Genomic DNA, 54,540 nt, shown 5'->3' with positions numbered 1-54,540 from the left:
CCCACCCGCCAGGCCATCGACCCCGGACACCCCGCCCGGGCCGTTCGCGAACGGCCCCTACGAGGGAGGGGTATACGCCGGTGCGGCAATGGGAGACCGAGGGCAGGTTGTGTCTTGATCTGATCGGCTGAGGGGAATGCGGTGGATGAGGCATTTGCCTGATCACGTTATCATGGTGGGGTTTTTCTGATCCCATTGATGGAACCCCGCATGAACCAATCCAAGGTCGAAGTGATTCAGGACGGCGCCCGGGTCTCCTGGCCGGGCGTGACCACCTCGCTGGGGGTCCTGATGCTGTTCATCCTCATGGTCTCGGTGACCTGGCCTCGGATCGAGTACTGGATTTCAGGTATGGGGACCATCCAGATCGGCCTTCTTGCCAGTCTGGTGGCCGGGCTATTCACCGCCGTGGGGGCCATCCCCATCTTCTTCCTGCGCCGCATCCCCCAGTCGGTGGAGGATGCCATGATGGGATTCGGGGCTGGAGTGATGCTTGCGGCCACCGCCTTTGAACTGGTGCTCCCCGCCGTGGAGGGTGCCGAGGCTCAGTATGGTGCCGTGGGCATGGCGATCCTGGTGCTGGCGGTGGGCATGGGGCTGGGCGGTGGGTTCCTGCTGTTGCTGCATCGGCTGGTGCCCCATGAGCACTTCATGATCGGCCCCCAGAGCGGCGCGGATCCCATGAAGATTCGCCGTGTTTACCTGTTCATCTTTGCCATTGCCCTGCATAACCTGCCCGAAGGGCTGGCAGTGGGGGTCGGTTTTGGTGGCGACGTGAATGACGGCATGACCCTGGCCTTCGCCATCGGCCTGCAGAACATGCCCGAGGGTCTGGTGGTGGCCATTGCCCTCTTGTCGCTGGGGTACAGCAAGATCACGGCCTTTGGGGTTACCCTGTTGACCGGGTTGGTGCAGCCGCTCGGTGGGCTGATGGGCGCCACGGCCGTGGCGGTGGTGGAGTCACTGCTGCCCTGGGGACTGGCCTTTGCCGCAGGTGCCATGCTCTTCGTGATCAGCCACGAGATCATCCCCGAATCCCACCGCAAGGGGCACGAGGCCAAGGCGACGCTGGGCGTGCTGATCGGCTTCATTGCCCTCATCGCCATTGATCTGGCGTTGGGGTAGGCATATCAGGTTCTGTTGGCGCCATGCCAAGGAACCGTGCCTCCCCTGGTCCTGGATGCTATCGGGTAGCCGGCGGTGAAATGCGTTCCATCAGGTAACACAGGCAGTCCTGGTGGATGATGTTCTCATCCAGGGTGAGCATGGAGGGCATGACCCGGCGCGTGAGCACCAGGCGGTCGCGGACGGTATCGAAGTATCGGGAGGTGACGTCCGCGCCTTGCTCGTCGCGGGCGACCAGGTGCGCAAGGTGGGCTGAATTGACCTTGGCCAGCACGGTGCCCGAGGGCAGTTCCCGGAAGTTCATGTGATCCAGATCCGGGGCAAAGTTCAGGTCCGCATCGCCTTGCGTGAAACTGATGCTCACCGAGTCGCGAACCTTCACCTGTGCCACGGTGTGGAACAGATCCAGGTCATGATGGGCCACTGGAGAGTCGGGGATCTCCGCCAGGTTCAGACAGGCGCGGAGGTAATCGCGGGCGTGCTCGATGCCATGGGTGTCCTCCGGCTTGCCGCACTCCAGAGTGACCGCCGGACAATGGGCGGCCAAAGCCATGGACTGCACCCCCCGGGGGCGGATGAAGTAGACCACGGTCCGGCTAAACAGCGTGGCCAGTTGCAGAAAGCAGTGGTCTAGCCGATTGACGCAGGCGTAATGAGGGTTCAGTCCGGTATTGTTGTGTACATCAATGCTGGCGAACAGCGGCCCTTGGGTGAGGGTCTCCACCACCTGACGCATCAAGGCGGTCTCCGGGCAGTCCGGGTGGTCCGTACCCGGCCAGACCCGGTTGAAGTCCGGTTGATCCGGCAGGTGGCGTGCGCCTTCGGCGGCTGCCTGCACATTGCCCACGAAGAGGTAGAGGGAGCGGGGCAGTCCGGATGGGGGCAGGTCCCGCAACAGGGCTTGAACGGCCTGCAGGCCCACGGGTTCATTACCGTGCAACAGAACGGAAATGAACAGCGGCGGCTCACGTCGACCCTTGAGGTGAATCAGGGTGGGTTCTGGCAGCAGTTCATGGATTCGCCCGGGTGGGGTCTGCGTGAAGCCTTCGGGGAGAGTGTTGCGATACCTGAGCATGAGATCGCCGTTACGGCAGGGGCCATTGGTGGATCGGTTCATCGGTCATCTGCTGGAGGCGGTAGGCCCGGGTCAGGCCCGCCATGTCCGGGCCATGGGTCTTGACCCAGGCCCTTTGCCAGTGGCTGCCGGTGGCGCGGGCCTGAACCCGCTCCGCAACCACTTCCAGATAGTGGTGAGCGTCTGCCTGGGTCACGCCCAGATGCTGCAGGCCGCGGCGTGCCCGGGGCAGCAGGTCCTGCAGGATCAGTTCCCGGGCGCTGATGCGCTCCTTTGAATCCCAATGCAGTTGTGACTCCAGGCCGTGCCGGGCAGCCAGGTAGAAGTTGTCCTTGGCAGTGGCAAAGTCGATCAGGCCCTCGGCGCCCCCGGCGGTACTCACCAGATCCTCCACCAGCCCGTAAAAGAAGGCCGCGTTGGCGATGCTGTCCGTGAGTGTGGGGCCGGCGGGCACGACGCGGTGTTCGATACGGATATGGGGTCTACCGCTGGGACCAAAGCCGATCAATGGGCGGTTCCAGCGCCAGATGGTGCCATTGTGCAGGCGCAGGTGGGCAAAGGTTTCCGGTGGCGTATCGCCGCACATGGGCAGCAGCGGGGGGAAGTGGTCCAGGTTTTCCTGGAAGCACTCCATGATGGACTCACGGGCATAGTCTGAGCCAAAGCTTACCCGGCGCATGGGGCCGCGCGCGGCATCCTGATAGCCCCCGACCTCCACCGCCTGTTCAAATACCGGGATGCGGGTCTCTTCCCATAAATCCTTGCCGAACAGGTAGGGCGCATTGGCGCTCAGCGCCACCATGGGGGCCGAGACGGCGATGGCGGCGTTGTACACTCGGTGGGCCGCTTCCAGAGGGGTTTGCAGGTGGATCTGAAACGAGGTGGTGGCGGCCTCGAGCATCACGTCCTTGTGGTCATGCTCCAGATGTTCCCGGCCATTGATATCCAGGTGTACCGGCCTGTCCTCGCGGGACCGGAAGACCTGTCGATTCAGGGCCCGGTAGCGTTTCATGGCGGACATGTTCTTCAGGCACAAATCCTGGGGCATCAGGGTGGGCAGGATGCCGATCATGAGGAAATGGGCGTCCAGGGATTCGGCAGTGTCGCAGGCGCGTTCCCAGGTGGTACGGATCTCCTGGTGCAGAGTGGTCAGCACCCGATGGCGGAGTGGGTGGGCCTGGGTATTGAGTTCCACATTGAAGCTGGCCAGTTCCGGGGTGGCCATGGGGTCGTCGAAACGGGCCAGGAAGCGCTCATTGAGGCTGGCGGGGGATTCGTCAGCATTCACGAGCCAGGCCTCGATTTCGAACCCGGCCATGGGATGGCCGCTGCCGAAGTCACCCCGGGCAGCCATCTCCCGGGCCAGGCGCGTCTCCTCGGCCACGCGTTTCCGGAAACGCTCGGTATCACGGGGGGTGAAGCGTGTGTTGTCGATTTCCTGGCCCACGGGCATGACCGGACGGGAGACTTCCCTGATCGTGCTTGAAGGGCGGGTCCAGGTCAATCCAACCCGGATGGGGCGTGTTCAGTTATCGGGCGGGTCGTACTGGGATTCCAGTAAATCGCACCACGCCTTTTCATGATGTTCCATGAATTGCAGCAGTTCATGGCGAAATTGCAGGATATCCTTCTCGAAGGCAGCGAAGCCCTCGCCACCGTCCAGAACCTGCAGGCTGCGTTCCACATGCAGCAGGGTGTCACGCAGGTTCAGGCTTGCAGCCATGGCCCCCTTCACTCGCTCCCGGGGCTGGGGGATCCAGCGACGGTCGCGGGTGAGGGAGGCCAGATGCTCACCCAGTTCCAGCCAGCGCTTGCGCAGGCGGGGCAGGGTGCCGATCTTCGAGGTCTTGAGATCCCCCCAGAGGCTGGTCTCCATCAGGGCCAGCCACTGGGCACGCAGGCGCTTGACCGTGGTCGGGTCGAACTCGAACGAGGCCTCGACGGTGCGTGGGTCCAAAACGGCGCCTAGAAGCCGTCGGTGGAGGTGAACAGGCCCACGCGCAGATCCTTGGCGGTGTAGATCAGGCGGCCGTCCACAAAGACCTGGCCATCCGCAATGCCCAGCACCAGTTTACGGGTGATCACACGCTTGACGTCCACCTGGTAGTCCACCTTGCCGGCTGAGGGCAGCACCTGACCCGTGAATTTCACTTCGCCCACGCCCAGAGCCCGGCCGCGGCCCGGGTTGCCGATCCAGGCCAGGTAAAAGCCCACCAACTGCCACATGGCATCCAGGCCCAGGCAGCCCGGCATCACCGGGTCGCCCGGGAAGTGGCAGCCGAAGAACCACAGATCCGGATTGATATCCAGCTCGGCGCGCATCTCTCCCTTGCCATAGGCCCCGCCTTCGTCGCTGATATGGGTGACCCGATCCATCATGAGCATGTTGGGCACAGGCAGTTGGGCATTGCCCGGGCCGAACATCTCGCCGTGGCCGCATTGGAGGAGTTCGTCGCGCTCGTAGCTGTTTTTTCGCATGTGGAATTGGTCGGTCCAGTAAGGAGCCGCCTATTGGACCGGATTCGGTGGGGTGGCACAAGCCCCGAGCCGGCAGCGAACAAAAGGACACGCGGTAACCTGATGGGATCAGGGTGGCGACGGAAAGCCCGTTCCATTAGGATTCAGCCGGTGATATTCAAGAATGAACGCCCGGCCCGTCAAGAGACGACCCGGCCGGGGTTGAGTATGCCTGCCCCCCGAGGGGCAGGCGGCCTGCGCCCCCGCTGACCGGATCCCTGGATCCCGACGGGCGGGGAAGGTTTATGTTCAGGGGTTCAGGGGAAGTCATGAATCTTGCGTTGATCGTGATGCTGCCGTTTCTCGGAGCACTCCTGCCGGGTCTGATGATCCGGTCGGGCCGTAATGCCTGTGCAACCGCCACGGCGTCGGTGACCGTGCTCGCCTTGGGGCTGCTGCTGGTGCATGCCCCGGCCGTGCTGCAGGGCGAGACGATCAAGGCCGGTTGGGACTGGCTGCCGGGGCTGGGCCTCAATGTCAATTTCTTCCTGGACGGTCTGGGCTTGCTGTTTGCGGGGCTGATCCTGGGTATCGGCTTGCTGATCATCATTTACGCCCGTTTCTACCTGTCCGAAAAGGACCCCATGGGCCTGTTCTACACCTACCTGCTGCTCTTTCAGGGCGCCATGGTGGGGGTGGTACTGTCAGACAATATCCTGCTGCTTCTCATCTTCTGGGAGCTGACCAGTCTCTCGTCATTTCTGCTGATCGGTTATTGGAAGCATCTGCCCGAGGGGCGTCAGGGAGCAAGAATGGCGCTGGCGGTCACGGGGGGCGGCGGTCTGGCCATGATCGCGGGGATGCTGATCCTGGGGAATATTGCCGGCTCCTACGAGCTTTCCGTCATTCTCGGCGAGGTGGAAAAGATCCAGGCCTCACCCCTCTATCTACCCGCTCTGGTGCTGATTCTGATCGGGTGCTTTTCCAAAAGCGCGCAGTTCCCATTTCATTTCTGGCTGCCCCATGCCATGGCGGCGCCCACACCGGTGTCTGCCTATCTGCATTCGGCCACCATGGTCAAGGCGGGGGTCTTCCTGCTGGCCCGTCTTTGGCCGGTCCTGGCAGGTACCGATGCATGGTTCTATCTGGTCACCACCACCGGCTTGTTCACCATGGTTCTCGCGGCGGGGATTGCCCTGTTCAAGGATGATCTCAAGGGCCTGCTGGCCTATTCCACGGTGAGTCATCTGGGGCTGGTGACCATGCTCTTCGGGCTGGGTACCCCCATGGCCGCGGCGGCCGGTGTTTTTCACATCATCAATCACGCCACCTTCAAGGCTGCGCTCTTCATGAGTGCGGGCATTGTCGATCATGAGGCGGGGACGCGGCATATTCCCCGCTTGGGCGGCCTGATGCACTTGATGCCCATTACAGCCACCCTGGCGATGCTGGCGGCGGCCTCCATGGCGGGTGTGCCCTTGCTGAATGGTTTCCTGTCAAAGGAAATGATGCTGGAACAGACGACGCATGCCCAATGGGCCGGTCTGCCCTGGCTGATCCCGTTTGCGGCGACGTTGGGCGCGTTACTTTCCGTGGCCTACTCGCTGCGTTACGTGGTGCATGTCTTCATGGGGCCCAAGCGGACGGACTATCCAGCCAAGCCTCATGATCCCAGGCCGGGTTTCTGGCTGCCGCCGGCCATTCTGGTGCTGCTGGTGGTTCTTATCGGGCTCTTTCCCGAGGTGATGGCGGGTCCGCTGGTTCGGGCTGCGGGGGCGGCCGTCACGGCGGGGGCCCTCCCTGAGTTGCATCTTGCCATCTGGCATGGAGTGAATAGCGCGCTGGTGATGTCGATGCTGGCGCTGGCGGGTGGCCTGGTCGTGATCCTTCGATACCCTGAGGTATGGGCTCGCTGGCGGGCGGGTCCCCACCCCGAGGCCAAGTCCATATACGATGCGGTACTGGCCCGGGTGGTCAAACTGACCCAGTTCGGGATTCACTCAGCGCACAATGGCTCGTTACAGCGCTATCTGGCCCTCATGGTCATCGCGTCCATTGTGCTGGGTTACGTGGGCTTCACATCGGCGGAGCATGTTGCAGGGCAACGCGAGACCCTGGTGTTTTCTCCCTTGGCTCTGGTGCTGTGGGTGGTCCTGGCCGGCGCCTGCTGGCTCCTGGTGACCCGGCATCGGCAGCGCCTGCTTGCGGTGGTGGCGGTGAGTGTGGTGGGGCTGATCGTCTCCGTCGGGTTTCTCTATTTTTCCGCGCCCGATCTGGCTCTTACCCAGATCTCCGTGGAAGTGGTCACCACGGTTCTGATGCTGCTGGCTTTGTACTTCCTGCCCAAACGCACGCCCGTGGAGAGTTCTCCGGTGCGAAGGGGCCGGGATGGGGTGCTGGCTGCGCTGGCTGGTCTGGGTGTGGGCGGCTTGTGCTGGGCTGTCCTGACCCGGGATTTCTCCACTCTCTCCGGTTATTACCTGGAACAATCCGTACCTGGTGGGGGCGGTACCAATGTGGTCAACGTCATCCTGGTGGATTTCCGTGGTTTTGATACCTTCGGCGAGATCATCGTGCTCGGGATTGCCGCCCTGGCAATCTATGCCCTGCTCGATGGCGCCTTGCGGGGACCTGCCGGGGCACGCCTGGAGGCCTGGCAGCCGGATATGCCTCGCGCGGCGGACCGCCACCCGATGATGATGGTGGTGGCCACGCGGGTAATGTTGCCCTTGGCCCTGATGGTCGGCGTGTTTATCCTCTTGCGCGGCCACAACATGCCCGGGGGCGGCTTCATCGCCGGTCTGGTGGTGTCCATCGCCCTGATCATGCAGTACATGGCCAGTGGTTTTCAGTGGGCCGCATCCAAGATGCGGGTCGATTACGACGCGCTGATCGGGCTGGGCATTCTGCTGGCGGGTGCCACGGGCATTGCGGCCATGGTCACGGACCATCCGTTCCTGACTTCTGCCCACGACTACGTTTACCCGCCTCTGATCGGGAAAGTGGAGCTGGCCAGTGCCATGGCCTTTGACGTGGGGGTATTCCTGACCGTGGTGGGGGCCGTGATGCTGGCCTTGGCGCAGGTGTCACGACTCGGGCTGGTGGCAGGGCATGAGCCGGCCAACATCAGCCCCATGGATGTGGATCCCTCCACATCGACCCAGGATCAGCGGGGCACTCGCTGAGATTCTGCCCTGGGCCTGACCCCGGGTAACCGAAAAGCTGAGATTGAGAGAGCGTGATCAATGGAGTTTCTCGTGGCCAGTGCGGTCGGGCTGATGACGGGTGCCGGTGTGTACCTGGTGCTTCGTGCGCGCACCTTTCCTGTGGTGTTGGGGCTTGCCCTGATCACCTACGCGGTGAATGTCTTTCTCTTTACCATGGGTCGCCTGGCGGTCAACCTGCCCGCGGTGATCAGTGACGATGCGGCCGGCTATGCCGATCCCTTGCCACAGGCCCTGGTGCTGACGGCCATCGTGATCTCGTTCGGCATGACGGCTGTGGTGGTGGTCATGGCCTTGCGGGCCTACCTTGAGGGGGATACCGATCACGTGGATCTGGCCGATCCGGACTCTGGGGACGAGGGGGATCGCTCATGAATCACTGGATCATCCTGCCGATTCTGTTGCCGGCGATCGTGGCGCCGATGCTGGTGCTCGCGGTGCGCCACGATGTGGTGCTGGCACGTGTCTTCTCACTGGCATCCGCCGTGTTGCTGGTGCTGGTGGCCGGTATCCTTTTGGGCCTGGCGGTGAATGGGGGCCCCCACATATACGCCCTGGGCAACTGGGCCCCACCCTTCGGCATTGTCCTCGTGCTGGATCGCCTGTCGGCGCTGATGCTTCTGTTGACTTCCTTCCTGGCGGTGGGCGCCCTGCTTTTCGCCATGGGAGGAACGGATAAGCGTGGTCGCCACTTCCATGCCCTGTTCCAGCTGCAACTCATGGGCGTGAATGGGGCCTTTTTGACCGGAGATCTTTTCAACCTGTTCGTCTTCTTCGAGGTCCTCCTGATTGCCTCCTACGGATTGATGGTGCATGGCGGAGGGAGTCAGCGCCTGCGGGCTGGTGTGCAGTATGTGGTGGTCAATCTGGTGGGCTCCTCCCTGTTCCTGATCGCGGTGGGGCTGATCTACGGCGTGACCGGCACCCTGAACATGGCTGACCTGGCCGTGAAGGTGGCTACGTTGGAGGCGGGTGATCAGGCATTGCTGCAGACCGGAGGGCTGTTGCTGTTGCTTGTGTTTGCCATCAAGGCGGCCATGGTGCCGGTACAGTTCTGGCTGCCGGGTACCTATGCCCTGGCACCCGCGCCTGTGGCGGCCCTGTTTGCCATCATGACCAAGGTGGGAGCCTACTGCATCATAAGGGTGCACGGTCTGGTGTTTGGTGAGGAGGCAGGCGAAGTCGCTCATCTGATTCATGACTGGCTCTTGCCGGCGGCCCTGATCACCCTCATGGTCGGCATGACCGGTGTACTGGCCTCTCGCCGATTGGGGCAGATGACGAGTTTTGCCGTCATTGGCTCCATGGGCATGATTATGGTGCCTGTGGCTCTGTATACCCACGAGGCCCTGTCCGCGGCCCTTTACTACCTGGTCCATTCGACCCTGGCCGCAGGGGCCTTGTTCCTGATCGTGGGCCTGGTGGCGGAGCGCCGGGGGAGTCTGCAGGATCGGCTCGTGGTGGGGCCGGTGTTCGCGCAGTCGGGGTTGCTTGCTGCGGGGTTTTTCATGGCCGCGGTGGCCATGGCCGGCTTGCCTCCCTTGTCAGGGTTTTTGGGCAAGCTCCTCATACTGGACGCGGCGCGGGATGTGGATGCCAATGTCTGGATCTGGACTGCGATTCTGGCCTCTTCCTTCCTGGCCATTGTGGGCTTTGCGCGGGGGGGCAGTACGCTGTTCTGGAAACCATCCGCCACGGAACGTGAGTTTGATGTCGTTCATGAAGCGGACGGGGGTGCCTTGCCCTTCGTGGCGGTCGGCATACTCCTGGCCGGCCTGGTGATGTGGACGGTTCTCGCCGGGCCGGCCACGCATTACCTGGACGCTACCGCAACACAATTGCTTGACCGACAGCGCTATATTGATGCGGTGTTGAATTGAGCCGGATGGTTGAAGGGGAGAGGATTGATGGTGCCTGAAAAACAAAGCCAGAACTTCCGCCAGCGCTGGTTGCCCCACCCCCTGCTGACGTTGACGCTGGTGGTGGTCTGGATGCTGCTGCTCAACAGCTTCACGTTGGGCGGATTTCTCCTGGGCACCGTTCTTGGGGTGTTGATTCCCATTGCAACCAGCCATTTCTGGCCGGGGCGCCCCCTTTTGCGGGCTTATGGAAAGATGATGGCTTTCCTGGGTATCGCGCTCTGGGACGTGTTGGTGGCAAACGTGATGGTGGCCCGTCTGATCCTGTTCAGAAGGCCGGAGAGTCTGGCCACGCGCTGGGTTGCCATGCCACTGGAGTTGCGTTCCCCTGAGGCGATCACGTTGCTGGCAGGGACGATTTCCCTCACGCCGGGCACCGTGAGCAGTGATCTTTCCGCTGATGGCCGAACTTTGCTGGTGCATTGTCTGGACGCACCCGATGCGGAGGTGGCCGTGCGGGATATGAAATCGCGTTACGAGGCGAGACTCATGGAGATCTTCCCATGATTGAATATGCTTTGATTTTTGGCTTCTTTGCCGTCTCGGTGGCGCTGCTGATGAATCTATGGCGTCTGATTCAGGGGCCCACGGTGGTGGATCGTCTGCTGGCCGTGGACACCATGGTCATCAATGTCATTGCCTTGATCATTCTTCAGGGGATGTATCAGCGCACCACCCTGTATTTTGAGGCCGCCCTGCTACTGGCCATGTTCGGGTTCGTCTCCACCGTGGCCTACTGCCGATTTTTGTTGCGCGGCGACGTGATTGAGTGACCGGGAGACCTGACGATGGCGATGTGGCTGGAATTCCTGATTTCCCTGCTGATTGTGGTGAGCGGGATCTTCATCCTGGTGGGCTCCCTGGGCCTGCTGAAGTTACCGACCCTGATGACGCGACTGCATGCCCCCACCAAGGCCACGACCCTGGGAGTGGGAGGGGCCTTGCTGGCGTCCGTGGCGTTTTTTCTGGGTGGGGAACGTACGCTGTCGGCCCATGAACTGCTGGTCACCGGCTTTTTGTTCCTGACAGCACCGGTTACCGCCCATTTCATCGCCAAGACCTACCTGCATCTGTACCCCGAGGAGCGTAAAACGCTCCCTGTCCTGCCCGAGCCGCAACAAGGCTGGAGTACCTACGTGGCGTCTCGGTCCCCTCGGGCGGACGAGCAGCAGGACAGCCCTCACGAGTGAGCGGTTGTCTCCTGCTGCCTAGGCATCCCAGCGCAACTGAGCCAGCTGGGAACGCGTGTAAAAATGTCCCTGTCGCATGAAACCGGCCACGATCCCGTCCTTGAGCGCGGTGATCCGGCCGTATTCGTCGCGTTCCAGCACCCAGTGGTCCGGTAACCCATCCAGCAGATGGATCAGGGCCAGGGAGCCGTCGTCATTGATGGAGAGATGGGTCTCGTGGGTGTGCGTATCCATGAAGGCGGGAAGGAAGCCCAATACCGCATTGGCGGCCTTCATGTCCGGAAATTCACGATACGCGGCCCATTGCATGCCGGCTGGCCGTTCAAGTTGGCTTCTGTTCATGGGATGTGACCTTGATCTTCCAGAGTGCAGATTGTCTTTATCAGGCTAGCGGCATGGGGTGGAAGAACTTGAGGGCATTGCCAGAAAGGTCGTCGGTTGGGTCATAATCGGGACCCGCTTAATCACGCCTGCGTGTTGCACGTGGGCCTTGGGAGATCCTATGCCCTTTGAAGGTCTGATCGGCTTCTGGGCCGACAGCTTGAGTCTGTCCATCGGAATCTGGGTGGTGATTCTGATGACCCTGGCTTACGGGGCACGTGCCTGGGCACATCGACTGATCCATGAGGCTGCGCGATTCACGAGTCTGCTGGCCCGATATATGGCCCGTGCGGTGCGAAGGGCCACTGTGCATCTGCGGCGCTGGTATTTACGTTATCTGCGGGGTGTGGAGGCGAGACGTCTCGAGGGACGCGTTGAGCGCGTGTACCGTGATATTCATGGGCGGGTCAATCGCGATCTGGGAGGCTTCCCGGCCCTGCAGCAACGCATCCATCGGCATATCGATGCCCTGGAACACGACTATCATTCAGCCCGTGATCAGGTACCTGAAGAGCCTGGCTGGGTGCGCACGGCCAATGCGCTGGCCGCAGCGCCGCCCAAGGCGGATCCCCGGGTTGGGCAGGTACTGGAAGAGATTCATGACTCCCTCGCGCGATCCGGCCGTGAGGCCCTGGAGGAGTACCGGCGTGCCAGCCAGTCCCGGATGGAGATCCTCAAGGGACTGCTGCCCGCCTGGCGTGAGGTGGGAGATCACATCCAGCAGATGGAACGTGTTGTCAGAGGCGTGAGCGATCAGACCAAAAATCTGGACAGGATGGTGGGGCAATATCGTCGCCTGGCCCAAGGCAGTGTGCCGGCGCGAACACTGACCCTGGCATCCTTCGGGACGCTGGCCGTGAGTGGCCTTGTTCTGGTCCTTCTCGGGTTGTGCGCGGCCGTGCTTTTTTTCCTGGTGGTTCCCCCCATGGAGCAGGTGCTGGGAGGCGCGCCCGGCAGCAGCGTGGCACCGTGGGCCGTGGCTTCATTGGTGCTTCTGCTCCTGCTCGGTGGTGGCATGATGACGGAGGCGCGACAGGTCAGCCGTATCATTCCGGCTTTTGGCGCCATGGATCCACGTGGGCGGCAGTGGGCGTTTACAGTGGGTTTGATGCTGGTGGTGCTGACCGTGCTGCTGTGCGCGACCCTGGCGGCCAGCCGGGACTTCTATGTGGCTCAGGGTGATGCCCTGCACATGCTGCTGGAGGGGGAGCCCGAGTTGCTCTGGCCCGGGGTGGACTGGCTCTCCACCTTGACCCGATTGGCTCTGGGGGGATTGCTGCCCTTGCCGCTCATGCTGATTGCACTTCCTCTTCAGGCCTTCATGCAGTCGGCCGCTGTTGTAGGGGTGGGCTTTGTCCTGCTGTGCCTGAGCCTGATCGAAACCCTGCTTGCAGGGTTCGCTTTGGGCGCACGGCTTTCAGAAAGGTTGTTGAAGGCCCTGTACGAGCTCCTGATCTTCCCGCCACTTCTTATGGAGCGAGGGTACCGGGCCTGGTGTCGCAAGCGCTCCGTGGACCCGAGTGAATCCTCGTCGGCACGCATGCCTGCTGAATTGCTGACGCTTCCGGAGGTTCCGAGCGGGCGGAAGGGCCCAGGAGCAAGCAATCATGACAAGCCCTGATCAGCATTGCTCCCAGGGCAAGCCGTGATATCGCCAACCGTCCATGCTGGAGCGGTGGTGATTTTCGTCCAGTTCGCCCTCGAATCCCTCGGCGATGTGATACACCCGGGGGATGCCTTCGTCCACCAGTGCCCGCCCGGCCTCCAGGGAGCGCTTCCCGCTGCGGCAGATCAGGATCACCGAGGCCCCGTTGTCAGCCTCACTGGCGGCGGCGCCACCCAGCAGGAGTTTGCGCACCTCTGGCACAAAACGCGGATTGCGGGTCCAGTCCGGCTCGTCCATCCAGGGGATGTGAAGGGCGCCTTTGGGGTGGCCCACAAAAAGGTATTCCATGCTCGAGCGGATATCCACCAGCAGGGTCTTGGCATCAGACTGGAGCATCTCGTAGGCTTCCCTGGGGGAGAGGTTGATGGGATCATTCTTGGACATGGGTGCCGGGCTTCCTCGCAAAGGGATGAGTTCTGGTAAAGTGTGGCCGCGCGGCGGCCCCTGATGAGACACATGGGCGCCATCTGCCCGAATGTGAGTCGCACGCGCTCCGGTGACACCGCCTGGGCGGGTGACCCGGATTCTCGCTGATCTGGGCGAAAATTGCGAAAGGACAATAATTGTGGAACGCGCGCTAGTCATTTTTTTCGGTCTGCTACTGGGGCCGGGTCTGCTGCTATCCAGCTGGTCCATGCCTGCCCATGGTCAAGGCACGGCCTATGTCAGTGACGAGCTGGAAATCGCGGTGCGAAGGGGTAAGACCTTCCAGCATCGCATCTTGCTGTTTCTGGACAGCGGTGATCGGGTCACCGTGCTGGAGGATGACGGCGAGGGTTATACGCGCATCCGTACAGAGGGAGGCACGGAAGGCTGGGTGCAGACACGCAATCTTTCGGAGCAGCCGCATGCACGCGAACGGGTGGCCGCCCTGCGTGCTCAGACGGCGTCATTGGAAGAGCAGCGTGACGCATTGGCTGGGCAGGTGCGGTCGTTAGAAGCAGACAAGGCCCGAGAGAGCGAACGCGCCGATACCCTTTCCGCCCGGGTGATGGAGCTGGAAGAGGAGCTGGAAGCGTTGCGCGATATTGCCGCGGACCCTCTGGAGAAGGCCAGGCAGAACGAAGCGTTGCGAGAACAATTGGCGGGTGAACAAGAACGCGTGGGCGCCCTGCTGGAGGAGAATCGTCGGTTGCGCGACGATGATCGCAAGGACTGGTTCTTGTATGGTGCCGGCGTGTCGATTGGCTGTCTGATTCTCGGGATCCTGCTGACGCGGGTTCGACTCCGCCGACGGACTTCGGGCTGGATCGATTGACCTTCCCAGTGATGAAACCTTATTCCATCGGGTCCCAGGCACTGGGGCCGCTGAATCAAACCGCAGGAGATAAGATGTTCAAGCGTGTCTTGGTGGGGGGCTTTCTGGCCTCGGTGCTGATGTCCCCGGCGGGGGCGGATACTCTGGACGCCTACCTGAGTCAGGAATCGGCACAATTGACCTATCTGACTGACTCCAGTCGGATCGGCCTGGGTGGAGCCGACCTGTCCTTCGGTTTCTTTTTCAACGATGACAGTGACATGATGCTCAGTACCGGGCTCAGTGTGGCAGGCGTCCCCGCCGGGGATCAGCCGCTCACCTTCGGTCTGGGCGGCAAGGCCTATCTTGGTCTCATCGACGACCCTGATGATAACTTTCAGTCGCTGACCCTGGGAGGGGAGGTGCGTTACACCATCCCCTCCAACACCCCCATGTACATTGCCGCCGAAGGCTATTACGGGCCCCGCGTGACCACCTTCAGTGACGCCCGGGATTTGCTGGACCTGGCGGTGCGTTACGAGGTTGAAGTCACTCCCGGTGCTCGCGGCTTCATTGGCTACCGGCATCTGGAGGCCGACATGGACAAGCGTCGTGACTACAAGATGGACGACCATGTGCATTTCGGGGTGCGTTTCAACTTCTGAGATGGGGTGATCGGCCATGCAGGACCGCCCGGATGCCATGGATGACGTGCTGTCCATCATGGCCAGGCTGAGGGATCCCGAGCACGGGTGTACCTGGGATCTCAAGCAAACCTTTGATTCCATCATCCCCCATACCCTGGAGGAGGCCTACGAGGTGGCCGACGCCGTCGAACGTCGGGATTTCGAGGAACTTCGCAGTGAACTCGGGGATCTGCTGCTGCAGGTGGTGTTCCACTCGCGCATGGCCCAGGAAGAGGGGCGTTTCGATTTCCACGACGTGGCGGCCACGCTGGCGGAGAAACTGGTGCGCCGCCATCCCCATGTCTTTGGAAACACCCGTTTTGAATCCGAGGAGGCCCAGCATGCTGCCTGGGAAGCGGAAAAGGCCCGGGAGCGCGCCGCAGGGCAGGGTGCGCCTGCTGATGGCAATGGTGACGAGATTCCGCCCAGCCAGCTGGATGGTATTGCTCGCACCTTGCCGGGGCTGAGTCGGGCGGCCAAGATCCAGAAGCGTGCCGCCCGCGTGGGATTTGACTGGGACGCCCCGGGGCCGGTGGTGGACAAGATCCGCGAGGAACTCAACGAGGTATGCCAGGAGATGGCCGCCGGGGCAGGGCACGATCGTCTGGAGGACGAGGTGGGGGACCTGCTCTTTGCCGTGACCAACCTGGCCCGCCATCTGAAGGTGGACCCCGAGGCGGCACTGCGGCGCACCAATCGCAAGTTCGAGCGCCGATTCCGTTTCATCGAGCAGGCGCTGGCCCGCGAGGGGCGTGCGGTGGAGGATGAGCCGCTGGAGATCCTGGATGCGTTGTGGGATCAGGCGAAGCGGGAGGCGTAGTCCACTTCCAGCCGCAATGACAGATCCACTGCCCGTACATGCTTGGTCAGTCCGCCAACGGAGATCCGGTCCACCCCCGTGGCCGCGATGGCACGGAGGCTGTCCAGGTCCACGCCGCCGGAGGCCTCCAGCAGGCAGCGCCCGGCCACCAGGGCCACCGCCTCGTGCATGCCCTCCAGGGTGAAATCATCCAGCATGATGATATCGGCGCCGGCCGCCAGGGCCTGGCGCACTTCATCCAGACTCTCGGTTTCCACCTCCACCGGAACCTGTTCCCCCAGGCTCCGGGCACACGCCACAGCCGCGGCGATGGAGCCAGCGGCCATGATGTGGTTCTCCTTGATCAGTACCGCGTCATAGAGTCCCAGGCGATGGTTGTGACCGCCGCCACAGGTGACGGCATACTTCTGGGCCAGGCGCAGTCCCGGCAAGGTCTTGCGGGTGTCCAGGATATGGGCCCCGGTGCCGGCCACGGCCTCCACATACTCTCGGGTGCGGGTCGCTGTGGCCGAGAGGGTTTGCAGGAAGTTCAGGGCCGTGCGCTCGCCGGTGAGGATGGCTCGGGACGGACCGGAGAGGGCGCAAAGGCGAGTGCCTGCGGGGATGGTGTCACCATCCGCCACCTGCCAGTGAACCTTTACATCGCCATCAAGCGCCGCAAAGGTGGCGTCGAACCATGCCTGGCCACAGAGGACGGCCGCCTCCTTGCAGATCACATGGGCGCGGCAGGTGGCATTCTCCGGGATGAGCTGCGCGGTCAGATCCCCAGGGCCGATATCCTCGGCGAGGGCAATGCGGACGGATTCGCGGATGGCGCGGTTGGATACAGGCAGGGTCATGGCTCAGGCAGTCATGCAAGGACGGGGTATGAGGATAACGCAAAGCGGGCGCGCCATGGAGTCGGGCCATGCAATTACAGTATGCTCTGAAGGGTCAACCTGTCGCGGCACAAAAACGCACAATCGTCCACGTATCCAAAGCGCAGCCTCTTGAATCAGATCAGGGAATTTTACGAGCTTCTCAAGCACTCCTTCCGGAACCTGCTGCCCATCATCGTCGTGGTGGCCGTCTTCCAGTTTGCCGTCATGCAGCAGGTGCCTGAAGACTGGCTGCCCATGGCGGTGGGCCTGCTCGTGGTGGTGGTGGGCGTGGCCCTGTTCCTCCAGGGTTTGGAGATGGGGATCTTTCCCATCGGCAAGAACCTCTCCAACGAATTTGCCAAGAAGGGCTCGCTGGGCTGGTTGATGGTCTTTGGGTTCTGTCTGGGCTTTTCGGCGGTAATTGCCGAACCGGCCCTGATTGCGGTGGCCAGTCAGGCGGAGATGATCAGTGGCGGACAGATCAGCGCCCTGGTGCTGCGTGTGCTTGTGGCCTTATCGGTGGGGGGCGTGGTGGCCCTGGGGATCGTGCGGATCATCCTGGGGCATGGCCTGCACTGGTACATGATCATCGGTTATTTGCTGGTGGTCATCATCACGTTCTTTGCTCCCGAAGAGATTGTCGGTCTGGCCTACGACTCCGGGGGGGTGACGACCAATATCGTCACCGTGCCCCTGATTGCCGCCCTGGGCATTGGACTTGCGGTATCCATTCGGGGGCGCAATGCGCTGACCCATGGTTTCGGGCTGGTAGGGCTGGCCGTGATGGTGCCCATGATCGCTGTGCAACTCTACGGCATCCTGGTGTATTCCCTGGGGGACCCGGAGATGGTGCGCGGGGCCGCTCCGCTGGCCCAGGCGGTGGACGATGAGCTGGTCAGCCAGGTGGGTGGCAGCGTGATGCTGGGCATGCTCACGGACCTGCTGGTGATGTTTCGCGATGTGTTGCCCATCATTGCCGTGATCCTGGTTTTCCAGTACCTGGTGATCCGCAAAGGTATCGCTCATGTGCACAAGGTGATGGCCGGTTTCATCCTGGTCATCTTCGGCCTGTATGCCTTTGTGCTGGGCCTTAAGCTGGGTTTGTTTCCCATCGGCAGGAGCATGGCGGAACAGCTGATCACCCTGGATGGTTTCCTGTTCGTGTATCTCTTTGCCTTCAGTATCGGGTTTGCCACCACCATGGCCGAGCCGGCCCTGATCGCCATTGGTCAGAAGGCACAGGAGGCGGGCAGGGGGAAGCTCAATGGCAATACCATCCGCCTGCTGGTGGCCATGGGGGTGGCCGTGGGGATCACGCTGGGGGTGCACCGGATCATCGTCGGCGATCCCATTCATTACTACATCATGGGGGGCTATGCAGTGGTGATCCTGCTCACCTGGTTGGCGCCCCGCTACATCGTTGCCCTGGCCTATGATCTGGGCGGGGTGACCACCTCGGAGGTGACCGTGCCCTTGGTCACCGCCCTGGGCATTGGTCTGGCGACGCACATTGAGGATCGCAACGTGCTCATTGATGGTTTTGGTCTGATTGCCTTTGCGTCGATCTTCCCGATCATCAGCGTGATGCTCTATGCTATCGCCGTCGAACTTGCCAATCGCTGGAGGCAGCAACCGTCATGAAGTTTGCCGTGCTGGTGGCCATTCTGGCCGAAAACCTGGAAGAAAAGGCCATTGACGTGGCGCGCAAGGCCGGGGCAGGTGGCGTGACCATCCTCGATGCCCGCGGTATTGGTGGCAAGGAAAAGAAGACATTTTTTGGGCTGACCTATGAAGGCAGCCAGTCGGCGCTTGTCTTCGTGCTGGAAAAAAAACTCTCCCTGGCCGTGATGAAGTCCCTGCGCGATGAACTGGACCTGAAATCCCACTCCCATGGTGTGGTTTTCACGGTGCCCCTGGAGCATATCGCGGGGATCGACCTGCGTCAGGTGGAGCGCTTCGAGGAGCGTATCAAGGACGACATCTAGGCCTGACTGGTCGCCCCGGGCCGTCCCTTCATACTACCCAGAGGTTATTCATGCTGGTCAAAGATCTTATGGTCAAGAACGTGGCGACCATTTCTCCACTCGCAACCATCCGCGAAGCCATGCTGGAGATGAAGCGCCACCGGGTGAAGTCTCTGGTGGTGGATAAGCGACAACCTCATGATGCCTACGGCATCATCACCTATACCACCATATTGCGGACCATTGTTGCGGAAGAGGGGGATATTGATCTCGTCAATGTCTATGACGTGTGTTCAAAGCCCGTGATCACCGTGCCGGCGGAGATGGAGGTAAAGCATGTGGCACGGTTGATGGTGCTGCAGCGTATTCGTCGCATTGTGGTGTTGAACAATAACGATATGGTCGGTCTGATCACCATGAACGACATTGTCTCGGCCATCGTGGAGATGTCGGAGAGTTGAGCAATGCCAGGGGCGACGGGATCGTCGCCCCTCTCCTGGATGCCCCCGGCTCCGAGTGTTCAGACCTTGAAGCGCCCCACCAGGTCCTGAAGCTCGTTGGCCAGCCTGGAGAGTTGCTCCGACGCCTGGGTGGTTTCCCGGGCGCCCTGGGCATTCTCCTCGGCGGCATCGGAGATGCTGGTCACGTTCCGGTTCATCTCCTCGGCCACGGCGCTTTGTTCCTCGGCTGAACTGGCCACCTGCGTATTCACATCGTTGATGGTGCTCACCGCCTGGGTGATGGAATCCAGAGAGTGCCCCGCCTCCGCGGCACTGTCGCGGCTGGATTGCGCATACTGCTGACTTTCCTCCATCACCACCACCGCGCGCTGGCTGGTCTGTTGCAGGCGCTCGATCATCTCCTGGATTTCCTGGGTGGAGCTCTGGGTACGGGTGGCCAGAGAGCGCACCTCGTCGGCCACCACCGCGAATCCGCGTCCGGCCTCTCCGGCACGGGCGGCCTCGATGGCCGCATTCAGGGCCAGCAGGTTGGTCTGCTCGGCAATGCCCCGGATCACGTCCAGCACCTTGCCGATCTGCTCGCTGTCCTTGTCCAGGTCGCGGATGACATCGGCGGCCCGCTGCACTTCCTCGGCCAGTTTCTCGATGCGGTCCAGGGTGCCGGCGACCACATCCTTGCCACTCAGCGCCGCGCCCTGAGCATCACGGGTGGCATCAGCACCCTGTTGCGCACTGCGCGCCACCTCCTGGGCCGTGGCGTTCATTTCGTTCATGGCCGTGGCCAGTTGGTCCACCTCGGAACGCTGGCGGCTCACGCCGGCATCGGTGCGCTCCGTAATGGCGGCCAGGTCAGTCGCGGCCCGGGCCAGATGGGACGTGGAATCCAGTATGCGGCTGATGAGGTCGCGGAAGTTGTCCATCATGGCGTTGAAGGCCCGCGCGGCCTCACCGATCTCGTCCTTGCCCTCGACTTTCAGCCGATGGGCCAGATCACCGTCCCCCTCTGCAATTCCCTTGAGCCCCTGGGCCATGTGGTTGAGAGGCGTGGTGACGAAGCGTCGCACGAAAAAGTACAGCAAGAGCAGTATCGGAACGCTGACGGCAATGGCCAGCAGGGTGATGCTCCAGCCAAAGCGCTGAACGGCGGCATTCACCTCGTCCAGCCGAACCTGCATGCTGACGGCGCCCAGGATGTCACCCTCGGCCGCCATGGCATGGCAGGAGGTGCAGTTCTTGCCCAGATAGTCCGTTTGGTTGATGACCGGCAACACCGCTCGGAGCAAACTTCTATCCTCCGACAGGGCCAGATGGGGCTCACCCGTCTCGAGAACCGCTCGCTCTGTGGCATCCTGGGGCTGTTCATGTTCGGTGCCCGGGCCGTATTGCTGGGCCACCGGTTGTCCACGCAACACGCGAAGATCCGAGACACTCTGGAGTTCGACGATTTGATCAAGGAATTCATCCCGCCGATGGGTGGTGCCAGTGATCATCATGGTGGTCAGGCCAGCCATGGTCATTTCATGGATGGTGGAGGAGAAGCCCTCCGCCTGCTCGATAGCCGTGCCACGCTGCTCGTGGATGGCCCAGAGGATCATGCCCGCCCAGGCAGGCACGAGTATCAACCACATGGCGCCCACCAGGCGGACCCAGATCGGCAGGTCTGAAATACGTCGCATTGCGATTCCCCGTTGGCTGCCAGGCCCTTGGCAGGATTTCTTTCGTGTCCGCCAGATTATATCGGCAGAAACCGCGTTAACTTGACCGTCATCCATCCTTGGCGGATGCGCCGGCGGTTTGGGCCGACAAGGGGTTCCTTGTGCTGAGGGTGTGCTGTACTTGCCGAGGCATTATGCCATGCGTCCAGCGAACGCGCCCCTAACTCCCCTGCATCTTGATGGTGAGGCACTTCCGATGATGAAAGATACGTTCCAGGCCCCTCCCCCTTCGGGTGAGAGGGAGAGGGGAGAAGAGATCAGTGCGCGCCCTTTTCGTCCGCGAGGATGCGCCGCTTGACGCGTTGCAGGAACAGCCAGGCGCTGAGGGCCACCACGGGGGTGGCGAGGCCCATGCCCAGGGTGGTGCTGATGGGGATGCCCTGGCTCTCCAGCCCTTTGAGCGCGTAACCCACCAAACCCACGCCGTAATAGCTGATGGCGATGACAGAAAGCCCTTCCACGGTATCCTGCAGTCGTAGTTGCAGTCTGGCGCGGCGGTCCATGGATTCCAGCAGGTTGCGGTTCTGGCCTTGCAGGTTGACCTCTACCCGAGCCCTGAGCAAGGCGGTCAAGCGCGCTGCCCTCTCGGCCAGCCCGCGTTGCCGCTCTCCCACGGAGTCGCAGGTGGCCACGGCTGGTGCCAGGCGGGCTTCGAGAAACTCGGTGAAGGTCTGCAGGCCCTCGATACGTCGCTGCCGCAATTGTTCCAGGCGTTGCTGGACCACATGATAATAGGCCCGGGAGGCATCGAAGCGGTAGGTGGTCTGGGCTGCCACGGCCTCAATCTGGGAGGCTAGATGGGTGAGGTCGGCCAGCAGTTGCCCCTGGGTCTCGCCGGAGTGGTGACTGCCCTGCTCGGTCATGCGGGCCGCCAGTTCCGCGAGCCGACGGTCTGCCGTGCCCAGGGAGCGGCTGGCCTTGCGGGCCATGGGCAGACCCATCAATGACATGGCCCGATAGGCGTTCACCTCGAGGATGCGCTTGATCAGTCGACCGGCCTGGGCCTCGGTGAGATTGTCGTTGCGCAGCAGGACGCGGGCAAAACCATCCTCATGGATACGCAGGTCCGACCAGGCGCGCCCCTTGCCGCCCACCACCTCGGAACCGATGATGATGTTGTCGCCAAACAACGCCGAGAGTTCATCAAGGCTGCGCTCAGGCATATCTGAAGACTCCAGCGCCAGGGAGACGGCGGAAATCAACTCCCCGGGAGAATTCTCCAGCCAGTTGTCTGGCAGGCGCTCGATGACCGGATGCTCGAATGGGTGTGTGAAGGGGCCGCAATGGGTGAAGGTGTAGGTGACAAACTCCGTATGCCGTTCCCAGTGCAGCCGGATATCCCCCAGGGTTGCCACATAATACTGACCCACCTGTTCCGGGATGGGCACCCCGAAGTGTTCCAGCAGGCGATGCAGGTGGCGGGTATTGATGCCGCTGCCCCGTTCGCCGCACAGAAAGGCCAGATGCGATACCCGCGCCGGTGCCTGGGTGGGCTCGAAGGTGCGGGCGTGCAACTCGTTATTGAGGGCACGGCGGAGGGCGTGTTCCTTGAAGGGCAGCGTCATGGTCCTGGGTTCATTCTGCGGCGGCAAAGAGTTCTTCCGCATCGATCAGATGCCCGCCAGCGGCCTGCAGTTGCTCGATGGCCCGGTCCGGCTGCTCAAAGCGGAAGATCAGGGCGGCGCGATCGCTGCGGCGCAGCGGGAAGGCGTACATGTATTCGATCTTCAGATCCGCCCGGCCGGCCACCTGCAGGACCTCGGCGAGCCCCCCCGGGCGGTCTTCCACATCCACGGCGACCACCTCGGTGAGCTTGACCACCCAGCCCGCGTCCTTGAGGACCCGTTCGGCCTTTTGCCAGTCGCGCACGATGATGCGCAGGATACCGAATTCGGCGGTATCGGCCAGCGATAGATTGAGCAGGTTAATACCTTGCTCGGACAGCAGTTCCAGGGGCTTAGCCAGGTGCCCCGGACGATTTTCCAGAAAGATGGAAAGCTGTTGCAGCTTCATGGGATGCGATGCTCCTGTGACGACTTACAGCGAACGGTTGTCGATCACCCGCTTGGCCTTGCCCTCGCTGCGGGCAATGGTACGCGGTTCCACCAGGCGCAGGCCAACACGGATGCCCACGATGTGCTCGATGGCCTTGGCCAGAGCAGCACGCACATCCTCCAGGGCCCGGACCTTGTCGCTGAATACCTCCGGCGTGACCTCGACCTCCACGGCCATCTGATCCAGCCCGTTCTTGCGGGTGAGGATGATCTGGTAATGGGGCAGGGTGCCTTCCACCTGCAGCAGCGCGGCTTCCACCTGGGAGGGGAAGACATTGACGCCGCGGATGATGAACATGTCGTCGGAGCGGCGACCCACGCGGCGGAAACGCCGGGTGGTGCGCCCGCAGGCGCAGGTTTCCGTGATGATGCGGGTGATGTCCCGGGTGCGGTAGCGGATGATGGGCATGGCCTGCTTGCTCAGGGTGGTGAGCACCAACTCGCCTTCCTCTCCGTCGGGCAGTGGCTCACCGGTTTCCGGATCAATGACCTCTGGATAGAAGTGGTCTTCAAAGACGTGCAGGCCATTTTGCTCGGAGCACTCACTGGCCACGCCAGGGCCAATGATCTCGGACAGGCCGTAGATATCGTAGGCCTTGATGCCCGCACCTTCCTCGATGTGGGCACGCATGCCATCACTCCAGGGCTCGGCCCCGAAGATGCCGGTGTGCAGTGGCAGGTCGCGCATGTCCATGCCCATGTCGTGGGCACGCTCGATGATGTGAGTGAAATAGCTGGGGGTGGCGCACATGGCGGTGACGGAGAAATCCTTCATCACCATCAACTGGCGTTCGGTGTTGCCGCCGGAGACCGGGATCACCGTGGCCCCCAGGGACTCGGCCCCATAGTGGGCCCCCAGGCCCCCGGTGAACAGGCCATAACCGAAGGCATTCTGCACCACATCGCCCCGGTGCAGCCCACAGGAGGCGAAGGTGCGGGTCATCACCTCGGCCCAGACCTCCAGATCCTCCCGGGTGTAGGCCACCACGATGGGCTTGCCGGTGGTGCCGGAGGAGGCATGCAGGCGCACGATGTCGCTCATGGGGCTGGCAAACAGACCGAAGGGGTAGGTGTCGCGCAGATCCAGTTTGGTGGTGAAGGGCAGGTGGGCAATGTCGGACAACTGCTTGATGTCCTCGGGCGCCATACCCTTGTCCTGCATCCGGGTGCGCATCAGTTCCACGTTGTCGTAGGCGCGTTTCACCACAGCCCGCAGGCGTCTGAGCTGTACTTCGCGCAGCTTGTCCTCGGGCAGGTAGTCCGGCGCACTGGCCGGGTGGAAGCCCCCCTCCACGTCATTCCAGCGTTCTTTGAGCATTCAAACCCCCTCGGTTTCTTTAACGTGGCCCAGCTGTTGCCCCACCTCACGCCCCAGGGCAAAGGCCTGCTCGTTGACCGTGTGCAGCTTTTCGGCAAGACAGGTATGGATGGAGCGGATCCACTGGTCTTCTTCGAAGTCCAGCATCACCGAGAGGGCGCCCAGGATGGCCACATTCAGGCTCTTGCGATTGCGCAGCGCCCCCTCGGGGATGGCATCCGGGGTGATGAGCACACCGCCGGGCTTGAGCCAGCCACGATTGATGTCCACCTGGCTGGCCTCGAACACCAGCAGGAAATCCGCCTCGCCCATGGGCACCATGGGGCTCATGACATTCTTGCCAAAGCGCACGTCGCTGGTCACGGACCCCCCCCGCTGACTCATGCCATGCACTTCGCTCTTCTTGACCTCGCACCCGGCGTTGAAGGCCGTGCTGGAGAGCAGGTCCGATGCCTTGACCACGCCCTGTCCGCCCAGGCCGGCAAGTACGATATTGGTGACAGCCATTGCTGATCCTCTGAATTAGGGTAAGTATGGAAGAAAGCCGGGATGCGTCGCGACGGATCAGTCCGTCATGGCGGCGGCGCACTGGGCCTGCTTCTCCTCCTGGGCCTTCTCGAACTTGCGGATCAGCGGCACCGCCAGGATGCAGGGGCGCTCGGCGATCATGACGGAGAGTTCGTCCTTGGCCATCATGGCCCGCAGACGGCCCTCGAAGTCCTCACCCGGATTCTGAGGATCCACCACTTCCACGTTCTTCACGCCCATGGCGCGGCAGACGGCGGCGAAATCCATCTTGTTGGCGGGTTGTTCGTGATTCAGGCTGCGGCCGGTGCCCGGGTGCTCCTGGCGGCCGGTCATGGCGGTGGTGCTGTTGTCCACGATGAGTACCACGTGGCCGGTCGGCGGCGGGTTGTACACCATCTCGGCGATGCCCGTCAGGCCGGAATGAACGAAGGTGGAATCACCGATCACACTGACCACGCGTCGGGCCTGGTCATCGGGCAGGGTGTGGCGCAGCCCCAGGCCCACGCCAATGGCGGCGCCCATGCACACGCAGGTGTCCATGGCCTCGAAGGGCGGCAGGACGCCCAGGGTGTAGCAACCGATGTCACCGGCGACGATGCAGTCCATGCGGCTCAGGGCCTCAAAGACCTCACGATGGGAGCAGCCCTTGCACAGTTCCGGCGGCTTGCCCCGGGGTGGCTTGGCCTCGGGCGAGGTGTCGCCGGCCAGGATGCGGCGCACCCGGGGGACGTTCAGTTCGCTGAAGCGGTACATCTCCGGCTTGCCTTCCACATCCAGGCCGGCCACCTTCAGGGCCTCGTACAGCAGGTGATCGCCTTCTTCGATCACCACGCAGCGATCCACGCTCTCGACGAATTCCTTGATCCGCTTCATGGGCAGCGGCCAGGTGAGCCCCAGGGCCAGCACGGTGGCCTCGGGCGCTGCCTCGCGGGCATGCATGACGGCCACGCCCGAGGCAATGATGCCCAGGGAGCGATCCCCTGGGTGAATCCGGTTGAGGTCGCTTTGCTCGTTCCACTGGGCGATCTCGTCCATCTTGGCGCGCACCTTGTGGTGGGCGGGACGGGCATAGGCGGGGATCATCACGCGCCCGGGGATGTCGCGTTGGTAGCCGGGTTCGATGCTGGAGGGGCGCTCGGGTCCGGGACGGACCTCGGTTTTGGCGTGGCAGATGCGGGTGGTCATGCGCAGGATCACCGGCACCTTCCAGCGCTCGGACAGTTCAAAGGCGGCCAGGGTGAAATCATAGGCCTGCTGGGCGTCAGCCGGTTCCAGCATGGGCACGATGGCGGCCCGGGCGTAATGCCGGTTGTCCTGCTCATTCTGGCTGGAGGCCATGCCTGGATCATCGGCGGAGACCAGCACCAGGCCACCGGTCATGTCGATGTAGGCGGCGGTGAACAGGGGGTCGGCGGCTACGTTGACGCCCACGTGCTTCATGGTGGTGAGACTGCGTGCACCGGCAAAGGACACGCCCAGTGCGACTTCTAGGGCAACCTTCTCGTTGGGGGCCCACTGTGCGGGGCCACCGATGTGATCGAAGGCCTCGAGGATTTCAGTGGAAGGGGTGCCGGGATAGCCGGTTCCCAGGGTGACACCGGCATGCAGGGCGGCCAGGGCCACCGCTTCGTTGCCGCTCAGAAGAAGACGTTCGGTCGATGCCATGTTCTGCTGCTCAATCTGTCTGTGGGACGACGGAGCCCGGCGACCGACGGCGCGGCAACGCGGGCGACAGCCCGCAAGTCTACATGATTCCTCAATGGGGGAGGAATTTCTGGGGTTTTGTCATTTTTCCGGGTTTCCCGCCCTCCGCACATCCCCTCACCCCAACCCCTCTCCCCCGAGGGGAGAGGGATTTCTTCGAGGTACTTTGGGCAGTCGGTTTCCCCGACCCTTCTCCCCCGAGGGGAGAGGGGTTTCCATTCAGGTATGGCTCCCTTCTCCCCCCTCGGGGGAGAAGGGTCGGGGATGAGGGGGGGGGCGGAGGGCAGGACCTCTCGATCAGCGGGCCACCCAGGCGGTGCACCAGCCGTTGGCGGACACATGCTTGCCCGGGAACACCGCACAGGGACCCCATTCCTGAGCACTGGGATCAGAGTAGAGCATGCAGTTCAGGCAATGACTGCCTTCCTGATGCTGGTCATGCTCGGTGCTTTCAGCATCGTGGGTATAGGCCAGGGCCTGAGCAGTATCGGACTCCGGGTCCAGTTGTTCCATGCTGGCCTGCGCGGCGGTGGTCCAGCCCAGACCGGCCAGGGGCACGGCCATCAGGCCATAGGCACCGAACTGCAGGAAACGGCGACGGCTCACGTTGTTGTTCAGGGTCTTCATGGTGTGCTCCTTCTCGCATCGAGGCGAATGGCTTCATCGTTTGGCCCGGATCCTGTTTCCAGGCTTCGGGGCCATTATTCGCCTTGTTCCCTGAACGGGGCATGAATGGGTGGCCGTCCTGAAGCTATTCCTCTCCTTCGTCGAAATCCCCCTTGAACTTGGGGTTGGAGCGCGCGCGGAACCGGGAAATCCTCGGTGGGGCGCCGGAATCCTCGTGGTCGGTGCCGTCCTCCTCCAGCAGCACCCGGGCCGGCGGGGCCTGGCCAGTCTTGTCCTCGCCAAAGTACAGGGTCATGTGCGGGAATGGGATCTCGATACTGGCAGCGTCGAAATGGCGTTTGACCAGGCGGTTGTACTCGCGACCCACGGCCCACTGCATGCCCGGTGTGGTCTTGATGCGTACCCGCACGTTGACCGAGCTGTCGGCCAGGGCAGTGACACCGTGTACCTCCAGATCGCCCAGGATATTGGGGGCCATCTCCGGCATGCTGCGCAGTTCCGCGAAGGCGTCACGCAGGCGCGCGATGACCTGGTCCGTGTCCTCCCGGTAAGCCACGCCGTATTCACCCACGTGATAGGCAAATTCACGCATGTAGTTGGATACCACATCCACTGAGGAGAAGGGCATGAGGTGATAAGTGCCGGACAGGTCGCGCAGCCCCATGGAACGAATGGTGAGGCGTTCCACGGTGCCGGTCATGCCGCCAGCCGTGACCACATCCCCCACGTTCACCGCGTTCTCCAGCTGGATGAACACGCCGGTGATCACATCCTGGACCAGTTTCTGAGCCCCAAAGCCGATGGCCAGACCCAGGACGCCAGCACCGGCGATCAGCGGGCCGATGTTGATACCGATTTCCGCGAGGACCACCATCACCGTCATCACGATCAGTGCGATGGCGATGGCATTGCGGAAGATGGTCAGCAGGGTGCGGGCGCGGGGATTGGGTTCTCCGTTGCCGGTGGCCGGATTCAGTTTGAATTCGATCCAGCTGGCGACGACCAGCCACAGCACCAGGGTAAAGCCGATGATCAGGGTCACGGCAATGATCTTGCTGATGATCAGGCTGCCGCTGTCCGAGACCACCCAGGCACTCAGGCTGAAGGGGGTCCAGGCGTCCAGAATCACCCCTGCGACGATGGCCAGGATGGTGAATCGAGTGATCTTCAGGGTGGTCGGGATATAGGCATTCAACCGCTCTTCCAGCTGCGGAAACCTGTCCCGAGTGTCTTCGGGCAGATGGATGCGGCGCAGGATCACCCGTGTGAGAAAGGCGGACAGGGCGATCCCGATCATTCCCGCGATCAGGGTCTGGACGGTGGCCGTCAGCATGAAAGGCAGGGCCTGTGCCGGGAACAGCACCGTGGTACCCAGGATGGCGGCCAGATAAATCAGGGCGACGAAATGCCAGGTCTTGGCGATCAGGTTCAGGCTGATCTGGGCAAAGCCCGTTTCCATGCGTTCCGCTAACGTGGTCAGCCGTTGCTTGGCCCGTTTGCGGTTCTGCATGATCAATGCCACCCCTTTCAGGAAGGCCATGAAGACGATGATCAGGGCCGTGGTGCGGCCCAGTTCCGGGGCCACGCTCTGGTTGATGACCGGCACCACGAACAGCAGGCCGTACCCCAGGAAGACAGCCATGCGCGTGGTCCAGGCAGTCCAGTAGGCGGCTTCCTCATCGGTGAGGGGCACGGGCCGCAGGCCGGACCAGCGCTTGGAGAAGATCAGGCGGATGGCGGCGCGGAGCAGTTCCACAATGAGGAAGGCATTGAGGAACAACGTCGTCTGGGTGGTCATCTGGCCCGAAGCCCCCAGCACGAACAGGGCGATGGCATAGCCGGCCAGCCAAGCCAGCAGCACGGTGATCACATCGATGATCAGGGAGGAGACAATGGCCACGCCACGACGAATGATCCCCACCGTGCCGGTGCGGGAAAAAGCGTAGCCATTCAAGCGCCGGTAGGCGAACCGGGCCACCCAGGAGAGCAGCCACAGGGTCACCAGCGTGGCCGCAATGAGCCCGGCCAGCAGGCCCATTTGCAGGGTCAGATCCATGAGATCCGCCGCCTTGAGCTGATGCCAGGCCACGCGACCGGATTGCACGGCGGCTTCCACTTCCGTGACGGCGCCCTCCGCCAGCGACTGTGTGAGCTGCGCCACCCGTCCGGGGAACGATGCCGCGGGTTTCGCCTCCTCCGCTTGCGCCGCTTCTGTCTCTGCTGCCCCGCGCCGCAATTCTTCAATCAGTGCTGTACGCGCCTGCTCATCCTCGAGAAGATCAGCGAGACGACTGTCTCCCGGGGCGGCCTCGGCGAGGACCGAAGTGGGCAGGAGGAGCGCGGCTGTTACCAGGAACAGCAGGATACGGGCAAGCATCTGGCGGGTGAGATTCAACCTGGGCTCCTTGGCTGCGTAGGCGTGTTAACAGGCGCGATCAAACCGTATTTATAACGCATCGAAGGGGGGCGTCTCCACCACGAACCCGCGGTGATGGGCCGGACAATCCCCCAGATCTGCCCTTTGTCATCTCGCCTTGACACCCTGAGTGGGTGGGGCTAGCGTCAGGTGAAACCAGAAAAAGTTTAAAGCGAACCCGCTTCAAACGTGTGTTGGAGTGACACCAGGAGGCCTTCCCGGACAGGTCATGTTGATCGATGGCAGTGCCGCTCCCATGGCGGCCCTTGGGCCCATGATCCGGCCTGATGCGCAGCGTCAGTCGTCTCCTCCAGATAGCGAACTGGAGGAGACGGGCGCCTTTGCTCCAGTGGATGAAGTGGAGGAGGATGCGCCGGCCGATCCCGAGGCTGACCGCAGTCTGCTGGAACTCACGCCCGAGGAGGAGCGGGTGGTGCGTGAATTGCAGCAGCGGGACCAGACCGTTCGCGCCCATGAGCAGGCCCACGTGGCGGCCGGGGGGAAGTATGTGACGGCGGCCCCCAGCTACGACTACGAATCCGGGCCCGATGGGCGTCGTTATGCGGTGGGTGGGGAGGTCTCCATCGACACCTCGCGCCCTTCCGATCCCAGGGAGGCCATCGCCAAGGCGCGGGTGGTGTTCAGTGCCGCCATGGCTCCGGCAGACCCCTCACCCCAGGATTATCGCGTGGCTTCTCAGGCACGGGTGATGGAGGCGGAGGCTCGCCAGGAGTTGGCCTCCGAACGTCAGGAGGAGATGGTCCAGACCCGTGAGGCATCCAGTCAGGATGATGACGAGGGATCGCAGGCCCCCGATCGGGAGCGGGCTCGGGACCGACTGGCGGAGCTGTTCGCCGCCGTGGACCAACCAGCCCCCGAACCTCTATTCCGGCAGGTGGCCTGAGCGGCGGGTGCTTGCCTGGCCATGAGGCTGAAAGGACACGCGCATGAGTGATCCCCAGACCCTGGCCTGGCAGTATCTTCGGGCCATTGAAGTTCACGACTATGATGCCGCTCGCAGCCTGCTGTCGGATCACGGTTTTTTCTACAAGAGCCCGATCTCGCAGTTCTCCGATGCCGATGCCTTCGTCGGTCATATGTCGCTCAGTGGCAGCATCCTTCAGCGCATTGAGGTGCGCCGGACCTTCGTGGATGGGCCGGATGTGTGTCAGTTTCTGGTCTTTCATGTGCAGCTGTCGGAGAAGATGGCCGTGGATCTGGTGCAGTGGGTCCATGTGGATGTGGGCGCGGGCTGCATCGATCGGATCGAGGCCTTGTTCGATGCCCATCCCTATCGGTCGCTGTTTGACGCTTCGGGTTGACCTTCCACCCTCACCCCAACCCCTCTCCCGCCAGCGGGAGAGGGGCTTTGGTCAGGAGACGGATTAATGAGCAGACTTTCCATGCGTTCGCCCTATTGGCTGGTACCCGCCTTGGCCCTATTCTTGGCACTGGCTGGCTGCACCGGCATCCCCGATGGCGTGAAACCCGTCCAGAATCTGGAGCCGGAGCGCTATCTGGGCACCTGGTACTCCATTGCCCGCCTGGATCACTCGTTTGAACGGGATCTCACCAACGTGACCGCCCGTTACGAGCTGCGGGACGATGGCTCCATCCGCGTCATCAACCGGGGATATCATCCCGAGAAAGAGGAATGGCGCGAGGTCCGCGGTGTGGCGAGGTTCATCGAATCCCCCAACGTGGGAAGGCTGAAGGTCTCGTTCTTCGGGCCGTTCTACGGGGGATACAACCTCATCGCCCTGGACGACGAGAACTACCATTACGCCATGGTGAGCGGTCCGACCCGTTCCTACCTGTGGATCCTGGCCCGTTCGCCGGACCTGGACGAGGCAGTGCTGGCCTCGCTGGTGGAGCAGGCCCGTGAACTGGGTTTTGATGTAGATGAACTCATCTACGTGCAACATGATCAAGGAGACGATGTGTGACTGTTGAGCCCCTGTTGATTGGCGCGGCCGATGGCCGCCCCGTGGCCATCACCCCCCGCATGGCCAACCGTCATGGACTGATCGCCGGGGCCACCGGCACCGGCAAGACCATCACCCTGCAGACCCTGGCCCAATCCTTCTCGGACCTGGGCGTGCCGGTGTTCGTGCCGGACATCAAGTGGGACTTCTCGGGCATCGCGGGCCATTGGCACCCAGATCGGGCGTCAGATCGTCCGGGGCCTGCTGGGCTCCCTCACCGGTCGCCGCCGATAGGTCCAGCCTTCAGGTTGCCTGGCGTGTGATCAGCCAGCACCGATGGGGGCGGCTGCGCCGAAAGTCCTCCGGCACGGTCTGCAAGGTGATCTCCCGCGCCTGGCAGGGGGCCAGTTCGTCTTCGTAAAGCCGGAAACCCTTGCGGTTGTTGGAGAAGAACAGTTCGCCGCCCGGGCTGAGCAGGCCCAGGCAGCGGTTGATCATCCAGGGGTGATCCCGCTGCACATCCAGGGTGGAGTCCATGCGCTTGGAGTTGGAGAACGACGGCGGGTCCAGCACGATCAGATCGTAGCGCTCGCCCAGGGCGGGTGCGGCCTCCATCCACTGCATCACGTCCACCTGCTCCAGGCGATGGCGGCTTGGGTCCATCGCGTTGAGCTGGAAGTTGCGCAGTGACCAGTCCTGATAGGTGCGGGACATGTCCAGGGTCAGGCTGTCGCTGGCGCCACCCGCGGCGGCATGAACCGTAAAGCTGCCGGTATAGGCGAACAGGTTCAAGAAGCGCTTGCCCTGGCTGCGTTCACGCACCATGGTCCGGGTCTGACGATGATCCAGAAACAGACCGGTGTCCAGGTAGGCATGCAGGTTCACCGAGAAGGCCAGGCCGTCCTCGTGGACGATCATCTCCTTGCCCTCCAGCCCGGTCTTCTCGTACTGGGCCAGCCCCTTCTGACGTCGTCGCACCTTCATGGCCAAGTGCACCGGATCCACCTCGAACACCCTGGCCACCTGATCGCGCACTTGCCTGAGCCAGGCGCCGTACTCGGCATCGTCCGCCTCCCAGCGGGTTTCGTAGACGTGAACGTGGGGCACCCCGGCATAGACGTCGATGGCCACAGGAAACTCGGGGATGTCCCGGTCATAGACACGGAAACACTCGATACCGCGTCGGCGGGCCCATTTGCCCCAGTGACGCAGGTTCTTGGTCAAACGGTTGGTAAAAGCATCGCTCATTCCCCCATTATGCATGCATGTCTCCACAATTCGTGCGTGCGCCGGATATGTGCTCAAGCGATGGCCGTTGATCCGTGCATGGTTGCGGGTTGAGTTGACTGGTTCGGCCCGGCTGCCGGGCGGTATGATGGCCGCTGATAGGGGATACAGCGGGGCATCACGTCAATGCGCATCAACAGTCTGGGACTGAGGGCCAAATCCATGTTGGCTCTGGCGCTCGCTTGTGTCGTTGCCCTGGTGCCAGCGGCCCTCATTGGCTGGAGTGTCCTGGAGGGGGCACGTCAGCACTTCGGCGAGGCATTTGCCGAGAACTTCACGCGACTCAAACGCGAGCGGATTGTTGCGCCCATTACCCGTGACCTCGCGCTTTCCGTCCGTCTGGCCAACTCGCAGGTGACCCGGCGGTGGCTGCTGGATCCCGAGGATCCGGACAAGCGGGATCTCTTTTTTGCCGAGGCGGAGGGTTACCGGCGGGACTTTCGGGATCAGTCCTATTTCGTGGTCAGCGCGGAGACGGGTCACTACTATTTCAACGACGCCAGCGAAACGTCCAGTGACAAGCCCCGCTACACCCTTGAGCCGGACAACCCGGACGATGCCTGGTTCTTCAATACCCTGGCCCAGCAAGCGGATTACAACATCAACGTGAATCCGGATGTGCAACTGGGCACCACCCGGGTATGGATCAACGTGCTGGTGGAAGAGGGGGGACGACGCATCGGTCTGGCCGGCACGGGCCTGGACCTGAGTGGTTTCCTCGCGGAGTTCATCCACGATCGCCCCCAGGGCGTGACGCCCATGATCCTGGACCGCAATGGCGCCATTCAGGCCCACCCGAATCCAGATCTGATCAGCTTTGGTTCCACCACCGGTTCGCCCGAGGAGGGCCAGGCGATCACGACCCTGATGGGGCAATTGTCCGACGCTGAAGGCCGTGCCCGGCTGAAACGGGCCATGGGGCGGGCGGAAGACTCGCCGGATCAGGTTCCCCTGGTGTCCGTGAACCTGGAGGGCCGCGAACAACTCCTGGCCCTGGCCTATATCCCCGAGCTGGAGTGGCATGTGGTGACCGCCGTGGACCTGGGGTTGGCACCGGTGGTGGAAGGCGCTTGGGTACGCGGGGGCCTGCTGGCGGTTGCCCTCATCCTGGTGATTTTGCTGGTGGGGTTTGGCCTGGCGGTGGATCGTCTGCTGCTCCGACCTATCCGGGAGTTGCAGCAATCCGCCAGCGCCATTGCCCAGGGGGATTACCAGGTGTCCCTGCCAGCAGCCGGTCGGGATGAACTGGGGGATTTGAGTCGTGCCTTTGCCATCATGGCACAGCGGGTGCGGGACCATACCCAGCAACTGGAAGCCCGGGTGGAGGAACGCACGGCACGTCTGCGGCAGGCCAACCTGGAGATGACTGCGGCCCAGCGCCAGATTCGCGAGTCCATTGATTCGGCCAGCCTGATTCAGCGCGCCATCCTTCCCGATGCCCGTCTACGGGATCGGTTCGGTGCGCATCACTTCGTGCTTTGGCGTCCACGAGATGTGGTGGGCGGGGATTTCTACGTGTTTCATCATGACCAGGGGGATCGTTACCTGGTGGGGGTGGTGGACTGTGCGGGTCACGGGGTGCCCGGCGCCCTGATGACCATGCTGGCCCGGGCCGCCCTGGATCAGGCAGTGAATCAACTGGGTATGGATTCACCCGCTGCTGTGCTGTCCTATGCTGACAACACATTGCGTGAAATGATGCTGGATGCGGATTCCCAACGGGAAGTGACCACCCATATGGATGTGGGACTGGCCTTCGTGGATCTTGGGCAAAGGGTGCTGCGCTACGCGGGTGCCCGGATCAGCCTGTATTACAGCGACGGCACCCGGGTGGAAACGGTCAAGGGGGGGAAACGGGCCCTGGGGGATCGCCGCATGGGGCAATACCAGGACACCACGCTGGCCCTGGATCCCGCCACCACCTACTATCTGGTCACCGACGGATATCTGGATCAGGCCGGCGGCGAGTCCGGTTATGGCCTGGGGCAGACCCAGTTCAAGACCCTGATCCTGGCCAATGCCCGGCGACCCATGGCGGCCCAGGCCACCGCTCTTGAGCAGGCCCTGGAGGACTACCGGGGTGAGTACGAACAGCGTGATGATGTGACCGTGCTGGCTTTCAGACTGGGGGCGGGGGATGCGCCCGCCCACGAAACCGTCATATCATCGTCGCCATGAACCCTTGAGGATCCACACTGCCCATGTCCAGCATTGACCTGTATGGTCTGCGTAGCCATTTCAACCGGGACCAGATCCTGTTGTGCTTTAATGGCCCCATCTCCCGCAGCCTGATCGAGGAGATCGGCAACGCGCTGAGGAACTATCTGGAAGCAGACCGTGCTGGCCCCGGGGCCGCCATGGATGTGTTTGCCATCTATATCGAACTCACCCAGAACATCCGCCATTATGTGAGCCGCATGGGGTACAGCGACCGGGACGGGACGGCCACGGTTGTGGTGGCCCGTGATGATCGGGGGCATTACGTGATCATGGCCGGCAACCTGGTGGAGCCGGAGGATGGTCAGACCCTGCTGGAGCGGGTGGAGTCGCTGGCGGCCATGGACAAGGCTGAGCTCAAGGCCGCCTACAAGGCCCAGTTGCGCAAACCGCGCGAAGAGGGGGCATTGTCGGGTGCCGGACTGGGTTTGACTGATGTGGCTCGCAAATCGGTGGAGCCCTTGAGTGCTCGACTGTCTTCCATGGAAGGGGATCAACGGGTGTTCTTCAGTCTGCGGGCGGTGATATGACCCTAGAGCAACCACAAGACCAGGCAGCCATGCACACAGCCATCAGCGATCTGGATGTACCGGGAACCCAGTCCACACCGTCCATCTCCAGCCATTGGGAGATGGGCGAGTTGCACATGAAGGGCAATTCCTACCCGGAGAATTCCTTCGAATTCTTCGGCCAGGTGTTCACCTGGATCGAGGCCTATCTGGCCGGGGATAACGGTCCCCTGACCCTGCGGCTGACGCTGATCTACATGAATACCAGCAGTGTGAAGGCCATGATGGATATCCTGGATCTGTTGGAGGAAGCCCATGAGCAGGGTCGGGTCGTGGAGGTGAACTGGCTGTATGACCCACGCAACGAGCGTGTGATGGAAATGGCCGAGGAGTTTCGCGAGGATTACACCTTCCCATTCCATATCGTGCCCACCCCGGACGAGGATGACTAAAACACGCGCATCGCAGGCGGGCCGGGAGATCCTGGAGCGGGTTCAAGCCTTGCTGGAGGACCCCGACCATCAGGATAACCCCCTCTATGAGGCACTGGAGGGGCTTCGGGAATACGCCCTGGCTCAGGATCAGCGCCTGGAGAGGCTGATGCGCATCAGCGATGGCTATCATCTGCTGGAACGCAATCACACCCAGAGCCTGGCTGTGCGATGTGACAGGCAGTTACGGCGCATGGAGAAGATGGCTCGCATCTCGGACCAGTACCAGAAGACCCTCTGGGAGGTCACCGAGAGTCTGCGGGAGGCGGCCAATCAGGATCCGCTCACCGGGCTGGCCAATCGCCGGTTTCTCATGGAACGGCTCAAGGAAGAGATTCAGCGGGCCGAGCGCAAGGACACGCGCCTCGCCCTGTGTCTGATGGATGTGGATCACTTCAAGCGCATCAATGACCGGTTCGGCCACGAGATGGGTGACACGGCCCTGTGCGAGATTGCCGGCGCGGTGCGCCAGGGGCTGCGCCGCTATGATCTCTATGGTCGCTGGGGCGGTGAGGAATTTCTGCTGGTCCTGCCGCAGACCGGTCTCAGCGAGGCGGGTGCGGTGATTGATCGGGTACGCCAGGAGGTGGGGCAGGTCACGGTGGGCGAGGGTGAGCCGCTGACCCTTTCCGCCAGCTTCGGGTATACCTGCCTGCACGTGGGCGAGGATCCCAACGATATCCTCAGGCGCGCCGATATTGCCCTGTTTCGTGCCAAGGAGGCCGGTCGTAACCGGGTTGAACAGGAGCCCTGACTCCAACAGCCGATGTGCTGTGCGATACTTCGCCTCCTTCCATTCTGATCCGGACGATTTCCATCATGCTGCTTGCGCTTCTCATGCTGTTGTTGGGCGTGGCCTTGCTTACCCTGGGTGCCGACCGTCTGGTGGCCGGTAGCAGTGCCATTGCCCTACGGACGGGGATTTCACCCCTGTTGATTGGTCTGACGGTGGTGGCCTTCGCCACCAGCAGTCCGGAACTGGTGGTGAGCGTGATGGCGGCCCTGCAGGGGCAGTCGGCCATTGCTGTGGGCAATGTGGTGGGGTCCAATATCGCCAACCTCGGGCTGGTGCTGGCGGCTGCTGCGCTGCTCTACCCGGTGCGCTGTGAACAGGATACCTTAAGAAGGGAGCTGCCCCTGATGGTGGGCGCGGCGGGGCTCCTGTTCCTGTTGCTCTACAATGGCATGATCAGCCGCCTCGAAGGGGTCGTCCTGCTCGCATTGCTGGCGGCCTTCGTGGCCTATCAGGTGCACCTGGCGCGGCGTCAGATGGCGGGCCATCAGGTGGCGGAGGAGGTGGGGGGCTATGCGGGCATCACCGTCAGTCGGGCCACGCTCTTCGTGGTCTTTGGCACGGGCTGTCTGTATGTGGGTTCCGAGGCCTTTCTGAGTGGCGCCATCACCATTGGCCGGGCCCTGGGGGTGAGTGAGGCGGTGATTGGTCTGACCCTGGTTTCCGTGGGTACCAGCCTGCCGGAACTGGCTGCGACGGTGGCGGCGGCCTTCAAGCGGGAGACCGGCATGGTGCTGGGCAATATCATCGGCTCCAACGTCTTCAACGTGTTGGCGGTGCTGGGAATCACCGCCACCATCATCCCGCTGGGAGCCGGTGGCATCTCTTACACGGACCTGTCGGTGATGCTGCTGTTCTCGTTGGCGGTCTGGATGGCGTTTGCCTGGCGGCGGGATATGGGGCGGGTCGCCGGGATGTTGCTCTTGGGTGCCTATTTGGGATATCTGGCCTGGTTGCTGGTATAGAGGCATGCAGGCCCCCGCAAGGGGGCCTGCATGGGGAGCGCGTCCTACTTCAGCGATCCTGATCATCACTGTCGGGGGCTGTCCCACCCATATCACCTTCGGGTGGTGCATCCATCCCTCCTTCAGGAGGTGGTGTGTCCATGCCCCCTTCCGGGGGTGGGGCACCCGCGCCGTCATTCGCGGGGGGCGGGGGCGGTGCTCCCATGCCTTCCTGCTGCTCCATCTCCGGCTGATCCGATGGTTCGAAAGGCTCGCCCATCTCCGGGCCTGAGTCACCACAGCCTACCAGTAGCGCCAGCGGGGCCGCGGTCAGCAGGCCCAGTGTCTTCTTTGCGTGTTTCATGGTTAAACTCCCATCCGAGTTGACCCAGGCCCGGCGGATGATGGTGACTCTGAGCGGGCCAGATGCATCACCCACCGGACTGGCGTCGGCATGAATCGGTTCCTTACTTGCGATCCTGGGTACGCTCGATCACCTCTTCCAGGCGCTCGGGATCACCCTGCAGGGCCATGGCCACCTCGTTGTATTCCTCTACGTTCATTCCCGTCCCTTCGACGGCCTCAACCATCTTTTCCTGGGCCTCCTGATGGATTGACTGGGCTTCCGCCTGGTCCTCGGTCTCATCCAGTTGTTGCGCAAAGTCTTCCTCGATCTTCTGCACCTCCGAGAAGGCATCTACAAAGTCATCAACTACCTCGTCGGTGAGTTCCACCGTGGGCTCGGGGGCCGCGCACCGGGGGCTGCGCCACTGGCATCCGGTGGGGTGCCCTGCTGGGCACCACCGCCGCCCCCACCGTCATTGCCATAGCCTTGGGCAGCGGCCGTGCCAGCCAGGGCAAAAAGGGACGTGATGGCCAGGGTCAAGACTGTCTTACGTAATGTCATTGATAGCTCCCATTGGGTTGGTGAAATGACGTCAAGGAGGACTGCAGACTGTGTGCCAATCTGTTTTTATTTCTAAAAATATTATTATAAACAATGATTTGTCTTTCTCATGCTGGGTGTGCTCGGGTCTGTACCCCCGGGCTCGGGCGTATCAAAACAACACATGCGTCACACCTGGTGGTGTCACATCGGCAAGCTGTGGTTCCTGAATGGGCTTGCCACGGGAGCAGGCTGTCACCTGGGTGGCTACGAGGGTCGCGTTGACCCCGAAGATCTTGGGGACTATGTTGATCCACTCCCATGGCCACGGGTTGTACCCCATGCCCCGAGTCGACAATCAGGCCTTCTACCGTCGTGCGATGGCAGACCACGGTGCAACGCCGCAGGGCTTGCACTGGCGCTCGGCCTACACCCAGACGGCACGTTTCGTGGCCCTGGCCCGCTGTCTGCCCGAGGATCTCGGTGGCGCGACCCTGGTGGATGCCGGCTGTGGTTTCGGGGATCTGTACGCATTCTTGTGCGAGCATCGCGGACCACCGGCCGGATATGTGGGCCTGGAGGTCTGTGAGCCGATGATTCAGACGGCACGGGAACGTACGGGATGCGAGATCCGGCTACAGGACGTGCTTCGTGATCCGCTGCCCGAGGCGGACTTCTATGTGTGCAGCGGGGCCATGAATAATCTCACCCGAGAAGAGACCCGATGCTTCATCCAGCGCTGCCACGGTGCCGCGCGGCAGGCCTTCGTATTCAACATACTCAAGGGGAGCCCGGGGCCGTCACGTTTCAACTACTATCTGCCGGACGAGATTCGGGCCCTGGGAGAGACCCTGGGCGCCCGCGTGGAGATCCTCGAGGATTATCTGGACAATGATTTGACCGCTGCCTTTCGCAAGACGTAGCCGGGTCATCAGAGGGCCGATCCGGAGACTCACCCGGGCGTGATTCGCAACAATGCGTTATCCCTTCACAATGATGTAATCTGAGTGTCCTGCTACCTCAGTGCTGGTCCATCGTGTCATCCAAGTCAAATGCAACGCATCCTCCTCTGCCGGTGCCCGGAGCCGCGGCCGCATGCTTTCGTGCGCATCGTGGCGAACTGGTCAATGCGGTGGCCCAGCGCATGGATCACCATCCCCGAATCCAGGCATTGCTGGGGGGGAATCGATTGCGGCTGATGGATACCACCCGGCGCCATCATGCGGCCTTCATGGCTGAAGCCATGGAGGGGGACGATGTCGCATTGGTTGAGCGTACGCTGGCCTGGGTATACGCGACCTATCACAACCAGGGCGTGTCCTTCGATTTTTTCCTGTCCGAGTGGCAAACCTGGCAGCAGGTGATTGCCGAGATTCTGCCTGCAGGGGAGGCGGGAGCGATTCAGCCTGTCTACCAGTGGATGGTGGAACATCATGATGATCTCATCGAGGCCGCCCGCCATTACCAGGCTCGGCGGGTGTCGGTGCGGCCCTGCTGGGAGGAAGACTACCAATACATCGTCGACCAGCTCATTCAGGGAAATACGGTTGGCGTGATCGATCGCTGCCATGGCCTGTTACTGGATGGCATGTCCTACGAGTCCCTTCTCCAAAACCTGTTCTATCCGGCCATGGTGGATGTGGGGGCCCGCTGGGAAGCCGGTCAACTGTCGGTGACCCTGGAGCATCAGACCACGGCCATGGTCTACCGTGTGCTGGCCGCCCTGTATTACGACCAGCCGTTCCCGGAGACCGACCGGGGTCGTGGTCTGGTCTCTCCCGTGTCCAATGAATTCCATGAGATGGGCTCCTGGATGCTGGCCGTGAGCCTGGAACTGGATGGGTGGGATATTACCTTGCTCACCGCTGATACGCCCCCCGAGACCCTGGTGGCTACGGTTCTGGAAGAGCGCCCCCGGTTCGTGGCCTTATCGGTCACGCTGGTGGGTAATGTGGCCGAGGCGCGGGCGACTGTGGCCAGCCTGCGCGAGGCCCTGGGACCGGATGACACCACTCCCATCGTTGTAGGGGGGCAGGCCTTTCGGGAGGCGCCTCAGTTGGCACAATCGGTCAATGCCGATCTCTACCTCGAGAGCGCCATGGCCGCGGTGGACTGGGCTCGAGGATTGGGTGATCCCCCTTGAGACCGGATCTCCGCGATACCCTTCCAGGGCCTGACCTGGCCCGGGCCCTGTATGACTATGTTGTGGACTCGGGGCGTTTCATGGTCCTGGAGGTGAGTCAGGATGCCCGGATCATCTCGGCCAATGGCGCCTTTCGCTCTCGCTATGCGGGGTTCGCGGATGTGCGTGGCGAGCCACTGTCGCGTTTTTTCGCTGACGAGGATGACAGCCCTCTGGACATTGAGCCCGGCCAGGCCCATGAGAAGACGGTGGCGCGGGTCTTGCGGGCCACGGCGGAGGGGGAGCCTTGTCTGTTTCATGCCTATCCTCTGGATGGGCACACCCTGTTGATCGGCGAGGTAGCCGACGCCAGCGATCATGAAGTGGTGGCCCGCATGGGTAACCTCACCCTGGATATGTCCCGTTTGGTGCGTGACCTGAGGCGGGCAAACCGGGATCTGGCCCGGGCCAATCAACTGAACGAAGAACTGGCCCGCACCGACGGCCTCACACGCCTGGCCAACCGGCGTCATTTCCTGGAGCGGCTGGAAGCAGGGGTGGCCCAGGCTCGGAGTCGGCAGCATCGTTTGTCGATCCTGATGATCGACCTGGATCATTTCAAAAATGTGAACGATACCTTTGGTCACGCGGCGGGGGATCGTGTCCTTGTGGCCTTTGCTGATCTGCTGCGCGCTCTGGTTCGGGTGTCGGATTTGCCGGGGCGTCTGGGTGGGGAGGAATTTGGCCTGTATATGCTCGATACGTCGCTGGATGTGGCCATGAAAGTGGGCGAGCGCGTGCGGGCGCGCACCCGGGAGTTGCGGCCCCTGGAGGAGAATTACCTGCCGAGTACCAGCATCGGTGCCGCCGAGTGGCGAGAGGGGGAGGATATGGATGCGCTGATGCAGCGGGCAGATGCGGCCATGTACAAGGCGAAGGCGGGGGGACGTAACCGGGTGGTGGCGGATGGGTAGGGCGGGAGCCTTCCTCTCCCCAGTGGGGAGAGGGGCTTGATATTCACACTGAAGACACCCCGGGATTCCCTTCAACCCCTCGCAGCTTCGGCTCATTCAGTTCGCTGATGGACACCGTTTCGTGGTCCCGTAGATAGTCAGCCACCACATCCCAGATCTTGCGACCGGTGTTGCCCGCGGGCTGTTCCTGCACGCTGGCCCAGCCAGCCACCACGTAACTCTCGTTGGGGGCAATGGGCTTGCCGTTCAGTTCCATATCACCGATGCGCTCGCCAATGGAACGAGTGGGGTCGATGCTGTATTGCAGCCCGCCCACGCGCACCATATCGCCGCCCTGCTGGTAGAACGGGTCCTTGTTGTAGAGATTGTCGGCCACATCCTCCAGGATCTCCTTGATCATGGCGCCGCTCATCTCATTGCGGGTGACGGCCGGATAGGTGAGGCCGGTCTGGTCCATGACGTGTTCGAAGGTGATGGGCATGCCAGGCAGCACCGTGGTGCCCCAGCGGAAGCCCGGTGAGAAGGCGATCTGGGCATCCACCTGCTCCATCAGGGCATCGCAGATGAGTTGATCGAAGGTGCCATTGAAATTCCCGCGTCGGTAGAGCAGGTCCTCGCTGACCGCCAATTCCTCGGAGAGCGCGTCCTTCATGTTGAAGGTCTGGCCATCGTAGGTGACCTCCTGGTCGCGTACCTGTTCGATATAACGGGCCATGTCCGGATCCGGCTCGATCAGATTGGCGAACACCGGCAGCAGACGGTACTGGTAATCGCGGATGCGCCCATCGCGGAAGTCCAGGTCCAGCACTCCCAGGAACTTGCCGTTGGAACCGCCATTGGTGACCAGGCAGGTACCCCCTTCCGGTCCCTTGATCTCCAGGGGAGCGGGGACCGCATCGTGGGTGTGGCCACCCATGATGGCGTCGATGCCATCCACCACCTGGGCCAGCTTGATGTCCACATCCATGCCATTGTGGGACAGCAGGATGACCACCTCGGCCCCGTCGGCGCGAGCGTTATTCACCGTGTCCTGCATCTCTCCATGGCGAATGCCAAAGGACCACTCGGCCACCATATGCCGTGGGTTGGCGATGGGCGTATAGGGGAAGGACTGGCCGATGACGGCCACGTTCACGCCATTCATCTCGCGGATTGTGTAGGGCTTGAAGATGCGGTCGCCCCAGTCCACGTCCACCACATTTTGGGCCAGGAATTCAATGTGGCCAGCAAAGTCGTTTTCCACGATCTCACGTACGCGGTCGGCACCGAAGGTGAATTCCCAGTGGCCGGTCATGATGTTCACTCCCAGTTTGAGCTGGGCATCCACCATGTCCTGGGCATGGGTCCACAGACCGGTGCCTGAGCCGCCTCCCCAGGTGTCCCCGCCGTCCAGCAACAGCGCACCGGGGCGCTGGTCGCGGACCTTCCTGACCAGCGTGGCCAGATGGGCAAAGCCTCCCACGCGACCGTAGTGTTCCGCCAGTTTCACATAGTCCAGGTAGGTGTAGGCATGGGAGAGGAGGCCAGGGTGGTCAATCCCATAGCGTTCCAGCAGGGCCTTGCCGACCAGGTGCGGTGGCCGGCCCTTCATCTCGGCCACTCCCAGGTTGATGTGGGGCTCGCGGAAATAGACAGGCAGCAATTGGCCGTGGCAATCGGTGAAGTGCAGGATCGAAACATTGCCCCTGGCGGGTAGCTCATAAGGGTCGCTGGGATTCTTGCCGGCGGCCCCGAGCCGGGCGCTGGCGGGCAATGAAAAGCCAGCCGCACCGGCGGCGGCCAGGACCTGCAGGAATTCTCGGCGGGACAGATTCATCTAGCTTCCTCCAGACATCATGCGCCGTGGGTCCGGCGTCTTTCCCGTACAAAGAAAAGCCCGGCGGAACCGGGCTTGCTCAAATGGCAGGTATGATTGGTTTTTGTTCCTGCCGTGATCCGCCACCCCTGTGGATGGGCGAATCGCTCCTCTTGGTGGTCGTTCCGTGGGGAACGGATGGCGCGACGTGTTTCAAACCTGGTGTTCTGGTGGCCGGTGAGGCTCGCAAGCCCCCGGCCTTATCAACACCTCATCTCATCTGATCTGCACCTGAGTGCTGTCTGAATCCCCGTTGTTGTCCACCCAGGAGAGTTCCAGGGTGTCACCGGAGGAGGCTCCTTCGAACTGGAAGGACAAATAGGGATTGCGTGAGATGGATGGACCCCAGTTGGCAGTGAGGATCTCACGATCCCGCACTTTTGCTTTGACCTCGGTAATGTAATGGGCTGGTATGGTGTTGCCGCCGCTGTCGGTTCTTTGACCTGTTTCCATGGGGTGGCTGATCAGGGCGCGGACATTGGTCACACCATCACTGAGTTGGGCGCGTACACGAATGCTGGACATGGTGAGTTCTCCTGGTTGGGGCCTGGGGATGTGCGGGCTGGCGAATCAGCCGCCGCAACCACCGATGGTGACCTTGACTTCCCGCGAGCTGCTGTAGAGCTGGCCGTTGGCCTTGAGCACGGCAACAATATCGGAGCTGTCGCCCATCTTGATGCGTGTTGCCACATAGGCCTTGGTCCCTTCACCCAGCTTGTAGCTGGAGGTCAGCGGGTTGTTGTTAGCGGCTGCCAGGATGGCAATGTCCGTCACGCCGGTGAGGCTGGATTCCACGGTAATGGGCACCACGGCTCCGTTTTCCGCCAGTTCCGGGGCGCTGATGGTGATATCCCCCGAGTCGTGGCTGTCCGAGCCCATGACCGATTTGAGGGCGTCACTGACCGACCCGGCCTCGAAACCCTCGCGGGCGCTAGCCAATACGGTGCTGGGGGTGAGCAGGCCGGCGCCTACGGCGACCCCGACGGTGCCCGCTGCCAGGGTGCCCTTGAGAAACACTCGACGCTTGCTGTTCATGTGGTCTCCTCCGGTTACTTCAATGCGGGGCCGTCTCAGGCCCGTTGACAGATCACAATCCACAGCCTACCTAACTAAATCTTTTTTACAAGTGTTTTTTGGTTATATATGTCAAGTCGAATATAAGGTCATGCCGAAGCGGGTGATCAGTCTTCTGTGAAGCGGATGGCGATGTCCCGTTTACTCCGGATTCGGGCCTCCTGGTGCGGAGTGAGGTCCGGCGCCGTCAGGGCCCGATCCAGTTGCCTGACTGCCTCCCGGTACTGTCCATGATGGAAGTAGTATTCCGCCATGCTCTCGTGGCTGATCGCTTGCCGGTTGGCGCGGGTGGCGGCGTCGGCTCGCAGACGCAGCAGTTCCGGAGGGGGGTGATCCGCCTCGAGCAACCGGTCGAGCACCTGGATGGCCTGGTCGTGGTGGCCGGCGTCCAGCAAGGCCTTGGCGTAGGTCTGGGCCACCGGCAGGTAACCGGGATAGATGTCGTGCAGGCGCTCCAGGATGTGAAGCGCTTCGGCATGGTCCGGATTCCGGCCCTCCATGTGGATTTCCGCACGCCCAAGTTCCACGTACAAGGCCAGGCTCTCATTGTCGGCGGTGTCGATCCGGTCCAGGGTGGCCAGGGCCTGGTCCCTCTGCCCCCGTTCGTTTCGGGCCAGGGCATAGCCATAGAGTTGTTCAGGCGAGGGGGCTTCGCTGTCCGTTCGTCGCTCATGCAGATCCATCATCCGTGCGGGGTCCTTTAGCGCCTGGATGCGGGTGCGGATCAGCCGGAATTCCTGGGAGTCGCTGCGGTACTCCCCCTCATACTGGTTGGCTCGGACGCGACTGTCGCTGATGCGGCTGCTGGTGACCGGGTGGGTGCGCAGATATTCAGGGACCGCCTCGGCCAGTCCGCCACTGAGTTGCATCAGTCGCTCGAAAAAGGTGGGCATGGCCTGTGGGTCGAAATCAGTGGCTGCCAGAATGGAGATGCCAATGCGGTCGGCCTCCTGCTCGTTGGCGCGGGTGAAATTGATGCGCGCCTGCGCGCTACCCGCCATGCCGCCCACGATGGCCGCCTGGCCCAACTCCGGTACATAGGCACTGGCGATGATGCCCGCCAGGATGGCCAGGCCCGCGGCCAGGTCGATGCGGGTGCTGCCAGCGTAGGCGCGTGCGATATGTCGCTGGGTGACATGGGCAATTTCGTGGGCCAGCACGGCCGCCAGTTCGGCCTCGTTGCGGGTGGCCTCGATCAGACCGGTGTTCACGCCCACAATGCCCCCAGGCATGGCAAAGGCGTTGATGCCATCGTCTTCCACCACCAGAAAGGTGAAGTTGGGATGCCCATCCGGGGCGCTGGAGACCAGACGCTGACCCACGGCCTCCGCATATCCCAGCAGTTGCGGGTCCTCGCTCAAGGGCAGATTGCGGCGCACCTCCCGCAGCAGCGAGCGACCCAGTTGCTGCTCCTGGGAGGGGGACAGCATGGCCGAAGAGGGGGCTCCGATCTCCGGCAGGGAGACCTGGGCCGGTGCATGCACGGGCCACAGCAGGGTCAGACAGAGCAGGGCGGTGATCAGTCGCGCCCACAGGCGGGAAGCGGGTGCGACCCGCTCCCGGCGCGACGGGGTGGCCCCGCGCGTGGTGTTGCCTACTTGCCCAGTCCCGGGGACGACGAATAGGCGGCCATGGAACTTCGGTTTTCCCATAGTTTCGGCTTTAACATGGCTTCGGGCAGCATGAAGCGTTTCTTGTCGGAGACCGGCACCGTGCGCACCACCCGGGTCACATCCTTATAAGGGATCTTGAACAGCAGGCCGGACTGAGCCCCACCGTCGGTGCGGCGGGCGATCATGTCCTGGTCGAACAACTGGTGGACATACAGGTTGGCGGGTCGGAGTCGGCCATGGGTGTCACGCAGGGTGACGGCATACTGGGTGTCAACGGCAAAGGCTTTCTTGTCCATGGTCTGGGGGTCCTCGGCTGATGTGGCGGGGATGGCCCGGCCCGTTGAACACTACCACGCCTCAGACATCGACGTGGCTCCTTGGTTCAGGAGCGCAATCCCCGGCGGAATTTTCGGAACATCATAATTATATGTTGTCTTAGTATATGCTAATACGGTAACGTGTGTCGCAATTGAGTTGTCGCAAATCAACTCAGGCCGGCCAGCTATAAGTATGATGCTTCAGGGGATAAAAAATCCTTAAGACGCCAAAGCCCCGGAGCCTTGAGCATTCATGCGATGATCTGGCGGCGAAGGCTTTTATACATCACATCAGGGACGTTATCCGCGGTTGCGCCGAAGCCGCTCGTCCCGCGCAAGAGGAGTGATTGAACCATGGCTGATTTCGACCAGGAACTGGATGCCTCCGGACTGAACTGCCCGCTGCCCATTCTGCGCGCCAAGAAGGCCCTGGCCTCCCTGTCCAGCGGTCAGGTGCTGCACATCATCGCCACCGACCCGGGCGCGGTGAAGGACTTCGAGGCCTTCGCCAAGCAGACCGGCAACGAGTTGATGGAGCATAAGGAAGAAGGTGGCAAGTTCTACTTCCTGATGCGCAAGTCCTGACAGGGTTTGCATGGCCGTCGCCCCGCGACGGCCATCTTGCTTGAGAGCCCTTCTTCAAAGGGCCAATGACCTGGCTGTTCAAGCAGGCAATTTTAAGGAGGATGTTGCACATGTCGGAAAAGAAACTCGCCATCATCGCCACCAAGGGGACCCTGGACTGGGCCTACCCCCCGTTCATCCTGGCCTCGACGGCCGCGGCCCTGGGCTACCAGGTACAGGTGTTCTTCACCTTCTACGGCCTCCAGCTGCTGAAGAAAAAGCCCGATCTACAAGTCACCTCGCTGGGCAACCCGGGCATGCCCATGCCCATGCCGATGCCCGTGCTGCTGCAGGCCCTGCCCGGCATGCAGGGCATGATGACCTCGATGATGAAGAAGAAGATGAAGTCCAAGGGCGTGGCCAGTGTGGAAGAGCTGCGGGAGATGTGCCTGGAGGCGGAGGTGAAGATGGTGGCCTGCCAGATGACCGTGGATCTGTTCGACATGTCCCGGGACGACTTCATCGAGGGCATCGATTACGGCGGTGCCGCCACCTTCTTCGAGTTCGCGGGTGACTCGGACATCTGCCTGTATGTGTAACGGCTAGCGAAGTCCGGGAAATGGTCTAAACTTCCTGAACGACTTAAAAGTTGACAGTTTTACTAGGGCATAGATCGATAACGCCCCGCGATATGCAACGAGGTATCCCATGGCAACCTATGCGGAAATGCAGCAGATCTACGATGACATTCGTGGGGACTTCCGTTACGACCACGAACTCAATGGCTGTCTCAACTGCGGTATCTGTACCGCCACCTGCCCTTCGGCCCAGTTCTACGATTACAGCCCCCGGGAGATCGTGCAGTTGCTCTGGACCGAGAATGTGGAGCAGATCTACGACGCCATGCAGGAAAAGATCTGGGCCTGTGCCCAGTGCATGACCTGCGCGGCCCGCTGTCCGTTCAAGAATTCTCCCGGTGGCCTGGTGGCCATCATGCGGGAGGTGGCCATTCAGCACGAGATGCAGTCCGCCAAGGATGTGCTGCGGCCCTTCGGGCGGGTGATGCTCAAGCTGATCACCACCGGCAATCAGCTTTCCCCGGACATGATCCAGCCCGATCATTTCCCCGATTGGGGTCCGAATATTCAAAAGGTGGACGGGGACCTGCGCATCCTGCGCAAGGCCATCCCCATGCAGACCCTGCAGACCACCGATACTGCCTGGGAAGTCTCCCTGAAAACATCCGTAGAGATGTACACCATCTGGGAGATGACCGGGGTGCTCAAGTCGCTTGAGCTGATGGATGAAAACCTGTTCGACGTGATCGAGGATTTCATCGACGAGAAAAGGGAGGAATACGACGAGTGGCTCGAAGAACAGGAAGAAGATTGAGTCCACCTTCGCCTTGCACCACCACATGCCGAGCGTAGAGGAGTGGCACACCCATGACAGCTAAAGACCAGACCCCCGGTGGGCACAACGCCACCGCAGAAGGCACCGGCGCCGGTGCCATGAAACCCGGTTTCCATAATACCGATGGCCAGGGCGTCGCCGGCCACGGATCCTTTTTCCAGCAATCCCGGCTCTCCCGCGAGGAGGCCGTCACGGCCACCGACTGGGTGCGCAAGCACGTGGACCGGCGCACCATCGACCTGGGCGACCGCATGGATGATGTGCGCGAACACATGTACGAGCTGGAGAAGGAAGGCAAGATCCTGATCCACCGCATCGAAGACCAGCACGAGCCCAAGATGGTCAAGACCCTGTTTGGCTGGGACAAGAAGATCCCCACCAAACAGTTGTGGCATCACAAGTCCTGTGGCCAGTGCGGCAACATCCCCGGCTATCCCACCTCATTGTTGTGGTTCATGAACGAGTTCGGCTTCGTGCCGGGCAAGGACTACCTGGACGAGACCGACCAGACCTCCTGCACCGCCTGGAACTACCACGGTTCGGGCATCGGCAATGTGGAGTCCCTGGCGGCGGTGTTCCTGCGCAATTTCCATCAGGCCTACGTATCGGGCCAGGCCCATGGCCACGAGGCCGGGCATTTCTACCCGCTGGTGCACTGCGGCACCTCCTTTGGCAATTACAAGGAGATCCGCAAGTACCTGGTGGAATCACCGGAGCTGCGCGAGAAGGTCACCAAGATCCTGGACAAGCTGGGGCGCCTGGTGGACGGCAAGCTCGTCATCCCCGAGGAGATCATCCACTACTCCGAATGGGTGCACGTGATGCGCAACCGCATCGCCTCGGAACTGCAGAAGATCGATGTGTCCCACATCCGCACCACTGCCCACGTGGCCTGCCACTACTACAAGATGATCCACGAGGATGCCGTCTACGATCCCGAGGTCCTGGGTGGTAACCGCACTGCCATCATCACCTCCATGGCCCAGGCCCTGGGTGCCCAGGTGATCGACTACTCCACCTGGTACGACTGCTGCGGTTTCGGGTTCCGGCACATCATCTCGGAGCGCGAGTTCACCCGCTCGTTCACCATGAACCGCAAGATCCGCGTGGCCCGTGAAGAGGCCAATGCCGATGTCATGCTGGCCAACGATACCGGCTGCGTCACCACCATGGACAAGAACCAGTGGATCGGCAAGGCCCACGAGCAGGACTTCCAGATCCCCATCATGGCCGAGGTGCAGTTCGCCGCCCTGGCCTGCGGCGCCGATCCGCTGAAGATCGTGCAGCTGCAGTGGCATGCCTCGCCCTGCGAGGAGTTGGTGGAAAAGATGGGCATCTCCTGGTCCGAAGCCAAGAAGAACTTCCATGCCTACCTCAAGGAGGTGGAGCAGGGGAACATCGAATATCTCTACAAACCCGAACTGGCTTATGGGGGGTAAGGCATCATGCAGGATACAGTACTGATCGTCGGGTCGGGGCCATCTGGCCTGTCGGCTGCCGCGCAGGTGGCCGGCGCCGGCTACAAGGTGGTGATGGTGGAAAAGGAGGAGACGCTGGGCGGTGCCCCCATCCTCTCCGGTTATGCCAAGCTGGTGCCCTCCGGCGAGTGGGCCAAGGATGCCATCGGTCGCATGGTGAAACGGGTGGAGGACGACAAGGCCGTCACCATCCACAAGGGGACGCGCGTCACCCAACTGGAGGGTGAGCCGGGCAACTTCACCGCCAAGCTGAGCAACAACAAGCAGGTCAAGGCCGGTGCCGTGGTCCTGGCCACCGGCTTCACCCACTTTGATTCCGTCAACAAACCGGAGTGGGGCTTTGGCACCTACCCGGATGTGCTCACCAGCACCCAGATGGAGCAGATGGTGGCGTCCGGCAAGATTGCCTGTCCCTCGGATGGACGCGTGCCCGAGCGGGTGGCCATCCTGCTGTGCGTGGGTTCCCGGGATCGGCAGATCGGGCGCGAGTGGTGTTCCAAGATCTGCTGCACGGTCTCGGCCAACCTGGCCATCGAGATCAAGGAAATGTCCCCCGAGACCGACGTGTTCATTTACTACATGGACATCCGTACTTTCGGACTCTACGAGGACCGCTTCTACTGGAAATCCCAGGAGGAGTTCAAGACCAAGTTCGTCAAGGCCCGTATCGCCGAGGTGACCGCCTCGGGGGATGGCCGCCTGCTGGTGAAGGGGGAGGACACTCTGGTCAAGCGACCCATCGTCATTCCCTTCGATATGGTGGTGCACGCCATTGGCATGGATCCCAACCAGGACAACCCGGAGATCTCCAAGGTCTTCGGGGTGGAGCTGGAGAAACATGGTTTCCTGCAAAAGGGTGAGCAATACACCAACACCTGCGGCACCTCCCGGCCCGGCGTCTATTCCTGCGGCGCGGCCTATGGACCCGAGACCATCGACGATTCCATCGCCCAGGGGGCGGCGGCTGGCGGCCGTGCCGTGATGGATCTGGCGGCTCTGGTCCGCAAGGCGGGTTGAGGCGGCCATGGACAAGCCCATCCGGCCCGCCTCGCTGAAGGTCCGTCTGGAGCCGCGTATTGCCGCCAGCAAGCTGGAGCAACTGCTGGAGGACATGAAGGAGCGCGGTGGTGTGGAGACCTATCTGGAGGCCCTGCGCAGCAAACATCAGGTCTTCACCGCGGCCTTGCCGGAGCAGCGGCCCGCGGCGTTGAGGGCGGATGTGACCAGCGTGTTGCTGGAATGCGTCTTCCCGGCCCGGCGCAAGCTCACCGGTCCCATGCAGACCCTCTCACCGGAGGCCTTTTCGGAGGCCATCCTGGGGCTGTTGTACGGGCGGGGGGATCTGCTGAGCCGGATGCGCGCCTTTTGTGAGCGCATCCCCACCCAGACCCGCAAGGAATCGGGGGCGGCCTGGGATCTGGCGGCGGAACTGCTGCATTTCCGTCACCCGGAGACCATCCCGTTGATGACCCGCTGGGTGTGGGATACGCAGACCATGAGTGGTGCGGTGCGCGAGTTCGTGGCCGGCAATGAAGGCATGAATGTCCTGCCTCTGGACGTGACACCCGAGCATCAGGAAGCGGTGCGCAGCTGGTTTGTGGAGCACCTCACCGCCAGCGGCTTCTATCGGGATCTGCCCTTTGTCACCGATCTCATCCTGGCGCGGGCCTATTCGGATTACGTGCGATCCATCTCCGGCGGTCTGGGGATTCTGCAGGGCGAATTTGGGGCCAAGCAGGACCCGATGGAGCTGGTGGTCAAACTGTTGGGTATCGATGCCCGACGCGGCGAGCGTCACGCCGCCGCGTCGCGTACATGGCATTAGCCGGCCCGTATCGAACCCGGTCAAAGCGAGTTTCGGAGAACAGCATGGCGATACACGAGAAATCCCTCATCGAGCCCGAGCGCCTGCTCCACCACGATGAACTGGTGGTGGATGGAGTGGACGTGTCCGGGCATTGGAACACGATGATCACGCCGCGAACCCTCACTGATTACGATGATGATTTCGAGGCGAAGATCCAGGCCATCCCCGGTGGCGAGAATGTGCATCGCTGCTGGCAATGCGGGTCGTGCACCAACTCCTGCACCATGTACGCCCAGAACGTGCAGTTCAATCCCCGCTACTGGATCTATGCGGTGCGCCTGGGGCTCAAGGAAGAGATCATCAAGGACAAGGACATCGTCTGGCAGTGCGTGTCCTGCAACAAGTGCACGAACATCTGTCCCAAGGACGTGAAGCCCGAAGGGGTGATGAAGGCCCTGGCCCACTGGATGGAAGAGGAGGGCATCACCGACAAGACACCCTCCACCATTTTTGACGAGGAATTCACCGAGCAGATCTATCACCGGGGTCGCATCGAGGACAGCCACGTGCTCATGGGCTTCTACCAGAAGACCGGCCAGTCCATGTTCCAGAACTGGTTGCGGGTGTTCGGCCTGCGCCTTGCCCGGCATCTGCCGGTGGGCCTGGGGCTCAAGTTCGGGCGCAATGTGCTCATCAAGCCCCGCACCAAATCCTGGGGCCGTACCGGCGAAGTGCTCCAGCAATACGTGCGTGAACAGAAGGAGGCCGCCCATGGCTAAGGTTGCATACTATCCCGGTTGCGCGCTGGAAGGCTCCGGCGGCCCCTATGACAAGTCCACCCGGGTGCTGGTCAACTCCCTGGGTCTGGAGATGGAAAACCTGCGAGACTACAACTGCTGCGGCGCCATGGAGGTGAAGAACGTCCACCCCATGCTGCAGACCTACCTCTCGGCCCGCAACCTGGCCATCGCCACCGAGCAGATGGGCCTGGATACGGTCATGGCCCCCTGCAATGGCTGCTATCACAACCTCAAGAAGGCCGAGTTCGAGACGGCCACCTCCGAAGAGGTGATGCAGACCATCCAGGACCTGGCCCGCAAGTCCGATGACCCCGTCTACACCGGCGACGTGCGCACCCTGCACCTGCTGGAGTGGCTGATGGAGGAACTGGGCCCCGAAGGCATCAAGCAGAAATTCACCAAGAGCCTCAACGGTATCAAGATCGCCAACTACTACGGCTGCATGTACACCCGGCCCCGGCAGATCTTCCCGGAGAAAGACCAGGGCCCGGGCTCCGAGTCCAGCTACAAGCCCCATTTCATGGACGACCTGCTGGAGGCTGCCGGCGGCGTGAACGTGGACTACCCTCTGAAGACCGCCTGCTGCGGCGGTGCCCATACCCTGTCGGATTCCGACACCTCCACCCAGCTGGTGCTCAACCTGCTGCAGGCGGCGGAAGACTGTGGCGCCGAGGTGATCGCCACCGAATGCCCCACCTGTCATTCGGGGCTGGAGATGCACCAGGTGCGGGCCGAGACCGAATTCGGCATCAAGACCAACGTGAAAATCCTCTACTTCACCCAGCTGCTGGGGTTGGCCATGGGGCTGTCGCCGCGCAAGCTGGGGATTCACGAAAACGTGAGCGACTCCATTGGATTCCTCAAGGATCGGGGGGTATTCTGATCCGCATGGACTGCAATGGCTGCGAATTCAAACCGGAGCTGTATTACGACGCGGAGTACCAGATCTGGCTGCGTCTGGAAGAGGACGACACCCTCACCGTGGGCATGACCGACCTCTCCCAGGCCATTGCCGGTCACATTCTCCATGTGCGCGTGCGTCGCCCCGGCACACGGCGGCCACCGGGTAAACCGGTGGCCACCATCGAGAGCGGCAAATGGGCCGGTCCCATCCCCAATTTCATGGACTGCACCATCATCGAGGCCAACGAGGCCGTGATGGAGCAGCCCGATCTGCTTAACCAGGACCCTTACGGGGCCTGGGTGGCGCGGGTGGAAGTGGAGGGCGGCGGCGCCAGCGTGCTGCAGGATTACCTCACCGGGGATGCCGCCTACGAGGGCTACTGCGAACGGGCCCGGCGCGATGACATCCACTGTCATCGGGACTGACGGGGCACACGGTGAACACACAGCCGGATTATCTGGACGGGGAAGAACAGACGGTGGTGCTGGTGATGACCAGCGGCCCCAGTACGCCGGCCCGCTGTGCCACCCCGTTCTATCTGGGGTCGGTGCTGGCCGCCATGGATGCGGATGTGCATCTGTTCTTCACCATGGAAGGGGTCAAGCTCATGCAAAAGGGTGTGGCCGAGGGCTTGCAAGCCATGGAGGGGGGCAAGTACCTGATCGATTTCATCCGGGATGCCAAGCGCGCGGGGGTGACACTGCACGTGTGTGACCCGGCGCTGCCGGGCTACGGCCTGGATCCGGCCACCGATCTCATCGACGAGGTGGATCATGTGGCCCGGGCCAGCGACCTGGGGGACCTCATGCTGCGGGGGGACAAGGTCCTCTCCTTCTAACGCTCATGCATCACGGTGGTGAGTCACCCCAGATGATGAAAGATAGGCTATAAGCCCCTCTCCCCCCTGGGGAGAGGGGTTGGGGTGAGGGGCGAGGGCCAGCACAGTGCCCGCCTCGCCCCCTCATCCCCAGCCCTTCTCCCCCGAGGGGGAGAAGGGAGTTTGAAGCCCCTCTCCCCTCGGGGAGAGGGGTGGGGGTGAGGGGGAAGGACCGGCACAGTGCCTATCCCGGGGGGGGGCCCCCCCCCCCCCCCCCCCCCCGGGGGGGGGGGGGGGGGGGGGGGGGGGGGGGGGGGGGGTGG

General features: G+C 62.3%; 57 protein-coding genes and 2 pseudogenes. 36 read left to right on the top strand and 23 right to left on the bottom strand.

Annotation, left to right across the window (positions count from 1 at the left end):
• Positions 1 to 210: 210 nt before the first annotated feature.
• On the top strand, positions 211 to 1,125 hold the full coding sequence (locus LPW29_RS07155; RefSeq protein ID WP_238627438.1) for a ZIP family metal transporter: 915 nt from the start codon (positions 211 to 213) through the stop codon (positions 1,123 to 1,125).
• 58 nt (positions 1,126 to 1,183) lie between these two features.
• On the opposite strand, the gene LPW29_RS07150 is transcribed toward LPW29_RS07155, so the two are convergent.
• The 4 genes from LPW29_RS07150 to fabA all read right to left on the bottom strand — a co-directional run bounded on the left by LPW29_RS07150 (position 1,184) and on the right by fabA (position 4,678).
• Complete coding sequence (locus tag LPW29_RS07150) at positions 1,184 to 2,200, bottom strand: M14 family metallopeptidase (protein ID WP_238627455.1); 1,017 nt, start codon at positions 2,198 to 2,200, stop codon at positions 1,184 to 1,186.
• A 10-nt stretch (positions 2,201 to 2,210) separates the two neighbouring features.
• Entirely contained in the window at positions 2,211 to 3,653 is a 1,443-nt protein-coding gene (locus LPW29_RS07145; RefSeq protein ID WP_255705675.1) for a glutamate--cysteine ligase, read from the bottom strand.
• Between the two features lie 72 nt (positions 3,654 to 3,725).
• The gene (locus LPW29_RS07140) at positions 3,726 to 4,157 is read right to left on the bottom strand and encodes a hypothetical protein (RefSeq protein WP_238627436.1); all 432 of its coding nucleotides are present in this window, start codon (positions 4,155 to 4,157) and stop codon (positions 3,726 to 3,728) included.
• Positions 4,158 to 4,165: 8 nt separating this feature from the next.
• The gene (fabA, locus tag LPW29_RS07135) at positions 4,166 to 4,678 is read right to left on the bottom strand and encodes a 3-hydroxyacyl-[acyl-carrier-protein] dehydratase FabA (protein ID WP_090250972.1); all 513 of its coding nucleotides are present in this window, start codon (positions 4,676 to 4,678) and stop codon (positions 4,166 to 4,168) included.
• 308 nt (positions 4,679 to 4,986) lie between these two features.
• Here fabA and LPW29_RS07130 point away from each other — a divergent pair, with 308 nt between their 5' ends.
• The 6 genes from LPW29_RS07130 to LPW29_RS07105 are packed head-to-tail and all read left to right on the top strand — an operon-like array spanning position 4,987 to position 10,990.
• Positions 4,987 to 7,842 carry a monovalent cation/H+ antiporter subunit A gene (locus tag LPW29_RS07130; RefSeq protein WP_238627435.1) on the top strand — a complete coding sequence of 952 codons (2,856 nt, stop codon included), beginning with the start codon at positions 4,987 to 4,989 and terminating at the stop codon, positions 7,840 to 7,842.
• Positions 7,843 to 7,902: 60 nt separating this feature from the next.
• Positions 7,903 to 8,256: a Na+/H+ antiporter subunit C gene (locus LPW29_RS07125; protein ID WP_090250977.1), complete on the top strand. Its 354-nt coding sequence runs from the start codon at positions 7,903 to 7,905 to the stop codon at positions 8,254 to 8,256.
• Complete coding sequence (locus LPW29_RS07120) at positions 8,253 to 9,761, top strand: monovalent cation/H+ antiporter subunit D (RefSeq protein WP_238627434.1); 1,509 nt, start codon at positions 8,253 to 8,255, stop codon at positions 9,759 to 9,761. The genes LPW29_RS07125 and LPW29_RS07120 overlap by 4 nt, the downstream gene beginning before the upstream one ends.
• Before the next feature lie 27 nt (positions 9,762 to 9,788).
• Positions 9,789 to 10,307, top strand: coding sequence for a Na+/H+ antiporter subunit E (locus tag LPW29_RS07115; RefSeq protein WP_090250982.1), 519 nt, complete (start codon positions 9,789 to 9,791; stop codon positions 10,305 to 10,307).
• Positions 10,304 to 10,573: a K+/H+ antiporter subunit F gene (locus LPW29_RS07110; RefSeq protein ID WP_090250985.1), complete on the top strand. Its 270-nt coding sequence runs from the start codon at positions 10,304 to 10,306 to the stop codon at positions 10,571 to 10,573. The genes LPW29_RS07115 and LPW29_RS07110 overlap by 4 nt, the downstream gene beginning before the upstream one ends.
• 15 nt (positions 10,574 to 10,588) lie before the next feature.
• The gene (locus LPW29_RS07105) at positions 10,589 to 10,990 is read left to right on the top strand and encodes a Na+/H+ antiporter subunit G (protein ID WP_238627433.1); all 402 of its coding nucleotides are present in this window, start codon (positions 10,589 to 10,591) and stop codon (positions 10,988 to 10,990) included.
• Between the two features lie 18 nt (positions 10,991 to 11,008).
• On the opposite strand, the gene LPW29_RS07100 is transcribed toward LPW29_RS07105, so the two are convergent.
• Positions 11,009 to 11,332, bottom strand: a complete 324-nt coding sequence (locus tag LPW29_RS07100; RefSeq protein WP_238627432.1) for a hypothetical protein — start codon at positions 11,330 to 11,332, stop codon at positions 11,009 to 11,011.
• 160 nt (positions 11,333 to 11,492) lie between these two features.
• On the opposite strand from LPW29_RS07100, the gene LPW29_RS07095 reads away from it, so the two are divergent.
• Positions 11,493 to 12,992 (top strand): hypothetical protein, encoded by a 1,500-nt coding sequence (locus LPW29_RS07095; RefSeq protein WP_238627431.1) that lies wholly within the window; start codon positions 11,493 to 11,495, stop codon positions 12,990 to 12,992.
• Here the strand turns inward: LPW29_RS07095 and LPW29_RS07090 are convergent, their stop codons facing one another.
• Entirely contained in the window at positions 12,993 to 13,421 is a 429-nt protein-coding gene (locus LPW29_RS07090) for a rhodanese-like domain-containing protein (protein WP_090250994.1), read from the bottom strand. It abuts the gene before it with no gap.
• A gap of 181 nt (positions 13,422 to 13,602) precedes the next feature.
• Here LPW29_RS07090 and LPW29_RS07085 point away from each other — a divergent pair, with 181 nt between their 5' ends.
• The 3 genes from LPW29_RS07085 to mazG all read left to right on the top strand — a co-directional run bounded on the left by LPW29_RS07085 (position 13,603) and on the right by mazG (position 15,780).
• Entirely contained in the window at positions 13,603 to 14,295 is a 693-nt protein-coding gene (locus LPW29_RS07085) for a TIGR04211 family SH3 domain-containing protein (protein ID WP_238627430.1), read from the top strand.
• A 74-nt stretch (positions 14,296 to 14,369) separates the two neighbouring features.
• Positions 14,370 to 14,939 (top strand): YfaZ family outer membrane protein, encoded by a 570-nt coding sequence (locus LPW29_RS07080; RefSeq protein WP_238627429.1) that lies wholly within the window; start codon positions 14,370 to 14,372, stop codon positions 14,937 to 14,939.
• 16 nt (positions 14,940 to 14,955) lie between these two features.
• Complete coding sequence (gene mazG / locus LPW29_RS07075; protein WP_304488723.1) at positions 14,956 to 15,780, top strand: nucleoside triphosphate pyrophosphohydrolase; 825 nt, start codon at positions 14,956 to 14,958, stop codon at positions 15,778 to 15,780.
• On the opposite strand, the gene nadC is transcribed toward mazG, so the two are convergent.
• Positions 15,759 to 16,619: a carboxylating nicotinate-nucleotide diphosphorylase gene (nadC, locus tag LPW29_RS07070; RefSeq protein ID WP_238627428.1), complete on the bottom strand. Its 861-nt coding sequence runs from the start codon at positions 16,617 to 16,619 to the stop codon at positions 15,759 to 15,761. The two genes, mazG and nadC, sit on opposite strands and share 22 nt — an antisense overlap.
• 150 nt (positions 16,620 to 16,769) lie before the next feature.
• On the opposite strand from nadC, the gene LPW29_RS07065 reads away from it, so the two are divergent.
• The 3 genes from LPW29_RS07065 to LPW29_RS07055 are packed head-to-tail and all read left to right on the top strand — an operon-like array spanning position 16,770 to position 19,065.
• Entirely contained in the window at positions 16,770 to 18,281 is a 1,512-nt protein-coding gene (locus LPW29_RS07065; protein WP_238627427.1) for a DUF1538 domain-containing protein, read from the top strand.
• Positions 18,278 to 18,625 (top strand): P-II family nitrogen regulator, encoded by a 348-nt coding sequence (locus LPW29_RS07060; protein ID WP_238627426.1) that lies wholly within the window; start codon positions 18,278 to 18,280, stop codon positions 18,623 to 18,625. The genes LPW29_RS07065 and LPW29_RS07060 overlap by 4 nt, the downstream gene beginning before the upstream one ends.
• A 50-nt stretch (positions 18,626 to 18,675) precedes the next feature.
• Positions 18,676 to 19,065: a CBS domain-containing protein gene (locus LPW29_RS07055; RefSeq protein WP_090251003.1), complete on the top strand. Its 390-nt coding sequence runs from the start codon at positions 18,676 to 18,678 to the stop codon at positions 19,063 to 19,065.
• A gap of 59 nt (positions 19,066 to 19,124) precedes the next feature.
• On the opposite strand, the gene LPW29_RS07050 is transcribed toward LPW29_RS07055, so the two are convergent.
• The 8 genes from LPW29_RS07050 to LPW29_RS07015 all read right to left on the bottom strand — a co-directional run bounded on the left by LPW29_RS07050 (position 19,125) and on the right by LPW29_RS07015 (position 29,388).
• The gene (locus LPW29_RS07050) at positions 19,125 to 20,741 is read right to left on the bottom strand and encodes a methyl-accepting chemotaxis protein (RefSeq protein ID WP_238627425.1); all 1,617 of its coding nucleotides are present in this window, start codon (positions 20,739 to 20,741) and stop codon (positions 19,125 to 19,127) included.
• A 296-nt stretch (positions 20,742 to 21,037) separates the two neighbouring features.
• On the bottom strand, positions 21,038 to 22,345 hold the full coding sequence (locus LPW29_RS07045; protein WP_238627424.1) for a DUF3422 family protein: 1,308 nt from the start codon (positions 22,343 to 22,345) through the stop codon (positions 21,038 to 21,040).
• 10 nt (positions 22,346 to 22,355) lie between these two features.
• Positions 22,356 to 22,793, bottom strand: coding sequence for an amino acid-binding protein (locus LPW29_RS07040; protein WP_238627423.1), 438 nt, complete (start codon positions 22,791 to 22,793; stop codon positions 22,356 to 22,358).
• Positions 22,794 to 22,817: 24 nt separating this feature from the next.
• Positions 22,818 to 24,152 (bottom strand): phenylacetate--CoA ligase family protein, encoded by a 1,335-nt coding sequence (locus tag LPW29_RS07035; protein ID WP_238627422.1) that lies wholly within the window; start codon positions 24,150 to 24,152, stop codon positions 22,818 to 22,820.
• Positions 24,153 to 24,659 (bottom strand): indolepyruvate oxidoreductase subunit beta, encoded by a 507-nt coding sequence (locus tag LPW29_RS07030; protein ID WP_238627421.1) that lies wholly within the window; start codon positions 24,657 to 24,659, stop codon positions 24,153 to 24,155.
• Positions 24,660 to 24,716: 57 nt separating this feature from the next.
• On the bottom strand, positions 24,717 to 26,345 hold the full coding sequence (locus tag LPW29_RS07025) for a thiamine pyrophosphate-dependent enzyme (protein ID WP_238627420.1): 1,629 nt from the start codon (positions 26,343 to 26,345) through the stop codon (positions 24,717 to 24,719).
• Positions 26,346 to 26,681: 336 nt separating this feature from the next.
• Entirely contained in the window at positions 26,682 to 27,011 is a 330-nt protein-coding gene (locus LPW29_RS07020; RefSeq protein ID WP_238627419.1) for a high-potential iron-sulfur protein, read from the bottom strand.
• A 124-nt stretch (positions 27,012 to 27,135) separates the two neighbouring features.
• On the bottom strand, positions 27,136 to 29,388 hold the full coding sequence (locus LPW29_RS07015) for a mechanosensitive ion channel domain-containing protein (RefSeq protein WP_370642811.1): 2,253 nt from the start codon (positions 29,386 to 29,388) through the stop codon (positions 27,136 to 27,138).
• Positions 29,389 to 29,656: 268 nt separating this feature from the next.
• Between LPW29_RS07015 and LPW29_RS07010 the strand changes: the two genes are divergently transcribed.
• From LPW29_RS07010 to LPW29_RS06995, 4 genes and pseudogenes are all read left to right on the top strand, one after another.
• Complete coding sequence (locus tag LPW29_RS07010) at positions 29,657 to 30,331, top strand: putative metalloprotease CJM1_0395 family protein (protein WP_238627417.1); 675 nt, start codon at positions 29,657 to 29,659, stop codon at positions 30,329 to 30,331.
• Between the two features lie 43 nt (positions 30,332 to 30,374).
• On the top strand, positions 30,375 to 30,749 hold the full coding sequence (locus LPW29_RS07005; RefSeq protein WP_238627416.1) for a hypothetical protein: 375 nt from the start codon (positions 30,375 to 30,377) through the stop codon (positions 30,747 to 30,749).
• A 66-nt stretch (positions 30,750 to 30,815) separates the two neighbouring features.
• Positions 30,816 to 31,373, top strand: a complete 558-nt coding sequence (locus LPW29_RS07000; RefSeq protein ID WP_274520315.1) for a lipocalin family protein — start codon at positions 30,816 to 30,818, stop codon at positions 31,371 to 31,373.
• A pseudogene (locus tag LPW29_RS06995) lies at positions 31,370 to 31,573 on the top strand (helicase HerA-like domain-containing protein); the annotation flags it as partial. The gene LPW29_RS07000 and the pseudogene LPW29_RS06995, both read left to right, overlap by 4 nt.
• 82 nt (positions 31,574 to 31,655) lie before the next feature.
• On the opposite strand, the gene LPW29_RS06990 reads toward LPW29_RS06995, so the two are convergent.
• A complete protein-coding gene (locus tag LPW29_RS06990) occupies positions 31,656 to 32,600 on the bottom strand; it encodes a class I SAM-dependent methyltransferase (RefSeq protein WP_238627415.1) in 945 nt (314 codons plus the stop codon).
• Between the two features lie 165 nt (positions 32,601 to 32,765).
• On the opposite strand from LPW29_RS06990, the gene siaA reads away from it, so the two are divergent.
• The 5 genes from siaA to LPW29_RS06965 all read left to right on the top strand — a co-directional run bounded on the left by siaA (position 32,766) and on the right by LPW29_RS06965 (position 37,614).
• Positions 32,766 to 34,817, top strand: coding sequence for a biofilm regulation protein phosphatase SiaA (gene siaA, locus LPW29_RS06985; protein WP_177169825.1), 2,052 nt, complete (start codon positions 32,766 to 32,768; stop codon positions 34,815 to 34,817).
• A 23-nt stretch (positions 34,818 to 34,840) separates the two neighbouring features.
• Entirely contained in the window at positions 34,841 to 35,386 is a 546-nt protein-coding gene (gene siaB / locus LPW29_RS06980; protein WP_090251034.1) for a biofilm regulation protein kinase SiaB, read from the top strand.
• Between the two features lie 29 nt (positions 35,387 to 35,415).
• Positions 35,416 to 35,817 carry a biofilm regulation phosphoprotein SiaC gene (siaC, locus tag LPW29_RS06975; RefSeq protein ID WP_255705676.1) on the top strand — a complete coding sequence of 134 codons (402 nt, stop codon included), beginning with the start codon at positions 35,416 to 35,418 and terminating at the stop codon, positions 35,815 to 35,817.
• Positions 35,810 to 36,610, top strand: a complete 801-nt coding sequence (gene siaD / locus LPW29_RS06970) for a biofilm regulation diguanylate cyclase SiaD (protein ID WP_238627414.1) — start codon at positions 35,810 to 35,812, stop codon at positions 36,608 to 36,610. The genes siaC and siaD overlap by 8 nt, the downstream gene beginning before the upstream one ends.
• A 65-nt stretch (positions 36,611 to 36,675) precedes the next feature.
• Positions 36,676 to 37,614, top strand: coding sequence for a calcium/sodium antiporter (locus LPW29_RS06965; RefSeq protein WP_238627413.1), 939 nt, complete (start codon positions 36,676 to 36,678; stop codon positions 37,612 to 37,614).
• A gap of 49 nt (positions 37,615 to 37,663) precedes the next feature.
• Here the strand turns inward: LPW29_RS06965 and LPW29_RS06960 are convergent, their stop codons facing one another.
• Both LPW29_RS06960 and LPW29_RS06955 read right to left on the bottom strand, forming a co-directional pair.
• Entirely contained in the window at positions 37,664 to 37,957 is a 294-nt protein-coding gene (locus LPW29_RS06960) for a hypothetical protein (protein WP_238627412.1), read from the bottom strand.
• 103 nt (positions 37,958 to 38,060) lie between these two features.
• Positions 38,061 to 38,500 (bottom strand): annotated as a pseudogene (locus LPW29_RS06955) (DUF4168 domain-containing protein).
• A 320-nt stretch (positions 38,501 to 38,820) separates the two neighbouring features.
• On the opposite strand from LPW29_RS06955, the gene LPW29_RS06950 reads away from it, so the two are divergent.
• The 3 genes from LPW29_RS06950 (at position 38,821) to LPW29_RS06940 (ending at position 41,575) form a co-directional block, all read left to right on the top strand.
• Positions 38,821 to 39,402 carry a class I SAM-dependent methyltransferase gene (locus LPW29_RS06950; protein ID WP_238627411.1) on the top strand — a complete coding sequence of 194 codons (582 nt, stop codon included), beginning with the start codon at positions 38,821 to 38,823 and terminating at the stop codon, positions 39,400 to 39,402.
• 113 nt (positions 39,403 to 39,515) lie between these two features.
• Positions 39,516 to 40,622 carry a cobalamin B12-binding domain-containing protein gene (locus LPW29_RS06945; RefSeq protein WP_238627410.1) on the top strand — a complete coding sequence of 369 codons (1,107 nt, stop codon included), beginning with the start codon at positions 39,516 to 39,518 and terminating at the stop codon, positions 40,620 to 40,622.
• Complete coding sequence (locus LPW29_RS06940; protein WP_238627409.1) at positions 40,619 to 41,575, top strand: GGDEF domain-containing protein; 957 nt, start codon at positions 40,619 to 40,621, stop codon at positions 41,573 to 41,575. Before LPW29_RS06945 ends, LPW29_RS06940 begins: the two co-directional genes overlap by 4 nt.
• Before the next feature lie 43 nt (positions 41,576 to 41,618).
• Here LPW29_RS06940 and soxB read toward each other — a convergent pair whose 3' ends face one another.
• The 5 genes from soxB to LPW29_RS06915 all read right to left on the bottom strand — a co-directional run bounded on the left by soxB (position 41,619) and on the right by LPW29_RS06915 (position 46,413).
• The gene (gene soxB, locus LPW29_RS06935; RefSeq protein ID WP_238627408.1) at positions 41,619 to 43,391 is read right to left on the bottom strand and encodes a thiosulfohydrolase SoxB; all 1,773 of its coding nucleotides are present in this window, start codon (positions 43,389 to 43,391) and stop codon (positions 41,619 to 41,621) included.
• 255 nt (positions 43,392 to 43,646) lie between these two features.
• Positions 43,647 to 43,955: a thiosulfate oxidation carrier complex protein SoxZ gene (soxZ, locus tag LPW29_RS06930; RefSeq protein ID WP_090251046.1), complete on the bottom strand. Its 309-nt coding sequence runs from the start codon at positions 43,953 to 43,955 to the stop codon at positions 43,647 to 43,649.
• 45 nt (positions 43,956 to 44,000) lie between these two features.
• A complete protein-coding gene (gene soxY / locus LPW29_RS06925; protein ID WP_090251049.1) occupies positions 44,001 to 44,465 on the bottom strand; it encodes a thiosulfate oxidation carrier protein SoxY in 465 nt (154 codons plus the stop codon).
• 146 nt (positions 44,466 to 44,611) lie between these two features.
• Positions 44,612 to 46,156: a M48 family metalloprotease gene (locus LPW29_RS06920; protein WP_238627407.1), complete on the bottom strand. Its 1,545-nt coding sequence runs from the start codon at positions 46,154 to 46,156 to the stop codon at positions 44,612 to 44,614.
• Complete coding sequence (locus LPW29_RS06915; RefSeq protein WP_090251052.1) at positions 46,099 to 46,413, bottom strand: hypothetical protein; 315 nt, start codon at positions 46,411 to 46,413, stop codon at positions 46,099 to 46,101. Before LPW29_RS06915 ends, LPW29_RS06920 begins: the two co-directional genes overlap by 58 nt.
• 375 nt (positions 46,414 to 46,788) lie before the next feature.
• Between LPW29_RS06915 and LPW29_RS06910 the strand changes: the two genes are divergently transcribed.
• The 10 genes from LPW29_RS06910 to LPW29_RS06865 all read left to right on the top strand — a co-directional run bounded on the left by LPW29_RS06910 (position 46,789) and on the right by LPW29_RS06865 (position 54,238).
• Positions 46,789 to 47,019, top strand: coding sequence for a sulfurtransferase TusA family protein (locus tag LPW29_RS06910; protein ID WP_025282116.1), 231 nt, complete (start codon positions 46,789 to 46,791; stop codon positions 47,017 to 47,019).
• Positions 47,020 to 47,129: 110 nt separating this feature from the next.
• On the top strand, positions 47,130 to 47,597 hold the full coding sequence (gene dsrE2 / locus LPW29_RS06905; protein WP_238627406.1) for a sulfur carrier protein DsrE2: 468 nt from the start codon (positions 47,130 to 47,132) through the stop codon (positions 47,595 to 47,597).
• Between the two features lie 127 nt (positions 47,598 to 47,724).
• Positions 47,725 to 48,390: a 4Fe-4S dicluster domain-containing protein gene (locus LPW29_RS06900; RefSeq protein WP_090251194.1), complete on the top strand. Its 666-nt coding sequence runs from the start codon at positions 47,725 to 47,727 to the stop codon at positions 48,388 to 48,390.
• Positions 48,391 to 48,443: 53 nt separating this feature from the next.
• Complete coding sequence (locus tag LPW29_RS06895) at positions 48,444 to 49,850, top strand: heterodisulfide reductase-related iron-sulfur binding cluster (RefSeq protein ID WP_238627405.1); 1,407 nt, start codon at positions 48,444 to 48,446, stop codon at positions 49,848 to 49,850.
• Between the two features lie 6 nt (positions 49,851 to 49,856).
• Positions 49,857 to 50,906 (top strand): CoB--CoM heterodisulfide reductase iron-sulfur subunit A family protein, encoded by a 1,050-nt coding sequence (locus tag LPW29_RS06890; RefSeq protein WP_238627404.1) that lies wholly within the window; start codon positions 49,857 to 49,859, stop codon positions 50,904 to 50,906.
• 7 nt (positions 50,907 to 50,913) lie between these two features.
• Entirely contained in the window at positions 50,914 to 51,714 is an 801-nt protein-coding gene (locus tag LPW29_RS06885) for a hypothetical protein (protein WP_238627403.1), read from the top strand.
• A gap of 44 nt (positions 51,715 to 51,758) precedes the next feature.
• Complete coding sequence (locus LPW29_RS06880) at positions 51,759 to 52,475, top strand: 4Fe-4S dicluster domain-containing protein (protein ID WP_238627402.1); 717 nt, start codon at positions 51,759 to 51,761, stop codon at positions 52,473 to 52,475.
• A complete protein-coding gene (locus LPW29_RS06875; RefSeq protein ID WP_238627401.1) occupies positions 52,468 to 53,379 on the top strand; it encodes a CoB--CoM heterodisulfide reductase iron-sulfur subunit B family protein in 912 nt (303 codons plus the stop codon). Before LPW29_RS06880 ends, LPW29_RS06875 begins: the two co-directional genes overlap by 8 nt.
• Positions 53,380 to 53,384: 5 nt before the next feature.
• Positions 53,385 to 53,825, top strand: coding sequence for a glycine cleavage system protein H (locus tag LPW29_RS06870; RefSeq protein ID WP_238627400.1), 441 nt, complete (start codon positions 53,385 to 53,387; stop codon positions 53,823 to 53,825).
• A gap of 65 nt (positions 53,826 to 53,890) precedes the next feature.
• Positions 53,891 to 54,238: a DsrE family protein gene (locus tag LPW29_RS06865; RefSeq protein WP_084306756.1), complete on the top strand. Its 348-nt coding sequence runs from the start codon at positions 53,891 to 53,893 to the stop codon at positions 54,236 to 54,238.
• Positions 54,239 to 54,540: the final 302 nt, after the last annotated feature.

The organism is Ectothiorhodospira sp. 9100, assembly GCF_022227565.1.
GTDB lineage: Bacteria > Pseudomonadota > Gammaproteobacteria > Ectothiorhodospirales > Ectothiorhodospiraceae > Ectothiorhodospira > Ectothiorhodospira marina.
This window is presented reverse-complemented; position numbering and strand designations above follow the sequence as displayed.

Bases quoted from the DNA above. Each gene is read 5' to 3' on its own strand.
- LPW29_RS07155 (WP_238627438.1), top strand. From the start codon at position 211: ATGAACCAATCCAAGGTCGAAGTGATTCAGGACGGCGCCCGGGTCTCC.
- LPW29_RS07150 (WP_238627455.1), bottom strand. From the start codon at position 2,200: ATGCTCAGGTATCGCAACACTCTCCCCGAAGGCTTCACGCAGACCCCA.
- LPW29_RS07145 (WP_255705675.1), bottom strand. From the start codon at position 3,653: ATGCCCGTGGGCCAGGAAATCGACAACACACGCTTCACCCCCCGTGAT.
- fabA (WP_090250972.1), bottom strand. From the start codon at position 4,678: ATGCGAAAAAACAGCTACGAGCGCGACGAACTCCTCCAATGCGGCCAC.
- LPW29_RS07130 (WP_238627435.1), top strand. From the start codon at position 4,987: ATGAATCTTGCGTTGATCGTGATGCTGCCGTTTCTCGGAGCACTCCTG.
- LPW29_RS07125 (WP_090250977.1), top strand. From the start codon at position 7,903: ATGGAGTTTCTCGTGGCCAGTGCGGTCGGGCTGATGACGGGTGCCGGT.
- LPW29_RS07120 (WP_238627434.1), top strand. From the start codon at position 8,253: ATGAATCACTGGATCATCCTGCCGATTCTGTTGCCGGCGATCGTGGCG.
- LPW29_RS07115 (WP_090250982.1), top strand. From the start codon at position 9,789: ATGGTGCCTGAAAAACAAAGCCAGAACTTCCGCCAGCGCTGGTTGCCC.
- LPW29_RS07110 (WP_090250985.1), top strand. From the start codon at position 10,304: ATGATTGAATATGCTTTGATTTTTGGCTTCTTTGCCGTCTCGGTGGCG.
- LPW29_RS07105 (WP_238627433.1), top strand. From the start codon at position 10,589: ATGGCGATGTGGCTGGAATTCCTGATTTCCCTGCTGATTGTGGTGAGC.
- LPW29_RS07100 (WP_238627432.1), bottom strand. From the start codon at position 11,332: ATGAACAGAAGCCAACTTGAACGGCCAGCCGGCATGCAATGGGCCGCG.
- LPW29_RS07095 (WP_238627431.1), top strand. From the start codon at position 11,493: ATGCCCTTTGAAGGTCTGATCGGCTTCTGGGCCGACAGCTTGAGTCTG.
- LPW29_RS07090 (WP_090250994.1), bottom strand. From the start codon at position 13,421: ATGTCCAAGAATGATCCCATCAACCTCTCCCCCAGGGAAGCCTACGAG.
- LPW29_RS07080 (WP_238627429.1), top strand. From the start codon at position 14,370: ATGTTCAAGCGTGTCTTGGTGGGGGGCTTTCTGGCCTCGGTGCTGATG.
- mazG (WP_304488723.1), top strand. From the start codon at position 14,956: ATGCAGGACCGCCCGGATGCCATGGATGACGTGCTGTCCATCATGGCC.
- nadC (WP_238627428.1), bottom strand. From the start codon at position 16,619: ATGACCCTGCCTGTATCCAACCGCGCCATCCGCGAATCCGTCCGCATT.
- LPW29_RS07060 (WP_238627426.1), top strand. From the start codon at position 18,278: ATGAAGTTTGCCGTGCTGGTGGCCATTCTGGCCGAAAACCTGGAAGAA.
- LPW29_RS07055 (WP_090251003.1), top strand. From the start codon at position 18,676: ATGCTGGTCAAAGATCTTATGGTCAAGAACGTGGCGACCATTTCTCCA.
- LPW29_RS07050 (WP_238627425.1), bottom strand. From the start codon at position 20,741: ATGCGACGTATTTCAGACCTGCCGATCTGGGTCCGCCTGGTGGGCGCC.
- LPW29_RS07045 (WP_238627424.1), bottom strand. From the start codon at position 22,345: ATGACGCTGCCCTTCAAGGAACACGCCCTCCGCCGTGCCCTCAATAAC.
- LPW29_RS07040 (WP_238627423.1), bottom strand. From the start codon at position 22,793: ATGAAGCTGCAACAGCTTTCCATCTTTCTGGAAAATCGTCCGGGGCAC.
- LPW29_RS07035 (WP_238627422.1), bottom strand. From the start codon at position 24,152: ATGCTCAAAGAACGCTGGAATGACGTGGAGGGGGGCTTCCACCCGGCC.
- LPW29_RS07030 (WP_238627421.1), bottom strand. From the start codon at position 24,659: ATGGCTGTCACCAATATCGTACTTGCCGGCCTGGGCGGACAGGGCGTG.
- LPW29_RS07025 (WP_238627420.1), bottom strand. From the start codon at position 26,345: ATGGCATCGACCGAACGTCTTCTTCTGAGCGGCAACGAAGCGGTGGCC.
- LPW29_RS07020 (WP_238627419.1), bottom strand. From the start codon at position 27,011: ATGAAGACCCTGAACAACAACGTGAGCCGTCGCCGTTTCCTGCAGTTC.
- LPW29_RS07015 (WP_370642811.1), bottom strand. From the start codon at position 29,388: ATGCTTGCCCGTATCCTGCTGTTCCTGGTAACAGCCGCGCTCCTCCTG.
- LPW29_RS07010 (WP_238627417.1), top strand. From the start codon at position 29,657: ATGTTGATCGATGGCAGTGCCGCTCCCATGGCGGCCCTTGGGCCCATG.
- LPW29_RS07005 (WP_238627416.1), top strand. From the start codon at position 30,375: ATGAGTGATCCCCAGACCCTGGCCTGGCAGTATCTTCGGGCCATTGAA.
- LPW29_RS07000 (WP_274520315.1), top strand. From the start codon at position 30,816: ATGAGCAGACTTTCCATGCGTTCGCCCTATTGGCTGGTACCCGCCTTG.
- LPW29_RS06990 (WP_238627415.1), bottom strand. From the start codon at position 32,600: ATGAGCGATGCTTTTACCAACCGTTTGACCAAGAACCTGCGTCACTGG.
- siaA (WP_177169825.1), top strand. From the start codon at position 32,766: ATGCGCATCAACAGTCTGGGACTGAGGGCCAAATCCATGTTGGCTCTG.
- siaB (WP_090251034.1), top strand. From the start codon at position 34,841: ATGTCCAGCATTGACCTGTATGGTCTGCGTAGCCATTTCAACCGGGAC.
- siaC (WP_255705676.1), top strand. From the start codon at position 35,416: ATGCACACAGCCATCAGCGATCTGGATGTACCGGGAACCCAGTCCACA.
- siaD (WP_238627414.1), top strand. From the start codon at position 35,810: ATGACTAAAACACGCGCATCGCAGGCGGGCCGGGAGATCCTGGAGCGG.
- LPW29_RS06965 (WP_238627413.1), top strand. From the start codon at position 36,676: ATGCTGCTTGCGCTTCTCATGCTGTTGTTGGGCGTGGCCTTGCTTACC.
- LPW29_RS06960 (WP_238627412.1), bottom strand. From the start codon at position 37,957: ATGAAACACGCAAAGAAGACACTGGGCCTGCTGACCGCGGCCCCGCTG.
- LPW29_RS06950 (WP_238627411.1), top strand. From the start codon at position 38,821: ATGCCCCGAGTCGACAATCAGGCCTTCTACCGTCGTGCGATGGCAGAC.
- soxB (WP_238627408.1), bottom strand. From the start codon at position 43,391: ATGAATCTGTCCCGCCGAGAATTCCTGCAGGTCCTGGCCGCCGCCGGT.
- soxZ (WP_090251046.1), bottom strand. From the start codon at position 43,955: ATGTCCAGCATTCGTGTACGCGCCCAACTCAGTGATGGTGTGACCAAT.
- soxY (WP_090251049.1), bottom strand. From the start codon at position 44,465: ATGAACAGCAAGCGTCGAGTGTTTCTCAAGGGCACCCTGGCAGCGGGC.
- LPW29_RS06920 (WP_238627407.1), bottom strand. From the start codon at position 46,156: ATGGGAAAACCGAAGTTCCATGGCCGCCTATTCGTCGTCCCCGGGACT.
- LPW29_RS06915 (WP_090251052.1), bottom strand. From the start codon at position 46,413: ATGGACAAGAAAGCCTTTGCCGTTGACACCCAGTATGCCGTCACCCTG.
- LPW29_RS06910 (WP_025282116.1), top strand. From the start codon at position 46,789: ATGGCTGATTTCGACCAGGAACTGGATGCCTCCGGACTGAACTGCCCG.
- dsrE2 (WP_238627406.1), top strand. From the start codon at position 47,130: ATGTCGGAAAAGAAACTCGCCATCATCGCCACCAAGGGGACCCTGGAC.
- LPW29_RS06900 (WP_090251194.1), top strand. From the start codon at position 47,725: ATGCAGCAGATCTACGATGACATTCGTGGGGACTTCCGTTACGACCAC.
- LPW29_RS06895 (WP_238627405.1), top strand. From the start codon at position 48,444: ATGACAGCTAAAGACCAGACCCCCGGTGGGCACAACGCCACCGCAGAA.
- LPW29_RS06890 (WP_238627404.1), top strand. From the start codon at position 49,857: ATGCAGGATACAGTACTGATCGTCGGGTCGGGGCCATCTGGCCTGTCG.
- LPW29_RS06885 (WP_238627403.1), top strand. From the start codon at position 50,914: ATGGACAAGCCCATCCGGCCCGCCTCGCTGAAGGTCCGTCTGGAGCCG.
- LPW29_RS06880 (WP_238627402.1), top strand. From the start codon at position 51,759: ATGGCGATACACGAGAAATCCCTCATCGAGCCCGAGCGCCTGCTCCAC.
- LPW29_RS06875 (WP_238627401.1), top strand. From the start codon at position 52,468: ATGGCTAAGGTTGCATACTATCCCGGTTGCGCGCTGGAAGGCTCCGGC.
- LPW29_RS06870 (WP_238627400.1), top strand. From the start codon at position 53,385: ATGGACTGCAATGGCTGCGAATTCAAACCGGAGCTGTATTACGACGCG.
- LPW29_RS06865 (WP_084306756.1), top strand. From the start codon at position 53,891: ATGACCAGCGGCCCCAGTACGCCGGCCCGCTGTGCCACCCCGTTCTAT.